This window comes from Streptomyces thermodiastaticus (assembly GCF_014656135.1).
In the GTDB taxonomy this organism is placed as follows: Bacteria; Actinomycetota; Actinomycetes; order Streptomycetales; family Streptomycetaceae; genus Streptomyces; species Streptomyces thermodiastaticus.
The window spans coordinates 1-55837 of the sequence record NZ_BNBV01000028.1 but is presented as its reverse complement, the minus strand read 5'-3'; the positions used below and the strand labels follow the sequence as shown (position 1 = coordinate 55837).

Annotated in this window: 55 protein-coding genes and 4 pseudogenes; 35 read left to right on the top strand and 24 right to left on the bottom strand. The window is 71.6% G+C overall.

What is annotated here, in order from left to right; genetic code table 11:
• The first annotated feature begins 54 nt into the window (after nucleotides 1-54).
• Nucleotides 55-1212, top strand: coding sequence for a cystathionine gamma-synthase (locus IE286_RS22165; RefSeq protein ID WP_189798522.1), 1158 nt, complete (start codon nucleotides 55-57; stop codon nucleotides 1210-1212).
• A gap of 313 nt (nucleotides 1213-1525) precedes the next feature.
• Here IE286_RS22165 and IE286_RS22160 read toward each other — a convergent pair whose 3' ends face one another.
• Entirely contained in the window at nucleotides 1526-2113 is a 588-nt protein-coding gene (locus IE286_RS22160; protein ID WP_189798521.1) for a TetR/AcrR family transcriptional regulator, read from the bottom strand.
• 86 nt (nucleotides 2114-2199) lie between these two features.
• On the opposite strand from IE286_RS22160, the gene IE286_RS22155 reads away from it, so the two are divergent.
• The 3 genes from IE286_RS22155 to IE286_RS22145 all read left to right on the top strand — a co-directional run bounded on the left by IE286_RS22155 (nucleotide 2200) and on the right by IE286_RS22145 (nucleotide 4198).
• Entirely contained in the window at nucleotides 2200-2637 is a 438-nt protein-coding gene (locus IE286_RS22155; protein ID WP_229863342.1) for a nuclear transport factor 2 family protein, read from the top strand.
• Nucleotides 2634-3494 (top strand): NmrA family NAD(P)-binding protein, encoded by an 861-nt coding sequence (locus IE286_RS22150; RefSeq protein WP_189798519.1) that lies wholly within the window; start codon nucleotides 2634-2636, stop codon nucleotides 3492-3494. The genes IE286_RS22155 and IE286_RS22150 overlap by 4 nt, the downstream gene beginning before the upstream one ends.
• A 287-nt stretch (nucleotides 3495-3781) precedes the next feature.
• A complete protein-coding gene (locus tag IE286_RS22145; protein WP_189798518.1) occupies nucleotides 3782-4198 on the top strand; it encodes a hypothetical protein in 417 nt (138 codons plus the stop codon).
• Nucleotides 4199-4370: 172 nt separating this feature from the next.
• Here the strand turns inward: IE286_RS22145 and IE286_RS22140 are convergent, their stop codons facing one another.
• From IE286_RS22140 to IE286_RS22130, 3 genes and pseudogenes are all read right to left on the bottom strand, one after another.
• Nucleotides 4371-4619, bottom strand: coding sequence for a hypothetical protein (locus IE286_RS22140; RefSeq protein WP_189798517.1), 249 nt, complete (start codon nucleotides 4617-4619; stop codon nucleotides 4371-4373).
• 63 nt (nucleotides 4620-4682) lie between these two features.
• Entirely contained in the window at nucleotides 4683-5186 is a 504-nt protein-coding gene (locus tag IE286_RS22135) for a sigma factor-like helix-turn-helix DNA-binding protein (protein ID WP_189798516.1), read from the bottom strand.
• 318 nt (nucleotides 5187-5504) lie between these two features.
• Nucleotides 5505-5993, bottom strand: a pseudogene (locus IE286_RS22130) (MarR family winged helix-turn-helix transcriptional regulator); the annotation flags it as partial.
• Nucleotides 5994-6154: 161 nt separating this feature from the next.
• On the opposite strand from IE286_RS22130, the gene ilvA reads away from it, so the two are divergent.
• Entirely contained in the window at nucleotides 6155-7384 is a 1230-nt protein-coding gene (gene ilvA / locus IE286_RS22125) for a threonine ammonia-lyase (protein WP_189798515.1), read from the top strand.
• Nucleotides 7385-7630: 246 nt separating this feature from the next.
• Here the strand turns inward: ilvA and greA are convergent, their stop codons facing one another.
• Both greA and IE286_RS22115 read right to left on the bottom strand, forming a co-directional pair.
• The gene (gene greA / locus IE286_RS22120) at nucleotides 7631-8131 is read right to left on the bottom strand and encodes a transcription elongation factor GreA (RefSeq protein WP_189798514.1); all 501 of its coding nucleotides are present in this window, start codon (nucleotides 8129-8131) and stop codon (nucleotides 7631-7633) included.
• 204 nt (nucleotides 8132-8335) lie between these two features.
• Nucleotides 8336-8734 (bottom strand): DUF4307 domain-containing protein, encoded by a 399-nt coding sequence (locus tag IE286_RS22115; RefSeq protein WP_189798513.1) that lies wholly within the window; start codon nucleotides 8732-8734, stop codon nucleotides 8336-8338.
• Between the two features lie 202 nt (nucleotides 8735-8936).
• On the opposite strand from IE286_RS22115, the gene mca reads away from it, so the two are divergent.
• The 3 genes from mca (at nucleotide 8937) to IE286_RS22100 (ending at nucleotide 12638) form a co-directional block, all read left to right on the top strand.
• Nucleotides 8937-9815, top strand: a complete 879-nt coding sequence (gene mca / locus IE286_RS22110) for a mycothiol conjugate amidase Mca (protein ID WP_189798512.1) — start codon at nucleotides 8937-8939, stop codon at nucleotides 9813-9815.
• 6 nt (nucleotides 9816-9821) lie between these two features.
• Entirely contained in the window at nucleotides 9822-10070 is a 249-nt protein-coding gene (locus IE286_RS22105; protein ID WP_189798511.1) for a hypothetical protein, read from the top strand.
• 534 nt (nucleotides 10071-10604) lie between these two features.
• Nucleotides 10605-12638 (top strand): thioredoxin domain-containing protein, encoded by a 2034-nt coding sequence (locus IE286_RS22100; protein WP_189798510.1) that lies wholly within the window; start codon nucleotides 10605-10607, stop codon nucleotides 12636-12638.
• 99 nt (nucleotides 12639-12737) lie between these two features.
• Here the strand turns inward: IE286_RS22100 and IE286_RS22095 are convergent, their stop codons facing one another.
• The 3 genes from IE286_RS22095 to trhA form a co-directional block, all read right to left on the bottom strand.
• Complete coding sequence (locus IE286_RS22095) at nucleotides 12738-13469, bottom strand: Mut7-C RNAse domain-containing protein (RefSeq protein WP_189798509.1); 732 nt, start codon at nucleotides 13467-13469, stop codon at nucleotides 12738-12740.
• A 33-nt stretch (nucleotides 13470-13502) separates the two neighbouring features.
• The gene (locus IE286_RS22090) at nucleotides 13503-14135 is read right to left on the bottom strand and encodes a TetR/AcrR family transcriptional regulator (RefSeq protein WP_189798508.1); all 633 of its coding nucleotides are present in this window, start codon (nucleotides 14133-14135) and stop codon (nucleotides 13503-13505) included.
• Nucleotides 14136-14233: 98 nt separating this feature from the next.
• Nucleotides 14234-14947 carry a PAQR family membrane homeostasis protein TrhA gene (gene trhA, locus IE286_RS22085; protein WP_189798507.1) on the bottom strand — a complete coding sequence of 238 codons (714 nt, stop codon included), beginning with the start codon at nucleotides 14945-14947 and terminating at the stop codon, nucleotides 14234-14236.
• 334 nt (nucleotides 14948-15281) lie between these two features.
• On the opposite strand from trhA, the gene IE286_RS22080 reads away from it, so the two are divergent.
• The 3 genes from IE286_RS22080 (at nucleotide 15282) to rfbB (ending at nucleotide 18693) form a co-directional block, all read left to right on the top strand.
• The gene (locus tag IE286_RS22080; RefSeq protein ID WP_189798506.1) at nucleotides 15282-17114 is read left to right on the top strand and encodes a phosphoenolpyruvate carboxykinase (GTP); all 1833 of its coding nucleotides are present in this window, start codon (nucleotides 15282-15284) and stop codon (nucleotides 17112-17114) included.
• Nucleotides 17115-17352: 238 nt separating this feature from the next.
• Nucleotides 17353-17529, top strand: coding sequence for a hypothetical protein (locus tag IE286_RS22075; protein WP_189798505.1), 177 nt, complete (start codon nucleotides 17353-17355; stop codon nucleotides 17527-17529).
• A 177-nt stretch (nucleotides 17530-17706) separates the two neighbouring features.
• Nucleotides 17707-18693: a dTDP-glucose 4,6-dehydratase gene (rfbB, locus tag IE286_RS22070; RefSeq protein WP_189798504.1), complete on the top strand. Its 987-nt coding sequence runs from the start codon at nucleotides 17707-17709 to the stop codon at nucleotides 18691-18693.
• Between the two features lie 69 nt (nucleotides 18694-18762).
• On the opposite strand, the gene IE286_RS22065 is transcribed toward rfbB, so the two are convergent.
• Complete coding sequence (locus IE286_RS22065; RefSeq protein WP_189798503.1) at nucleotides 18763-19230, bottom strand: SCO4983 family protein; 468 nt, start codon at nucleotides 19228-19230, stop codon at nucleotides 18763-18765.
• A 100-nt stretch (nucleotides 19231-19330) separates the two neighbouring features.
• Complete coding sequence (locus IE286_RS22060; RefSeq protein ID WP_189798502.1) at nucleotides 19331-20542, bottom strand: pyridoxal phosphate-dependent aminotransferase; 1212 nt, start codon at nucleotides 20540-20542, stop codon at nucleotides 19331-19333.
• Between the two features lie 268 nt (nucleotides 20543-20810).
• On the opposite strand from IE286_RS22060, the gene IE286_RS22055 reads away from it, so the two are divergent.
• Nucleotides 20811-21734 (top strand): S1 family peptidase, encoded by a 924-nt coding sequence (locus tag IE286_RS22055; RefSeq protein WP_189798501.1) that lies wholly within the window; start codon nucleotides 20811-20813, stop codon nucleotides 21732-21734.
• 25 nt (nucleotides 21735-21759) lie between these two features.
• Here the strand turns inward: IE286_RS22055 and IE286_RS22050 are convergent, their stop codons facing one another.
• Nucleotides 21760-23409, bottom strand: a complete 1650-nt coding sequence (locus tag IE286_RS22050) for an N-acyl-D-amino-acid deacylase family protein (RefSeq protein ID WP_189798500.1) — start codon at nucleotides 23407-23409, stop codon at nucleotides 21760-21762.
• An 88-nt stretch (nucleotides 23410-23497) separates the two neighbouring features.
• Entirely contained in the window at nucleotides 23498-24766 is a 1269-nt protein-coding gene (locus tag IE286_RS22045; protein WP_189798499.1) for an amino acid deaminase, read from the bottom strand.
• Between the two features lie 209 nt (nucleotides 24767-24975).
• On the opposite strand from IE286_RS22045, the gene IE286_RS22040 reads away from it, so the two are divergent.
• The 7 genes from IE286_RS22040 to IE286_RS27965 all read left to right on the top strand — a co-directional run bounded on the left by IE286_RS22040 (nucleotide 24976) and on the right by IE286_RS27965 (nucleotide 30490).
• Complete coding sequence (locus tag IE286_RS22040; RefSeq protein WP_229863339.1) at nucleotides 24976-26052, top strand: sugar kinase; 1077 nt, start codon at nucleotides 24976-24978, stop codon at nucleotides 26050-26052.
• Nucleotides 26049-26822, top strand: a complete 774-nt coding sequence (locus IE286_RS22035) for an IclR family transcriptional regulator (protein WP_189798498.1) — start codon at nucleotides 26049-26051, stop codon at nucleotides 26820-26822. The genes IE286_RS22040 and IE286_RS22035 overlap by 4 nt, the downstream gene beginning before the upstream one ends.
• Nucleotides 26819-27229, top strand: a complete 411-nt coding sequence (locus IE286_RS22030; RefSeq protein ID WP_189798497.1) for a RidA family protein — start codon at nucleotides 26819-26821, stop codon at nucleotides 27227-27229. Before IE286_RS22035 ends, IE286_RS22030 begins: the two co-directional genes overlap by 4 nt.
• A gap of 169 nt (nucleotides 27230-27398) precedes the next feature.
• Nucleotides 27399-28877, top strand: coding sequence for a GntP family permease (locus tag IE286_RS22025; RefSeq protein ID WP_189798496.1), 1479 nt, complete (start codon nucleotides 27399-27401; stop codon nucleotides 28875-28877).
• A gap of 152 nt (nucleotides 28878-29029) precedes the next feature.
• A complete protein-coding gene (locus tag IE286_RS22020; protein WP_189798495.1) occupies nucleotides 29030-29686 on the top strand; it encodes a flagellar biosynthesis protein FlhF in 657 nt (218 codons plus the stop codon).
• Between the two features lie 37 nt (nucleotides 29687-29723).
• Complete coding sequence (locus tag IE286_RS22015) at nucleotides 29724-30116, top strand: hypothetical protein (RefSeq protein WP_189798494.1); 393 nt, start codon at nucleotides 29724-29726, stop codon at nucleotides 30114-30116.
• A gap of 110 nt (nucleotides 30117-30226) precedes the next feature.
• Nucleotides 30227-30490, top strand: coding sequence for a transposase (locus IE286_RS27965; protein ID WP_189798493.1), 264 nt, complete (start codon nucleotides 30227-30229; stop codon nucleotides 30488-30490).
• A 70-nt stretch (nucleotides 30491-30560) separates the two neighbouring features.
• On the opposite strand, the gene IE286_RS22005 is transcribed toward IE286_RS27965, so the two are convergent.
• From IE286_RS22005 to IE286_RS21995, 3 genes and pseudogenes are all read right to left on the bottom strand, one after another.
• Nucleotides 30561-31040 (bottom strand): hypothetical protein, encoded by a 480-nt coding sequence (locus IE286_RS22005; protein WP_189798492.1) that lies wholly within the window; start codon nucleotides 31038-31040, stop codon nucleotides 30561-30563.
• Between the two features lie 349 nt (nucleotides 31041-31389).
• Nucleotides 31390-31716 (bottom strand): annotated as a pseudogene (locus IE286_RS22000) (RHS repeat-associated core domain-containing protein); the annotation flags it as partial.
• A 79-nt stretch (nucleotides 31717-31795) separates the two neighbouring features.
• Nucleotides 31796-32791 (bottom strand): annotated as a pseudogene (locus IE286_RS21995) (chitinase); the annotation flags it as partial.
• Nucleotides 32792-33365: 574 nt separating this feature from the next.
• On the opposite strand from IE286_RS21995, the pseudogene IE286_RS21990 reads away from it, so the two are divergent.
• From IE286_RS21990 to IE286_RS21925, 14 genes and pseudogenes are all read left to right on the top strand, one after another.
• A pseudogene (locus IE286_RS21990) lies at nucleotides 33366-34148 on the top strand (hypothetical protein); the annotation flags it as partial.
• A gap of 391 nt (nucleotides 34149-34539) precedes the next feature.
• The gene (gene cpaB, locus IE286_RS21985) at nucleotides 34540-35244 is read left to right on the top strand and encodes a Flp pilus assembly protein CpaB (protein ID WP_189798491.1); all 705 of its coding nucleotides are present in this window, start codon (nucleotides 34540-34542) and stop codon (nucleotides 35242-35244) included.
• A gap of 13 nt (nucleotides 35245-35257) precedes the next feature.
• Nucleotides 35258-36520 carry a CpaE/TadZ family protein gene (locus IE286_RS21980; RefSeq protein ID WP_189798490.1) on the top strand — a complete coding sequence of 421 codons (1263 nt, stop codon included), beginning with the start codon at nucleotides 35258-35260 and terminating at the stop codon, nucleotides 36518-36520.
• Between the two features lie 302 nt (nucleotides 36521-36822).
• On the top strand, nucleotides 36823-37152 hold the full coding sequence (locus tag IE286_RS27355; RefSeq protein ID WP_229863338.1) for a pilus assembly protein: 330 nt from the start codon (nucleotides 36823-36825) through the stop codon (nucleotides 37150-37152).
• A 1-nt stretch (nucleotide 37153) separates the two neighbouring features.
• Nucleotides 37154-37528, top strand: a complete 375-nt coding sequence (locus IE286_RS21970) for a TadE/TadG family type IV pilus assembly protein (protein ID WP_189798489.1) — start codon at nucleotides 37154-37156, stop codon at nucleotides 37526-37528.
• 17 nt (nucleotides 37529-37545) lie between these two features.
• Nucleotides 37546-38883 carry a TadA family conjugal transfer-associated ATPase gene (locus IE286_RS21965; protein ID WP_189798488.1) on the top strand — a complete coding sequence of 446 codons (1338 nt, stop codon included), beginning with the start codon at nucleotides 37546-37548 and terminating at the stop codon, nucleotides 38881-38883.
• 37 nt (nucleotides 38884-38920) lie between these two features.
• Nucleotides 38921-39862: a type II secretion system F family protein gene (locus IE286_RS21960; protein WP_189798487.1), complete on the top strand. Its 942-nt coding sequence runs from the start codon at nucleotides 38921-38923 to the stop codon at nucleotides 39860-39862.
• 33 nt (nucleotides 39863-39895) lie between these two features.
• Nucleotides 39896-40783 carry a DUF5936 domain-containing protein gene (locus tag IE286_RS21955; protein ID WP_189798486.1) on the top strand — a complete coding sequence of 296 codons (888 nt, stop codon included), beginning with the start codon at nucleotides 39896-39898 and terminating at the stop codon, nucleotides 40781-40783.
• Nucleotides 40784-40800: 17 nt separating this feature from the next.
• Entirely contained in the window at nucleotides 40801-42321 is a 1521-nt protein-coding gene (locus IE286_RS21950) for a sensor histidine kinase (RefSeq protein ID WP_189798485.1), read from the top strand.
• 94 nt (nucleotides 42322-42415) lie between these two features.
• Nucleotides 42416-43225, top strand: coding sequence for a response regulator transcription factor (locus tag IE286_RS21945; RefSeq protein ID WP_189798484.1), 810 nt, complete (start codon nucleotides 42416-42418; stop codon nucleotides 43223-43225).
• A 123-nt stretch (nucleotides 43226-43348) separates the two neighbouring features.
• Entirely contained in the window at nucleotides 43349-43582 is a 234-nt protein-coding gene (locus tag IE286_RS21940) for a Flp family type IVb pilin (protein WP_189798483.1), read from the top strand.
• Nucleotides 43579-44175 (top strand): pilus assembly protein TadG-related protein, encoded by a 597-nt coding sequence (locus tag IE286_RS21935; protein ID WP_189798482.1) that lies wholly within the window; start codon nucleotides 43579-43581, stop codon nucleotides 44173-44175. The genes IE286_RS21940 and IE286_RS21935 overlap by 4 nt, the downstream gene beginning before the upstream one ends.
• A gap of 31 nt (nucleotides 44176-44206) precedes the next feature.
• The gene (locus tag IE286_RS21930; protein ID WP_189798481.1) at nucleotides 44207-44785 is read left to right on the top strand and encodes a hypothetical protein; all 579 of its coding nucleotides are present in this window, start codon (nucleotides 44207-44209) and stop codon (nucleotides 44783-44785) included.
• 11 nt (nucleotides 44786-44796) lie between these two features.
• A complete protein-coding gene (locus IE286_RS21925; RefSeq protein ID WP_189798480.1) occupies nucleotides 44797-45441 on the top strand; it encodes an OmpA family protein in 645 nt (214 codons plus the stop codon).
• A gap of 3 nt (nucleotides 45442-45444) precedes the next feature.
• Here IE286_RS21925 and IE286_RS21920 read toward each other — a convergent pair whose 3' ends face one another.
• Both IE286_RS21920 and IE286_RS21915 read right to left on the bottom strand, forming a co-directional pair.
• Nucleotides 45445-45636 (bottom strand): hypothetical protein, encoded by a 192-nt coding sequence (locus tag IE286_RS21920; RefSeq protein ID WP_189798479.1) that lies wholly within the window; start codon nucleotides 45634-45636, stop codon nucleotides 45445-45447.
• A gap of 9 nt (nucleotides 45637-45645) precedes the next feature.
• Entirely contained in the window at nucleotides 45646-46497 is an 852-nt protein-coding gene (locus IE286_RS21915; RefSeq protein ID WP_189798478.1) for a helix-turn-helix domain-containing protein, read from the bottom strand.
• A gap of 241 nt (nucleotides 46498-46738) precedes the next feature.
• On the opposite strand from IE286_RS21915, the gene IE286_RS21910 reads away from it, so the two are divergent.
• Complete coding sequence (locus tag IE286_RS21910; RefSeq protein WP_189798477.1) at nucleotides 46739-47248, top strand: ATP-binding protein; 510 nt, start codon at nucleotides 46739-46741, stop codon at nucleotides 47246-47248.
• 33 nt (nucleotides 47249-47281) lie between these two features.
• Here the strand turns inward: IE286_RS21910 and IE286_RS21905 are convergent, their stop codons facing one another.
• Entirely contained in the window at nucleotides 47282-49825 is a 2544-nt protein-coding gene (locus IE286_RS21905; RefSeq protein WP_189798476.1) for a helix-turn-helix transcriptional regulator, read from the bottom strand.
• A gap of 396 nt (nucleotides 49826-50221) precedes the next feature.
• On the opposite strand from IE286_RS21905, the gene IE286_RS21900 reads away from it, so the two are divergent.
• Entirely contained in the window at nucleotides 50222-51454 is a 1233-nt protein-coding gene (locus tag IE286_RS21900) for an MFS transporter (RefSeq protein WP_189798475.1), read from the top strand.
• A 125-nt stretch (nucleotides 51455-51579) separates the two neighbouring features.
• On the opposite strand, the gene IE286_RS21895 is transcribed toward IE286_RS21900, so the two are convergent.
• The 5 genes from IE286_RS21895 to IE286_RS21875 all read right to left on the bottom strand — a co-directional run.
• The gene (locus IE286_RS21895; RefSeq protein ID WP_189798474.1) at nucleotides 51580-52713 is read right to left on the bottom strand and encodes a DUF6177 family protein; all 1134 of its coding nucleotides are present in this window, start codon (nucleotides 52711-52713) and stop codon (nucleotides 51580-51582) included.
• Nucleotides 52714-52964: 251 nt separating this feature from the next.
• Nucleotides 52965-53738, bottom strand: coding sequence for a hypothetical protein (locus IE286_RS21890; protein WP_229863334.1), 774 nt, complete (start codon nucleotides 53736-53738; stop codon nucleotides 52965-52967).
• 419 nt (nucleotides 53739-54157) lie between these two features.
• Nucleotides 54158-55018 (bottom strand): immunity 49 family protein, encoded by an 861-nt coding sequence (locus IE286_RS21885; protein WP_189798473.1) that lies wholly within the window; start codon nucleotides 55016-55018, stop codon nucleotides 54158-54160.
• 20 nt (nucleotides 55019-55038) lie between these two features.
• Nucleotides 55039-55464 carry a hypothetical protein gene (locus IE286_RS21880; protein ID WP_189798472.1) on the bottom strand — a complete coding sequence of 142 codons (426 nt, stop codon included), beginning with the start codon at nucleotides 55462-55464 and terminating at the stop codon, nucleotides 55039-55041.
• Between the two features lie 163 nt (nucleotides 55465-55627).
• Nucleotides 55628-55837 (bottom strand): transposase family protein (locus IE286_RS21875; protein WP_229863332.1); only part of this gene is annotated, 210 nt, incomplete at its 5' end.

Genomic DNA, 55837 nt, shown 5'->3' with positions numbered 1-55837 from the left:
GGCCGCCCGTGCCGTCGTCCGCACCACGCTCCTCGGCGCATTACGCTCGGCCCCATGAGCGACAGGCACATCAGTCAGCACTTCGAGACCCTCGCGATCCACGCGGGCAACACCGCCGACCCCCTCACCGGGGCCGTCGTCCCGCCGATCTACCAGGTCTCGACCTACAAGCAGGACGGCGTGGGCGGCCTGCGCAACGGCTACGAGTACAGCCGCAGCGCCAACCCGACCCGCACCGCCCTGGAGGAGAACCTCGCCGCCCTGGAGGGCGGTCGCCGGGGCCTCGCCTTCGCGTCCGGACTGGCGGCCGAGGACTGCCTGTTGCGTACGCTGCTCTCCCCGGGTGACCACGTGGTCATCCCGAACGATGCCTACGGCGGCACCTTCCGGCTGTTCTCCCGCGTGGTCTCCCGGTGGGGCGTGGAGTGGTCGGTGGCCGACACCAGCGACCCCGCCGCCGTCCGGGCCGCCCTCACCCCGCGCACCAAGGCCGTGTGGGTGGAGACCCCCTCCAACCCGCTGCTCGGCATCACCGACATCGCCGCCGTCGCTCAGGTCGCCCGTGACGCGGGCGCGAAGCTCGTCGTCGACAACACCTTCGCCACCCCGTACCTGCAGCAGCCGCTCGCGCTCGGCGCGGACGTGGTGGTGCACTCCCTGACGAAGTACATGGGCGGCCACTCCGACGTGGTCGGCGGAGCGCTGATCACCAACGACGACGCGCTGGGCGAGGAGCTGGCCTTTCACCAGAACGCCATGGGTGCCGTCGCCGGGCCCTTCGACTCCTGGCTGGTGCTGCGCGGCACCAAGACCCTCGCGGTGCGCATGGAGCGGCACAGCGAGAACGCCGCCAAGGTCGCCGACATGCTCTCCCGGCACCCGCGCGTCACGCGCGTGCTCTACCCGGGCCTGCCCGAGCACCCCGGGCACGAGGTGGCCGCCAAGCAGATGCGGGCGTTCGGCGGCATGGTCTCCTTCCAGGTCGAGGGCGGCGAGGAGGCGGCCGTCGAGGTCTGCAACCGCGCCCAGGTGTTCACCCTCGGTGAGTCCCTCGGCGGTGTGGAGTCCCTGATCGAGCACCCCGGCCGCATGACCCACGCCTCCGCGGCCGGCTCCCCGCTGGAGGTGCCCGCCGACCTGGTGCGCCTGTCCGTCGGCATCGAGAACGTCGACGACCTGCTGGAGGACCTGCGGCAGGCGCTGGCCGGCTGACGCCTCCCGCCGGAACGCCGCCAGACGTGCCGGACGTGCCGGACGCGTCGGACGAGCCGGACACGCCGGGGTCCCTGCGCCGCCCGCCCGCGGGGCGCCCCGGCCGCAGCGGCGGCACCTCCGACCACCTGGGCGTCGCCCGGGCCGTCCGGACGCCGGTGCACCGGCCTGCGCACCGGCTGATACACGGCCGGGCCTCACCCGGTACACGGCGCGGCCGCCCAGCGGCGGCAGGATGCGGGCGGCGCGCGGGCAGCCGGTGACCCGGCGCCGGGCGGGCGGGACGACCCGGTCCGCCGGACCCCGACCCGGGTCAGCGCGAGGCGGAGGACAGGGCCCGCACGCTGAACTCCTTCAGCTGTGCCCGCAGCTGCTGCCTCGAAAGGCACTCCTTGCCCGCCAGATGCTCGACGAGGTCGGCCCGTGTGGCGGCGAGCAGGGCGTGGGCGGTGAAACCGGGCTCGGCCAGGCCGGGAATCTGTTCCAGGACGGTCCGCAGCAGGCCGTGCCACCACGCGTAGTGCTCCGCCCGGTAGGGGCTGCCGTTCCCGCTTCCCTCCAGGGCGAGCGCGAGGGGCCGGTTGTCGAGTTTGAAGCACAGCACCGCGTCGAGCAGGGCGGGCACGCGCTCCCGCGGCGGTGTCGCGGGTCCCAGAGGCGGCGGGCCCGACTCGACGGCCTCCCGCATCGACGCCAGCCGTGCCGCGTACAGCGCGCGCAGCAGACCCGCCCGGTCGCCGAAGGCGCGGAACAGCGTGCCCTTGCCGACGCCGGCCGCCGCCGCCACGTCCGCCATGGTGACGTCCTCAGGACTCTCCCGCCGGGAGAAGAGGGCGTCTGCGGCGGCGAGCACAGCCTCCCGGTTACGGACGGCGTCCTTGCGGGACCTGCGTTCCGGCATGCTGCTCCTTCGTTTGCCAAGCGGACCGGCGGTCCGTATCGTCAGAAGCGGACCGCCGGTCCGATTGTATGAACTGGAGGGTGCCCGTGCCCGCACCGACGTCCCCGCCTGCTTCCCCGGCGGACCTCTTCCGCCACAGCCTGCGCCTGCTGCTCGCCAAGGACATCCCCGCGTGGGTGGACCTCTGGGCCGCAGACGGCGTCGCGGAGTTCCCCTTCGCCCCCGACGGCCGGTCCCGCCGCCTGGAGGGCAAGGAGGCCGTCGCCGCCTCCATGCGGCACCATCCCGAGCACATCGACCTGCACGACTTCCCCGGCCTGCGCATCCACCGGACCGACGACCCGCACACCGTCGTGGCCGAGATGCGCGGCGTGGAGCGACTGGTGCGGACGGACGCCCCCTTCGACATGACGTACATCGTCGTCATGACGGTGCGGAACGGGCGCATCGCCTCCTACCGTGACTACTGGAACCCCCTCGTCGTCCAGGCGCCCGGCGCCGACTTCGCAGGGAGCGGCCGATGACCGCCGTACGCACCACTCTGGTCACCGGCGCCACGGGCACCACGGGCAGCCGCACGGTCGCGGGCCTGACGGCTGCGGGGCACCGCGTCAGAGCCGCGAGCCGTCGGGCCGCCCCGGTCGCCGGTGCCGAACCGGTCGCCTTCGACTGGTACGACCCCGCGACCCACGAGGCCGCCCTGGACGGTGCCGATCGCGTGTACCTCGTCCCGCCCGTCGGCGACCCCGACCCGGCGGTGGTCATGCTGCCGTTCCTGCACCGGGCCCGCGCCGCGGGCGTGCAGCGCGCCGTACTGCTGAGCTCCTCGGCCGTTCCTGCGGGCGGCCCGGCGGTGGGAGCGGTGCACGAGGCACTGCCCGGCCTGTTCGGGCAGTGGGCGGTGCTGCGGCCGTCATGGTTCATGCAGAACTTCACCGGCGACCACGTACACGCCCGCAGCATCCGCGACGAGGGCGTCATCCGGTCCGCCACCGGCGACGGCCGGGTCGCCTTCATCGACGCCGACGACATAGCCGCCGTCGCCGTCCGTGCCCTGACGGACAGCCGGTCCCCCGACACCGACCTGATCCTCACCGGCCCCGAGGCGCTGAGCTACGACGACATCGCCGCCACGATCACGGAGGTCACCGGCCGCCGGGTCGTCCACCAGCGCCTGTCCTGCGAGGAGTTGCGGGACCGCCTGGCGGCCGGGATGCCGGCGGAGTTCGCCGCGATCCTGGCGGGCCTGGACCGTGAGATCGCCGCAGGGGCGGAGGACCGCGTCACGGACACCGTCCACCGCCTCACCGGCCGGCCGCCTCGCACCTTCCGGGCCCACGCGGAACAGGCCCACGCGGAGCGACGGACGTCGCCGTCCTGACCCACGCGACGGCAGGGCCCGAGGGACGGCTCCCGGCCGGACCCGGCCGTACGCCCACCCGCCGTCTCACGCCGATGCCTACGGAGACGGGCCTGCCCGCCGGCGCGCCGCCTCGGCGTACAGCCCGGCCGGTACCCGCGGCGGGCTCGGTGCCAGGAGCTGCCGCGCGGCTGACGCCTCCCGTACGGATCGCGCCGGGCTCCCCGCGCCGCCCGCCCGCAGGGTGCCCCGGCCGGTACCGACGGCACCTCCACCACCCGGGAGTGGCCCGGGCCGTCCGGATGCCGATGCACCGGCCGACGCACCGGCTGCACCGGCGGGGCACGCCCACCAGCACCTCCGCCGACCAGCTCAAGCTGGCGCGTCAGGTCATGCGGAACAACGTGTTCCGGTCCATCGTCGCCCAGCGCAGCGTCGAGAAGCCCGACGGATCGGGCGCACTGCCCAACACCAGCACCCTGCTGGGCACCTCCGGTGTGATCGGCATCAAGACCGGGTCCAGCACCCCTGCCGGGGGAGCCCTGATGTGGGCGGCCACCGGCGTCGACCGCGGCGGACACAAGCGGCTGATCCTCGGCGTCGTGCTCCACCAGAGCCCGGGCGTCAATGCCGCGACGGGACTCTACGCCGCCCTCGACAACAGCCGGACACTGATCGAGGGCGTACAGCGCTGGCTGTCGACCACCGAGCCCGGACCGCGCTGAACCCGTTCTTCCGCCCGCGCCTCTTTGCGGTCGCGGCCTTCGGTGCGCTTCTCCGACGGCTCGCGGCCCGCCGCCCGCGCCTGCCTCGTGATGCGTGGCCCGGGGCCGGCCTCGCGACCGCGCGGCGCAGCAGAGCAGCCCCCCATGTCCGGTGCGCTCACCGGCGTTCCCCTCACCACCCCGTCACCGGCGGAGTCGTCTGCGACGGCGGCTGCACCCAGGGCCGTACCGTCAGTGCCCACACGGTGAAGGCGACGGCCGCGGCGAGCAGCAGCAGCCACAGGGCGCGCCGGGCCAGTGTGCGGCGGCGCAGCATGCGGGTGCCGCGGCGCAGCGCGTCGGCGTACAGCCCGGCCGGTACCGGCGGCGGGTCCTGCGCCAGGATCCGCCGTGCGGCCGCCTCCTGCTCCGCCCGGTTCATGCCGGCCTCCCCCTCACGCCCGCCTCTGCCTCCCACCGCCCGCTCGCGGCCGCCGCGCGCCGGTCACGAAGCGACCGCCCCGGATCCGCCCACGGCCGCAGCGGGCCGCCGGGCAGGGTGGGTGAGCCGGGAGACCGCGCGGTCGCACAGCACACGGACGCGTTCGGCCGGCAGCCCGAGCAGGGCCGCCGTCTGTTCCTCGGCGACGCCCTCGTGGAGCCGCAGCACCAGGACGAGGCGTTCGTGCGGGGCGAGGGCGGCCAGCACACCGGGCGGACGGCGGCGGGTGCGGCCCAGCGGGCCGTACCGGTGCCAGGCCTCGCGGGCGAAGCGGCCGGCCAGGCACTGGCGGGTACGGTCATAGGGGTCGTCGCCGCGCAGCCGGTCCCAGCCGGCGTACGTCTCCGCGAGCGCCAGGGTCAGCAGGCGGCACGCGCCCGGATTGTGCTGCGGGTCCTCCGCTGTCAGCAGGGTCGCGGTGTGCAGCAGCCGGCCGGCCGCGCCCGCGACGAACGCCTCGAACTCCCGGTCGCGGTGCGTGCCGTGGGGCGCCTGCCGTTCCCGCACCGCGCCTCCCGCCCAGGGCGATCATGAGAAACCCGGACCTGGCAGGCCGGCGGACGTCGGTCCGCGGGCCAGGGGTCCGGGTCTCATATCAGGCCAGGCGTGCCCCGCCGGTCAAGAGCCGCGCAGGCGGCTCCTGCCCCGGACGGCGCACGCGGTGCGACGGCACGGGCGCGGCAGGGGCACGGAGCGTCAGGACGCCGGTGCGGCGTCCGGTCCCGGCGGTGTGCCCGGTCCCGGCGGTGTGCCCGGTCCCTTCGCATCGCCCGGTCCCGACGGCGCGCCCTGGCCCTTCGCTCTGTTGCCGCCCGCCGTCCCCGGCTGCGGGACGGTGCCGCTCTGGGCGCTCTGACGCGCGGAGAGGGCGTGGTTGAAGCGGGTCAGCAGGGAGCAGAAGGTCTCGCGCTCCTCCTGCGTCCAGTCCCGGGTCAGCTCGGCCATCAGGGCGCGCCGGGAGGAACGCACCTCCTTCAGGCGGGACAGCCCGCGCGGCGACAGCTGCAGCACCACGGCCCGCCCGTCCTCGGGGTGGGAGGTGCGCGTGACCAATCCGGAGTCGACCAGCGGAGCCACCTGTCGGGTGACCGTGGAGGAGTCGATGCCCATGCCGGCCGCGAGCGCCTTGACGCCCATCGGGCCTTCCCGGTCGAGCCGGTGGAGCAGAAGGTAGGCGGCGCGGTCCATGGAGTTGCGCACCTGGCCGACGCCGCCGAGCCGGGTCTGTTCCGCACGGCGGGCGAACACCGCGACCTCGTGCTGCAGGGTGTCGAGAAGACCGGGGTCACCTTCGGTCGTCATGTCCATCGACATGTCTGGTGTTGTGGGCATGGCCGGTGGCTCACTTCTGCGCGGCTGTCGGGTTGGGGGACAGAGTACGCGGCCCGGCCGCGGACGGTACCGGCGCTGCGCGATCCCGTCCTCCCGGACGGCCGCACCCGGCCGGTGAGATAGGCAACTGCGAGACTGGAGACATGAACTACGGCACGTCCGGCCCCCAGTCGCCCGTCACCCTGGACGACGTACGCGGCGCCCAGAAGATGCTGTCGGGCGTGGCCCGGGTCACCCCGATGGAAGGCAGCAGGCACCTGTCCCGGCTGGCGGGTGTCCCGGTGCACCTCAAGTGCGAGAACCTGCAGCGGACCGGATCGTTCAAGCTGCGCGGCGCCTACGTCCGCATCGCCGGGCTGCTGCCGGAGGAGCGGGCGGCCGGGGTCGTGGCGGCCAGCGCGGGCAACCACGCGCAGGGCGTCGCGCTGGCGGCGTCGCTGCTCGGGGTGCACGCCACCGTGTTCATGCCGAAGGGCGCGCCGCTGCCGAAGATCGGCGCGACCCGGGACTACGGCGCCGAGGTGCGGCTGCACGGCCAGGTGGTCGACGAGACGCTGGCCGCCGCCCAGGAGTACGCGGCCCAGACCGGTGCCGTGTTCATCCACCCCTTCGACCACCCGGACATCATCGCCGGACAGGGCACCGTCGGGCTGGAGATCCTGGAGCAGTGCCCCGAGGTGGGCACCGTCGTCGTCGGGGTGGGCGGCGGCGGGCTGGCGGCCGGCATCGCGGTCGCGGTGAAGTCGCTGCGGCCCGAGGTGCGGATCGTCGGTGTGCAGGCGGACGGTTCCGCGGCGTATCCGCCGTCGCTGGCCTCCGGGCGGCCGGTGGTGATCGACCGTCCGACGACCATGGCCGACGGCATCCGGGTCGGCCGGCCCGGCGACGTGCCGTTCGGGATCGTCCGCGACCTGGTGGACGAGGTGTGCACGGTCGGCGAGGACGAGCTGTCCGCGGCGCTGCTGCTGTGCCTGGAGCGGGCCAAGCTGGTGGTGGAACCGGCCGGCGCCGCCCCGGTCGCCGCGCTGCTGGGCGGACGGTGTACCGTCCGCGGACCGGCGGTGGCCGTGCTGTCCGGGGGCAACGTCGATCCCGTGCTGCTGCAGCGGGTGCTGCGGCACGGCATGGCCGCGCAGGGCCGCTACCTGGCCGTACGGCTGCGCCTGACCGACCGGCCGGGCGCGCTGGCCACGCTGCTCGGCGTGGTCTCGGCGGCCGACGCCAACGTCCTCGACGTCAGCCACGCCCGCACCGACCCGCGGCTCGGCCTCACCGAGGCGGAGGTGGAGCTGCACCTGGAGACCAAGGGACCGGACCACTGCGCCGAGGTCGTCCGGGCGCTGCGGGACGCGGGACACACGGTGCTCGACTGACCGGCGGCACAGCCGCGGGGAAGACTGACCGGCGGCACAGCCGCAGGGGAAGAAGGTCCTGGTCCTGGTCCGCGGGCACCGCCGGGCCGCCGGCCGAGGCCGGCCCCCGGCCGGCCCGGGCGGGGGCGCCGGGCGGGCGGACAGCACGACGAGGCCCCCGGCGCGCCGTGGACGGGCGGCCGGAGGCCTCGTGGAAGAAGAAGCCGGCGGGACCGGCGGCGGCAGACGGGACGCGGCCCGCGTGCCTCAGCCCGTGTACGGCTCCGCCTTGAGGATGCGCACCGAGGCCTTCTTGCCGTTCGGCAGCTCGTACTCCGCGTCCTCGCCCACCTTGCGGCCGAGCACCCCGGAGCCCAGCGGCGACTGCGGCGAGTACGTCTCGACGTCGTCGCTGGCGTACTCGCGGGAGGCCAGCAGGAAGGTCAGCGTGTCGTCCTCGTCGCCGTCGAAGGCGACCGTGACGACCATGCCGGGGGAGACCGTGCCGTCCGCGGAGGCCGGGGCCTCGCCGACCTTCGCGTTCTCGAGGAGCTGGGTCAGCTGGCGCACGCGGAGCTCTTGCTTGCCCTGCTCCTCCTTGGCCGCGTGGTACCCGCCGTTCTCGCGCAGGTCGCCCTCCTCGCGCGCGGCCGCGATCTTGGCGGCGATCTCCGTGCGCGCAGGACCAGTAAGGTACTCAAGCTCCTCCTTGAGCTTGTTGTACGCCTCCTGGGTCAGCCAGGTGACGTTCTCGCTGGTCTGGGTCACAGGTGCTCCTCGTCGCTTCTGGGAATTCCAAGCTTCGCCCTACCCATGAAGAATGTTCCCTCAGGGATGGGCGAAACCACGAGCCTAACAATTGACTGCGGCAAGAGGGAGGACACAGGGCCGTCGGAACGGCGTCGACGCAGGTCAGCGGCCCCATATTCGACTGGCGGGACCGTCCTGTCGTGCGGCGCGCCGGCCGGCCGGTCAGTCGGCGTGGCAGCCGAGCAGCTCCCCGGTGGTCCCCCGGGACGTCGTACGCAGGGTGACGGTCCGGTCGATCCGCGTGGCGTGCTCGTCGAAGTGGAAGTCCGCCCGGCCCACCTCGGTCCCGTCGGCCGCCCGCGAGCGCAGCGTGCAGTAGCCGTGGGCGTCGGCGTCCTTGTGGACCTCCAGATGGATCCGCACCGCGTCGTCGGAGGTCTGGAACGAGACGACCTGCGCGCTGATCTTGCTCTGGCCGACGTGTTCCCAGGCGAGATAGCCGACCAGGGCCAGCAGGACCGCACCCAGGACGACGGCGGCGATCTTGAGTTTGTGGTCGGCACGCTCGTCCGTGGAGCGGCCGTAGCGGCCCTCGGGGAGCCGGGTGCTCACCGTACTCATGATCGTCCTCTCGGCCGGTGCGGGACGCGTGTCCCGCGGGGCTCCCGGAAGGGGTACTCCGGAATGATTCGCCCTCCGATTCGGTCACTATAGAAGCCCCAGCCCGCCGCTCCACCGCCGCCCCGGAGAGACGAGGCACCAGGACGGCACCGCTGATGCCCGCCTGACCGACGGGCACCGACTTGACCGATGAGGATGAGCCTTGACTGAGCAGCTGCGACTGATGGCCGTGCACGCGCACCCCGACGACGAGTCGAGCAAGGGCGCGGCCACCATGGCGAAGTACGTGTCCGAGGGGGTGGACGTGCTGGTCGTGACCTGCACGGGCGGAGAGCGCGGCTCCATCCTCAACCCCAAGCTCCAGGGCGACAGGTACATCGAGGAGAACATCCACGCGGTGCGCCGCAAGGAGATGGAGGAGGCCCGTCAGATCCTCGGCGTGAAGCAGGACTGGCTCGGCTTCGTCGACTCCGGCCTGCCCGAGGGCGACCCGCTGCCGCCGCTGCCGGAGGGCTGCTTCGCCCTGGAGGACGTCGACAAGGCGGCCGGCGAGCTGGTGCGCCGGATCCGCTCCTTCCGCCCGCAGGTGATCACCACCTACGACGAGAACGGCGGCTACCCGCACCCCGACCACATCATGACCCACAAGATCACGATGGTGGCGTTCGACGGTGCGGCGGACGCCGAGAAGTACCCGGAGGACACCTACGGGCCGGTGTACCAGCCGCTGAAGCTGTACTACAACCAGGGCTTCAACCGTCCCCGCACCGAGGCGCTGCACCAGGCGATGATCGACCGCGGCCTGGAGTCGCCCTACGGCGAGTGGCTCGAGCGCTGGAAGAAGTCCGGCCGCACGGAGCGCAACCTGACCACGCACATCCCCTGCGCCGACTTCTTCGAGATCCGCGACAAGGCGCTGCTCGCCCACGCCACGCAGATCGACCCCGACGGTGGCTGGTTCCGTGTGCCGATGGAGATCCAGAAGGAGGTCTGGCCGACCGAGGAGTACGAGCTGGCCAAGTCCCTCGTCGACACCTCGCTGCCGGAGGACGACCTCTTTGCGGGCATCCGCTGGCGCTGAGGGACAATGCCTGACATGAGCGCAAGCGCGAGCCTGGCCATGACCCAGCTGGTGACTCTGGCCGACGTCGACGAGAAAAAGGTCACCCCCGGCATCCTCGGCTTCATCGTCTTCGCGGTGCTGGCCCTGGCGGTGTGGGGCCTGATGAAGTCCATGAACCGGCACATGGGCCGCATCGACTTCAAGGAGTCCCAGGAGTCCGAGACGGACCCTGAGCCGCGAAGCGGCGGCGCCGCCCAGCCGTCCAAGGGCTGAGCCAGGGGCTGGGCTCCGCTCGCGCAGGACGGCCCGCCCTGCAGGGCGGCCGTCCCCACCGGCACCCGGCCGGTGACGCCGGGGGCTGCCGGCCACCCTTCCTCAGGCGGCGGTGGCCGTCCCGGCGAGTTCCGGCCGCCCGCTACGGGCCCGCGGTTCCGCGCCGCCGGGCGCAGCCCGGGGCCACGGGCCTCGTCGGGCTGCGCCCGCACGCCCGTGGGCAGCCTCCCAGGCGTACTCCGCCCGTCACCTCGCGGGACCGGCGTCCGCGCCCAGCCGCCCGGACGCCCGGCCCGCCGGCCTTCCTCCAGGCTCATCCGCGCTCCCCCGCACAGGCCGGCGGACGAGGGCGACGGGCGGTGATCACCGGTGATGCGCACATCCCTGGGCACGGTGAGACGCCGAGGGAGCCGGAGCACGGCGAGGCGAAGACGCCGAGGGAGCCCGGGCACGGCGAGGTGACGACGAGAGCCGGGCCCGTCCGGTCCCGTCACGGTCCGTGCCCGGCCCGGACGGGTGAGGCAGGATGGGGGTATGCCGAACCGACTGGCGCACGAGACGTCCCCGTACCTCCTCCAGCACGCGGACAACCCGGTGGACTGGTGGCCCTGGTCGGCTCAGGCGTTCGACGAGGCCCGCAGAACGGACCGGCCCGTGCTGCTCAGCGTCGGATACTCCAGCTGCCACTGGTGCCACGTGATGGCCCACGAGTCCTTCGAGGACGAGGCCACCGCCGCCTACCTCAACGAGCACTTCGTCAGCATCAAGGTCGACCGCGAGGAACGCCCGGACGTCGACGCCGTCTACATGGAGGCCGTGCAGGCGGCCACCGGGCAGGGCGGATGGCCGATGACCGTGTTCCTGACCCCGGACGCCGAACCGTTCTACTTCGGCACCTACTTCCCCCCGGAGCCCCGCCACGGCATGCCCTCCTTCCCGCAGGTGCTGCGGGGCGTCCGGCAGGCCTGGGAGACCCGGCGCGAGGAGGTCGCCGAGGTCGCCGGAAAGATCGTGCAGGACCTGGCGCGGCGCGAGATCGCCGTCGGTGACGCGGCGGCCCCCGGCCCAGAGGAGCTTGGCCAGGCGCTGCTCGGGCTCACCCGGGAGTACGACCCGAAGCGCGGCGGATTCGGCGGCGCGCCGAAGTTCCCGCCGTCCATGGTGCTGGAGTTCCTGCTGCGCCACCACGCCCGCACCGGAAGCGAGGGCGCCCTGCAGATGGTGCGGGACACCTGCGAGCGGATGGCCCGCGGCGGCATCTACGACCAGCTCGGCGGCGGCTTCGCCCGCTACTCCGTGGACCGCGACTGGGCGGTGCCGCACTTCGAGAAGATGCTTTACGACAACGCGCTGCTGTGCCGGGTCTACGCCCACCTGTGGCGCGCCACCGGCTCCGGCCTCGCACGCCGGGTCGCGCTAGAGACGGCCGACTTCATGGTGCGGGAGCTGCGCACCGAGCAGGGCGGGTTCGCCTCGGCGCTGGACGCCGACAGCGACGACGGCACCGGGCGGCACGTGGAGGGCGCGTACTACGTGTGGACGCCCGAGCAGCTGCGCGAGGTCCTCGGTCCCGAGGACGCGGAACTGGCCGCCGCCTACTTCGGGGTGACCGAGGAGGGCACCTTCGAACGCGGCGCGTCCGTGCTCCAGCTGCCGCAGACCAACGGGGTGTTCGACGCGGAGCGGATCGAGTCCGTGCGGCGCCGGCTGCTGGCCGCGCGCGCCGGGCGGCCCGCGCCCGCCCGGGACGACAAGGTGATCGCCGCCTGGAACGGCCTGGCGATCGCCGCGCTCGCCGAGACCGGCGCCTACTTCGACCGCCCCGACCTGGTCGAAACCGCGGCCGGCGCCGCCGATCTGCTGGTGCGGCTGCACATGGACGAGCACGCCGGGCTGGTCCGCACCAGCAAGGACGGCCGCGCCGGCGCCACCGCGGGCGTCCTGGAGGACTACGGCGACGTCGCCGAGGGCTTCCTCGCACTCGCCTCGGTCACCGGGGAGGGGGTCTGGCTGGACTTCGCCGGGCTGCTCCTCGACCACGTCCTCACCCGGTTCACCGACCCGGACTCCGGCGCCCTGTACGACACGGCCGCCGACGCGGAGCGGCTCATCCGCCGCCCGCAGGACCCCACCGACAACGCCACCCCGTCCGGCTGGACGGCCGCGGCGGGCGCCCTGCTGTCCTACGCCGCGCACACCGGGTCCGAGGCCCACCGCAGCGCGGCGGAGAAGGCGCTGGGCGTGGTGCGGGCGCTGGGCCCACGCGTGCCGCGCTTCATCGGCTGGGGGCTGGCCGTGGCCGAGGCCCTGCTGGACGGGCCGCGCGAGGTGGCGGTCGTCGGCCGGTCCCCGCAGGACGACGCCGCCCGCGCCCTGCACCGCGCGGCGCTGCTGGGCGGGGCGCCCGGGGCGGTGGTCGCCTACGGCACCGCGGGCAGCGACGAGTTCCCGCTGCTCGGCGGCCGCCCGCTGGTGGACGGCGAGCCGGCCGCGTACGTGTGCCGCGACTTCACCTGCGACGCCCCGACGACCGACCCGGAACGGCTGCGCGCGGCACTGAGCGGCTGAGCCGGCCGGGCCACGCGGCGCGCCGCGGCGCCACGGCGCGCGGCCGCACCATGGCACGCGCGGCGCGCGGCCGCGCCGTCCCGGCCGGGCTGCCGCGGCTCACCCCAGCTGCGCCCGTATGCTCATCGCCTCGTCCACGATCGCCTGCAGCTGGTCGTGGTGGGCGCCCTTCCAGTAGGCGCGGCCGCACTCGCGGCACTGGGCGAACACGTCGTAGGTGCGCCGGGTGCCGTGCTCCAGCTGGTCGGCCACCTCGTCCTTGGTGGCCTGCCGCAGCAGGCCGTTGCAGGCGCTGCAGCGGGTCCAGGGCCGCAGCTCGGGGCGGAAGCGGTCGAGGACGTCGCGGAGCTGGTCGTCGGGGCGGGTGCTGTAGACGAAGGCGCCCGCCCACAGTTCGCGGCGGCGCAGCAGACCGCGGTCGCGGCTGAGCAGCACCCGCTTCTCGGCGGCCGAGCGGGCCGCGAGGGCCGCGTCGCCGATGTCCGTGGACTCATAGGCCGTGTCCACGCCGAGCAGCCGCAGCCGGCGGGCGAGGGTTCCCAGGTGCACGTCGAGCAGGAAGCGCAGCGGGGCCCCGGGCACGTGCTGGGGGCGTTCGACGGCGCGCACCTGCACCCGCTCCTCGGCCCTTGGGACGTGCGAGGCGGGGACGTCGCGTCCGTCCACGGCCAGACCGCCGACCTCGGTCAGCGGCACGCCGAGGGACTCCACGACATGCCCGAGGGAGGAGGCTCCGTCGGTCACGACGGGTGTGGCGCCGCGCCGCCGGGTGTGGTCGACGAACAGATGCAGGGCGGGGGCGAACTCGATGTGGATCTCCGGACCGTTCACCCGGCCAGCATGGCACGCACCGGCCCCGATGCCTCAGGCGATGTCCGGCGGCAGACCCTGTTCCAGGGCGGCCAGGGCGCGGTCGACCAGGCCGGTGAGGTCGTCGCCGTGGTCGTGCTCGGCCCAGTACAGGGCGGTCTCCATCAGACCGCCGACGAGGGACATGGCCCATACCCGCACCTCCAGGTCGTCCCGGCGGCGGCCGGTGCGTTCGGCGATCGTGCCGCAGAGCGTGCGGCCGACGGCCGCCATGATCTCCAGCATCCGGGAGCGGACCGCGGGCACCTGGGCCATCAGCCGGGTCCGCATCCGCGCCGCCTCCGGGTCGTCGTCGGCACCCAGGCCGAGCGCCGTGCACAGGACGCGGCGCAGGGAGTCGGTGAAGGGTTCGCCGGCGGGCCGGTCGCGCACCTGGTGAGCCGGTGCGGAGCCGCCGGTGTCGGGGAGGACGATGTCCTCCTTGGCGGGAAAGTAACGGCACACGGTCGACGGCGACACCTCGGCCCGGTCGGCTATCTGCCCGATCGTCGTGGCGTGATAGCCCTGCTCCCGGATGAGCGTCCAGGCCGCGGAGCGGATCGCCTCCCGGGTCTGGATCTTCTTGCGTTCCCGCAGGCCGAGCGCGGGCCGGTCGGCGGGGGAGAGGGAGGAACGTGCGGCCGTCATGGGCTCATTGTCGGCGATCTTCCGGCGGGCGGCCATGCGCGGACGACCCCGTGAACCCAAGGTCACCGGCCAGGGCCGTCCGCGTGCGGGTCGGCAGCCTAGGCATGCCGGTAGGCCACCAGCGAGATCCCCACGTAGTGGACGACGAACGCCGCCAGGGTGAAGGAGTGGAAGACCTCGTGGAAGCCGAACCAGCGCGGTGAGGGATTGGGGCGCTTGATGCCGTAGACGACGCCGCCCGCGCTGTAGAGCAGACCGCCGACGATCACCAGGACGAGGACGGTCAGGCCGCCGGTGCGCAGGAAGTCCGGCAGGAAGAACACCGCCGCCCAGCCCATGGCGATGTAGCACGGGGTGTACAGCCAGCGCGGGGCGCCGACCCAGACGACGCGGAAGACGATGCCGGCGGCGGCCGCGGCCCAGATGCCCCACAGCAGCCACTGGCCCTTGGCGCCGGGCAGGAGCAGCAGCGTCAGCGGGGTGTAGGTGCCGGCGATGATCAGGAAGATGTTGGCGTGGTCGAGGCGGCGCAGGACGCCGCCCAGGCGCGGGCCCCAGCTGCCGCGGTGGTAGAGCGCGCTGACGCCGAAGAGCAGGCAGGCGGTCAGGACGTAGACCGCGCAGGCGATCCGTGCACGGGCGGACCCGGCGAGCGCGGTGAGCACCAGACCCGCGACGAGCACGGCCGGGAACATCCCCAGGTGCAGCCAGCCACGCAGTTTCGGTTTGACCGGGTGCGGAAGGGACGGCGCAGCCGGACGCCGGCCACCGGCCGACGGGTCCAGGAGCGCGTCGGAGGCGGACGCAGTCATGCGCGGCATGCTAGCGAGGTGACCGTAAGTCTCAGATCAGTACGCAGCGTATGCGTACATGATCACACCACCGCGGGGCGGAACGTAAAAACTTCGTCAGCCGGTGCGCCCGCCCGGACGCCGGAGACGTGCGCCTGACAAGGGCTGCGCCGCCGGGGCGGAACCGAAACATGGCGTTCGTCACGCCGCTCACATGTGATGCCCTCTGGACAGATGGGCGCTCTCGGCGGACGATCAAATGAGTGCGGTCGGCACCGGATGAGCGGCTACGAAGCATCCGGGTCGCAGCCCCCACGGGGCGAACAAGAAGCAAACCCCTCATTTAGGAGCAATCGTGGCGCGCGACATCGCGGCTCCCCCCGTCGTCCCGACCAACCACAAGGACCTGATCTCGTGGGTCAACGAGATCGCGGACCTCACGCAGCCGGACAACGTGGTCTGGTGTGACGGATCCGAGGCCGAGTACGAGCGTCTGTGCGAAGAGCTCGTCCAGAAGGGCACCTTCCGGAAGCTCGACCCGGTCAAGCGCCCCAACTCCTACTACGCGGCCTCGGACCCCTCCGACGTGGCCCGCGTCGAGGACCGCACGTTCATCTGCTCCGAGAAGGAGGAGGACGCCGGTCCCACCAACAACTGGGTGGCACCCGCCGAGATGCGGGAGATCTTCCAGGGCAAGGACGGCAAGGGCGGCATCTTCCGCGGCGCCATGCGCGGCCGCACCATGTACGTCGTCCCCTTCTGCATGGGGCCGCTCGGCTCCCCGCTGTCCGCGATCGGCGTGGAGATCACCGACTCCGCGTACGTGGCCGTGTCGATGCGCACCATGACCCGCATGGGACGGGCGGTCCTCGACCAACTCGGCGACGACGGCTTCTTCGTCAAGGCCGTGCACAGCCTCGGCGCCCCGCTGGAGCCGGGCCAGAAGGACGTGCCCTGGCCGTGCAACAGCACCAAGTACATCTCGCACTTCCCCGAGACCCGCGAGATCTGGTCCTACGGCTCCGGCTACGGCGGCAACGCGCTGCTGGGCAAGAAGTGCTACGCCCTGCGCATCGCCTCCGTCATGGCCCGCGACGAGGGCTGGCTGGCCGAGCACATGCTGATCCTCAAGCTCACCCCGCCGCACGGTGAGCCCAAGTACGTCGCCGCCGCCTTCCCCAGCGCCTGCGGCAAGACCAACCTCGCCATGCTGGAGCCGACGATCTCCGGCTGGACGGTGGAGACCATCGGCGACGACATCGCCTGGATGCGGTTCGGCGAGGACGGCCGGCTGTACGCGATCAACCCCGAGGCCGGTTTCTTCGGCGTCGCGCCCGGCACCGGCGAGCACACCAACGCCAACGCGATGAAGACGCTGTGGGGCAACTCCGTCTTCACCAACGTCGCCCTCACCGACGACGGCGACGTGTGGTGGGAGGGCATGACCAAACAGCCCCCGGCCCACCTGACCGACTGGAAGGGCCGCGACTGGACCCCCGGCTCGCCCGAGCCCGCCGCGCACCCCAACGCCCGCTTCACCACGCCCGCCTCCCAGTGCCCGATCATCGCGCCGGAGTGGGAGGACCCCAGGGGCGTGCCGATCTCCGCCATCCTCTTCGGCGGCCGCAGGGCCACCGCGGTGCCGCTGGTGACGGAGTCCTTCGACTGGAACCACGGCGTGTTCCTCGGCGCGAACGTCGCCTCCGAGAAGACCGCCGCCGCCGAGGGCAAGGTCGGCGAGCTGCGCCGCGACCCGTTCGCCATGCTGCCGTTCTGCGGCTACAACATGGGCGACTACATGGCCCACTGGATCGAGGTCGCCAAGGACAAGGACCCGGCCAAGCTGCCGCGGATCTACTACGTCAACTGGTTCCGCAAGAACGACGAGGGCGAGTACGTCTGGCCCGGCTTCGGCGAGAACAGCCGCGTGCTGAAGTGGATCGTGGAGCGCCTGGAGGGCAAGGCCGAGGGCGTGCGGACCCCCATCGGCATCCTGCCGGCCAAGGAGGCCCTGGACACCGAAGGCCTGGACCTGTCGGAGGAGGACCTCGAGTACCTGCTCACCGTGGACCGGGACGTCTGGCGCGAGGAGGCCGCCCTGATCCCCGCCCACCTCAGCACCTTCGGCGACCACACCCCCAAGGAGCTGTGGGACGAGTACCGCGCGCTCGTCGAGCGCCTGGGCTGAGCCGCCCACCCGGTTCCGCCGGACTCCGCGGCCGGCCGCCCGACTGCCCTGACCTGCGTCGTCGCTCAGGCCGGCCGCGGCACGCGGCGCACCGAGGCCGGGTCCGCGCCACCCGGGGAGCGGATCCGGCCTCGTGCCGTGCCGTCCGGCCCCGCAGTGCCCGCTGCGGGGCCGGACGCCGTATGGCCCGTCACGCCCCGGGTACTCGGGTGGCTCGGGGAAAGAGGGTGATGCGGGCATGGCTGGAGACGGTGATTTCTACAAGCACGACCGTCCGGAGGACCCGGATCTGGCCGAGGACCGCCCGCGCGGCGGCGGCCCGGACGAGCCGCAGGGCAGCGGCAACTGGCCCGTGTGGGCGATCGTCCTGGGCATCCTGATCCTGTTCGTGCTCTTCGTGGTGGTGTTCGGCTGACCCGCCGCACACCGGCCGGTCCGTCGCGCCGCCCCGGCCGCCGGCGGACCGGCCTGCCGACGCCCGGACCGCCGTCCCGCCCGTCGCCACCCCGCCCGGCCCCCCGGGGCGGCCTGACGGCATCCTGGTCCTGCCGCCCTCGCGGGCGGCAGCGGGCGAGGGGAGAACGCGGAGCACATGCGCATACTCGTGACCGGCGGTGCCGGTTTCATCGGCTCGGAGTACGTCCGCCGGGCGCTGGCGACGGGGCCGGACCCGGAGCGGACGCCGTGGATCACCGTCCTGGACGCGCTGACCTATTCCGGCGTCGAAGCGAACCTGGCCCCCGTGGCCGGCCACCCCCGCTGCACGTTCGTCCGGGGTGACATCTGCGACCCCGACGTGGTCGACCAGGTGATGGCGGGGCAGGACGCGGTGGTGCACTTCGCCGCCGAGTCGCACGTGGACCGCTCGATCACCGGCGCCGACCCGTTCGTGCGCACCAATGTGCTCGGCACCCAGGTCCTCCTGGACGCGGCCGTGCGCCACCGCGTCGGCCGCTTCGTCCATGTCTCCACCGACGAGGTGTACGGCTCGATCGGCCAGGGTGCGTGGACCGAGCAGTCGCCGCTCGCCCCCACCTCGCCCTACTCCGCGTCGAAGGCCGGGTCCGACCTGCTGGCCCTCGCCTGCCACCGCACCCACGGCCTCGAGGTCGTGGTCACCCGGTGCACCAACAACTACGGGCCGTACCAGTTCCCCGAGAAGGCCATCCCGCTGTTCGTCACCCGCCTGATCGAGGGGGAGAAGGTGCCGCTGTACGGCGACGGCCGCAACCGCCGCGACTGGCTGCACGTCTCCGACCACTGCCGGGCCATCGACCTGGTGCTGCACGGCGGCCGGGCCGGCCACGTGTACCACGTCGGCGGCGGCACCGAGCTGAGCAACCGGGACCTGACCGCGCTGCTGCTGGACGCCTTCGGCGCCGGCTGGGACCGGGTCGAGCACGTGGCCGACCGCAAGGGCCACGATCTGCGCTACGCCCTGGACGACAGCAAGATCCGCGAAGAGCTGGGGTATGCGCCCGAGGTGCCCTTCGCCGACGGTCTGGCCGCCACCGTCGACTGGTACCGCGACAACCGCTGGTGGTGGCAGCCGCTGAAGGAGGCCGCCCGGCTGCGGTGAGGCGCCGCGGCCGTCACCGTCTCCGGCCGGTGCGGCGTGACGCCGCCGGCACGCGGCGCGGCGCGGCCCTCAGCGGGCCGCGCCGCTCAGTTCCGCGTGCTGCGCCGGCTGCTCCCCGGCACCGGCCTGTTCGAGGGCGGCGGCGTGCGCGTCCATCCGCTCGGCCGCCAGGATGGCCGCGGCCGTGTCCGCCCGGGACGCGGCGACCACGAGCGCCCGTCCGGCCAGCGCGTGCGCCCGCCGGTGCAGGGCGGCCGCGTCGCCCGGGGTGTGTGAGGCCGGAACGGGGGCGCGCACCGGGGCGTGTCCGCCCCGCAGCCGGGCCACCTGCTCGGACAGTCGTTCGGCGGCGGCGTCCAGGTCCGCGGAGGGTCCCGTCGTACGCAGCTCGTCGGTGACGGCGAGCAGGGCCGCGAGATGACCGGCGAGCTGTATCTCCAGCTCCTCCTCGCGGGAGCGGTGCGGGACACCGGAGGGGGTGCCGGCCGTCGTGTGGACGGACCGGCGGGAAGACCCGGAGCGGATCGGTTCGTACATGAGACGGCCTCCTGTGCTCTGACAGAAGCCATCCTAGCTTGGATTGCGTCTAAAGTTGAGTCGTGTCGCGACGGGTTGGTAAGGGCACCCTGGGTGAACGTCAGGGCTGACTGTAGCCGTCCAGGAAGGTCCCGATCCGGTTCACCGCGTCGCGCAGATCGCCGACCGTGGGCAGGGTGACGATGCGGAAGTGGTCCGGCTCGGGCCAGTTGAAGCCGGTGCCCTGCACCACCATGATCTTCTCGCGGCGCAGCAGGTCAAGGACCATCTGCCGGTCGTCCTTGATCTTGAAGACCTTCGGGTCGAGGCGCGGGAAGAGATACAGCGCCCCCCTGGGCCGGACGCAGGTCACGCCCGGGATCTGGGTGAGCAGGTCGTAGGCGACGTCCAGCTGCTCCTTCAGCCGTCCGCCGGGCAGCACCAGGTCGTCGATGGACTGCCGTCCGCTGAGCGCGGCGACCACGCCGTGCTGTCCGGGCATGTTCGCGCACAGCCGCATGTTGGCCAGGATGGTCAGGCCCTCGATGTAGGAGTCGGCGTGCGCCCGGGGGCCGGAGATCGACATCCAGCCGACCCGGTAGCCCGCCACCCGGTACGCCTTGGACATGCCGTTGAAGGTCAGTGTCAGCAGGTCCGGGGCGACCGCCGCGGTCGGGGTGTGCGTGGCGCCGTCGTAGAGGATCTTGTCGTAGATCTCGTCGGAGCAGACCAGCAGGTTGTGACGGCGGGCGATGTCGGTCAGCCCCTTGAGCACCGCACGGTCGTAGACCGCGCCGGTGGGGTTGTTGGGGTTGATGATGACGATCGCCTTGGTGCGGTCGGTGACCTTGCGCTCCACGTCGGCGAGGTCGGGCATCCAGTCGGACTGCTCGTCGCAGCGGTAGTGCACCGCCGTGCCGCCGGACAGGGAGACGGCCGCCGTCCACAGCGGGTAGTCGGGCGCCGGGACCAGCACCTCGTCGCCGTCGTCGAGCAGCCCCTGCATCGCCATCACGATCAGCTCGGAGACGCCGTTGCCGATGAAGACGTGCTCGACGTCGGTCTCGATGCCGATGGTCTGGTTGTGCATCACCACCGCGCGCCGGGCCGCCAGCAGCCCCTTGGCGTCGCCGTAGCCGTGGGCCGTGCCGACGTTGCGGAGGATGTCCTCCAGGATCTCCGGCGGGCACTCGAAGCCGAACGCGGCCGGGTTGCCGGTGTTCAGCTTCAGGATGCGGTGACCGGCAGCCTCCAGCCGCATCGCCTCCTCGAGCACCGGGCCCCGGATCTCGTAACAGACGTTGGCGAGCTTGGTCGACTGGATCACCTGCATGTGTGCGAGCTTACGGCGTGGCGACGCGCCGTGGCTCGTGTCTTCCGCCACCCGAGACACCCCCGATCGGGCGATCATGTCCGTGCTCCGGGGTCCCCCCACGCCGACTCCCGTATGCTGCCGCCCTGTTGACGCGGTGCGCCGGACCGCGGACCGCCCCCGGCGACCGGCCGTGGCCGCTTGTTCTCGCCCCCTCTCATAAGAACAATGCACATGACAATGCGGCCGGGGTCGTCCGGCCGCTCACGTCTGCAGAGGGGACCCCCACATGAACAAGCCTCTCCTGGCCGCGCTGTGCTCCCTGGCGGTCGCGGGTCTCGGCGCGACGCCGGCGGCCGCCGCACCCGCGGCGCACCCCACGCCCGAGCGGACCCCCACGACCTCGCTCGTCGGCGTCCTGACGTCGGTCACCGACGACCTGGCCCGCACGGCGAAGGAGACGCGGGCGGCCCGGGCGGCGGCGGGCAGCTTCGCCGGCACGGTCGCGCTGAGCAACTGCTCCGGCTCCGTCGTGCGCCTGCCGGACTCGGCCGACTCCGACCCCGCGCTCGTCCTCAGCAACGGCCACTGCCTGGAGAGCGGCTTCCCCGCCCCCGGCGAGGTCGTCACCGGCCGGCCCTCCAGCCGTACGTTCGGCCTGCTCGACGCCTCCGGCGGCAAGATCGCCACGCTCCGCGCCGACCAGCTGGTCTACGCGACCATGACGGACACCGACGTCTCCCTGTACCGGCTGACCTCCACCTACGCGCAGATCAAAAGCGCGTACGGCATCGACGCGCTGACCCTGAACGACACCCACCCGGTCGCCGGCACCGACATCCAGGTCGTCTCCGGCTACTGGAAGCGGATCTACAGCTGCCGCATCGACGGGTTCGTCCACCAGCTCAAGGAGGGCGACTGGACCTGGAAGGACTCCGTCCGCTACACCTCCGCCTGCGACACCATCGGCGGCACCTCCGGCTCCCCGGTGATCGACACGGCCACCGGCAAGGTGATCGCCGTCAACAACACCGGCAACGAGGACGGCGGACGCTGCACCGTCAACAACCCGTGCGAGGTCGACGAGAACGGCAACGTGACGGTCCGTCAGGGCATCAACTACGCCGAGGAGACCTACCAGATCCCCGCCTGCTTCACCACCGGCAACCGCCTCGACCTGGACGCGGCCGGCTGCACCCTGCCCAAGCCGTGACCCGCCCGGCGGGCCGGACGGCCCCTCACGCCGCGGCGCGGCGCACCGTCCGGCCCGCCAGCACGTCCGTGCGCCGGCCGTCCTCGATGACGAACCGGCCGTCGATCAGGACGTGAGGGATCCCCTTCGGCAGGGTGCGCGGCGCGTCGAAGGTGGCGCCGGGCGCCACCGTGCGCGGGTCGAAGAGCACCAGGTCGGCCCGGTATCCCTCACGGACCAGCCCCCGGTCCGGCAGCCGCAGCCGGGCCGCCGGGCGACCGGTCAGATGCGCCACGCACTCCTCCAGCGACAGCACCCCCAGCTCCCGCACATACCGCCCCAGATACTGCGGGAAGGTGCCGTAGGCCCGCGGATGCGGCTTGCTGCCCTGCAGGATGCCGTCCGAGCCGCCGGTGTGCACCCGGTGGCGCATGATCGCCCGCACGTTCTCCTCGTGGCCGACGTGCTGCAGGATCGTCGTGCCGAGCCGGTCGCCGAGCAGCAGCCGCCGCGCCACGGTCCACGGGCTCTCGCCGCGCCGCGCCGCCGACGCGGCGACCGTGTGCCCGACGTACTCGGCCAGCTCCGGCTCGGTCACCCCGGAGATCTCGATGGTCTCCCACTCCACCGGGACCCCGTGGCACCCGTCGGAGCCGGTGACCTCCAGATCATGGCGGATCCGCTCGGCGGTCGCCTCGTCGGTGAGCCGCCGCCGGATCCGCTCCGGGCCGCCCTCGCTCGCCCAGCTGGGCAGCAGCGCGGCCAGGGTGGTGCAGCCGGGGGTGTAGGGGTAGGTGTCGAGCGTGATGTCGGCGCCCGCGGCCAGCGCCTCGTCCAGCAGCACCAGCAGCTGCGGCGCACGGCCCTTGTTCGGCCCGAAGTTCAAGGTGGCGTGCGCCAGATGCAGCGGGCAGCCCGCCTCGCGGGCCAGGGCCACCATCTCCCGGTACGCCTCGATCGCCCCGGCGCCGTAACTGCGGTGGTGGGGGCAGTAGTAGCCGCCGTGGCGCGCCACCACCCGGCAAAGCTGGGTCAGTTCGGCGTCCTTGGCGTACATGCCGGGCGTGTAGGTGAGCCCCGAGGACATCCCGACCGCGCCCTGCTCCATGCCCTCGGCGACCAGCCGGCACATCCGCTGGAGCTCCTCGCCGGTGGGCTCGCGGTCCTCCCAGCCCATGACCAGCGCCCTAAGGGTGCCCTGCGGGATCAGATACGCCGCGTTGACGGCGATGCCCCGGCCGTCGAAGCCGTGGTCCAGCCGGTCCAGGTACTCGCCCACCGAACGCCAGGTGAAGTCGATGTCGTCGCCGTACCCGTTCCAGCCGGCGATCGCCCGGCGCACCTCCTCCAGCGTGCGGTCGTCCACCGGCGCGTACGACAGCCCGTCCTGCCCGATCACCTCCAGGGTCACGCCCTGCGCCAGCTTCGCGCTGTGGTCGGGGTCGCGCAGCAGGGCCAGGTCGCTGTGCGCGTGCATGTCGATGAAGCCGGGGGAGAGCACCAGCCCCTCCGCGTCCAGCTCCCGCCACGCCCGGGGCCGCTGGCAGCCGGCCGCCGCGGCCTCCTTGACGATCGAGACGATCCTGCCGCCCGCCACCGCCACGTCCGCACGGTAGGACGGGCCGCCGGTGCCGTCCACGACGTCCGCGTCCCGGATGACGAGGTCGGCGACATCGCCGGGGTCGACCGGATCCATCAAGGGCCTCCTGCGCTGAGAACGGAGTTGGGGGGAAGACGGCGCGGTCGCGAACAGCGGCCTTCAGAACACCACGGAACAGGGGCCGTCAGAAGAAGGTGCGGACGTAGTCGACGACGGTGCCGTCCGCGCGCACCACCGGGATCAGCTGCCACTTGTCGAACGACGTGCACGGATGGGACAGCCCCAGCCCGATCCAGTCCCCGACCGCGAGATCGGCCCCGTCGGTGGTGGCCAGCCAGGTGTGCTGGTCGGACAGGCCGGTCACGGTGACGCCGGTGGCCGGACGCCGGACACCGTCCCGGTGCACCACCTGCGCGAAGGGCAGATGCAGGTCGTAGGCGGCGTCCCGCTTGCCGGCGTTGGCGAAGGCCTGCGCGGCGGTGGGCCGGGAGACGACCTGCGCCCACAGCCGGAACGCCGGCTCCAGCGCGCCTTCCTCCGGCACCCGGTTGAACGGGGTCAGCTCCCGGTAGTGGCCGTCGTCGTGCGTGACGTACGCGCCCGAGCGCAGCAGCTTCAGCACCGGCCGCGACAGGCCGGGGATGCCGGCGAACACCTCGGCGACCGCGTCGAACCAGGCGCTGCCGCCCGCGCTGACGACGATCTCCTCGGCCCGAGCGAAGTGCCCGGCCTTGTCCAGCTCCGCCACGAGCGCCACCAGCCGCCGCAGATAGGCCCGCACCCGCTCGCCGTCCGCCTGCGGCACCTCGCCCTCGTACCCGGCGACCCCGACCAGCCGCAGCGTCGGCACCCCGGCCACCGCCTCGGTGATCCGGGCGCACTCCGCCTCCGTGCGCGCCCCGGTGCGCGCGCCCTCGCCCGCACCCAGCTCCACGACCACGTCCACGGGCCGCTCGGCGACGCCCCTGAGCGCGGCGTCCATCAGTTCCACCCCGCGCACCGAGTCGACGTAGCAGACGAGGCGGAAGGCGGGGTCGGCGGCCAGCTCGGCGGCGACCCAGCGCAGCGCGGCGGCGTCCACCAGCTCGTTGGCCAGGAAGATGCGCTGCACACCGAACGCCCGGGCGACGCGCACCTGGTGCGGCACGGCGAGCGTGATGCCCCAGGCGCCGTGCTCCAGCTGCCGCTGGAAGAGCTGCGGCGCCATGGAGGTCTTGCCGTGCGGTGCGAACGCCAGCCCGTGCCGGGCGGTGTACGTCTCCATCAGCCGCAGGTTGTGCTCCAGGTGCTCGGCGGACAGCGTGAGCACGGGCGTGGTGAAGCCGCCGGTGAACAGGTTGCGCCGCTGTGCGGCCAGCTCACCGACCGTCAGCCCGTCCGCGTCCGGGGGAAGTCCCTTGAACCGGTGGTCGACCCGTTCCTCGGCCAGACGGGCCAGCGCCTCACTGCGCATGGAACCTCCCTGATCAGGCACGTTGCACAACATGCAACAGCCATTGCACGCTTCGACACCCGCTGTCTAACATCTCGGCCACGCGAGGTCAACGGACACCGCCCCGGACACCGCCCCGGACAGCGCCCCTGACGAACGGCCCGGACGACGGCCCGTACGACGGCTTCGCGACCGCCCCGCGCACCCACCACCGAGGAGCCACGAGCGACGTGACCACCAGCGGATCCGGCACCGGCCCCGGCGGCGTCCAGGCCGTCGACGTCGCCGCGCTCGGCGAGTCCATGGTCACGTTCCTGCCCACCCGCCCCGGCCGCCTCGCCGACGTGCCGTCCTTCGACCGGGCCATCGGCGGCGCCGAGAGCAACGTGCTGTGCACCCTGGCCGCCGCCGGCCACAGCACCCGCTGGGTGAGCCGGGTCGGCACGGACGGCTTCGGCGACCACCTCGTGGAGACCATCGGCGGCCACGGCGTCGACGTCCGCTTCGTCGGCCGCGACCCCGACCGCCCCACCGGCGTCTACTTCCGCTCCGCCGGCGACCGCGCCACCGACGCCCACGAGGTCGCCTACTACCGCGCCGGCTCCGCCGCCTCCGCCATGGACACCGGCAGCGTCGACCGCGAAGCCCTGCGCGCCTGCCGGGTCCTGCACCTGACCGGCATCACCGCCGCCCTCTCCGACAGCTGCCTGGACCTGCTGCGCGACCTGACCGCACCCCGCCCCGGCCGCCCGCTCGTCTCCTTCGACGTCAACTTCCGTCCCGCGCTGTGGCGCCGGGGCGAGGGACCCGAGGTGCTGCTGGAGCTGGCCCGCCGCGCCGACGTGGTGTTCGTCGGCGACGACGAGGCCCGCGCCGCCTGGGGCCTGGACGACGACCGGGCCCTGCTGCGGGAGCTGACCGGGCCGCACACCGTCGTCGTCAAACGCGGCGCCGCCGGCGCCACCGCCTACGACCTGCGCCCCGGCCTGCCCCAGGAGCACACCGCCACCCACGTCCCCGCCCCGGCGGTCGACGTCGTCGCCCACGTCGGCGCCGGCGACGCCTTCGCCGCCGGCTACCTCTCCGCCGCCCTGCGCGGCCTGCCGCCGCGCGACCGGCTGCGCCACGGCCACCTCACGGCCGCCGCCGCCCTCACCGTCCCCGGCGACCTCGCCACGCCTCCCGCCCGCGACCTCGCCGACCGGCTGTGCGCCCTCGACGAGGAGGCGTGGGAGAGACTGCGACTCGGCCCCGGCTGGACCACCGCCACCGCGGACGGGGTCGAGAAGGAGGGACGTACGCCATGAGCCAGACCGTCGACCGCGCCCTGAGCATCCTGCCGCTGCTCGCCGAGGGACCCGCCGACCTCGGACAGGTCGCCGACCGGCTCGGCGTGCACAAGTCCACCGCCCTGCGCCTGCTGCGCACCCTGCACGACCACGGCCTGGTCTACCGCCAGTCCGACCAGCGCTACCGCCTCGGCGCCCGCCTGTTCGCCCTCGCCCAGGAGGCGATGGAGAACCTCGACGTCCGCGAGATCGCCCACCCCCACCTGGTCCGCCTGGGCGAGGCCTGCGGACACACCGTGCACCTGGCGGTGTACGAGGAGGGCGAGGTCCTCTACATCGACAAGGTGGACAGCCGCTACCCGGTGCGCATGTACTCACGGATCGGCAAACCCGTCGCCATCACCGTCGCCGCCGTCGCCAAACTGCTGCTGGCCGACCTGCCCGAACCCGAACGCCGCGCCGTCGCCGAGAGCCTCGACTACCCCCTCTACACGGCCCGCTCCACCCCCGACGCCGCCGCCTTCCTCAAGGAACTGGCCACCGTGCGTGAACAGGGCTGGGCCACCGACCTCGGCGGCTTCGAGGAATCCATCAACTGCGTCGCCGCCCCCATCCGCGGCGCCGACGGCCGGGTGGTCGCCGCGATGTCGGTCTCCGCACCGAACGTCGTCGTCACCGCCGACGAACTCCTCACCCTGCTCCCGCTGGTGCGCCGTACCGCGGACGCCATCAGCGACGAGTACTCCGGAAGAACCCCCGTGACGGACCCCGCGAAGGACACCGCATGACCGAGAAGATCGCACTCACCCCGACAACCCACACCGTCCCGCCGGCGAAGTTCTCCCACGGGGTGAAGAAGGGCACCATCCTCCAGGTCGCCGGCCAGGTCGGCTTCCTGCCCCACGAGGAGGGCAAGCCCCCGACACCGGCCGGCCCGACCCTGCGCGAGCAGACCCTCCAGGCCCTCGCCAACGTCCAGGCCATCCTCGAAGAGGGCGGCGCCACCTGGGACGACGTGATGATGATCCGCGTCTACCTCACCGACGTGGACCACTTCGCCGAGATGAACGAGATCTACAACGCCTACTTCGAGGAGCAGAACCTCACCCAGCCGCCCGCCGCGCGCACCACCGTCTACGTCGGTCTGCCCCCGGGCCTGCTCATCGAGATCGACGCGCTCGCCGTCCTCGGCTGACGCACCCTCAGCTTCCTTTTCCTCACCGCACCGTCGTACGGCGCGGCGCTCACCACCCCTCGGGCGCCGCGCCGCGCTGCCCCCTGCCCGGACACCTGACCACCCGCCCGGCCCGGGGCCCACCCCCCACATCCCTTTCCACGCATGCACTCAGCCCGAGGACCCCCGTATGTCCCACGCCCTCACCACGGCGGCCGCACCGGCGCCCCCGCACACCGGAGGCCTGCTCCTCCTCGTCGACGGCACCCCCGGCCTGCTGCTGATCGCCGCCATCGGCATCGCCCTGCTGCTGTTCCTCATCATCAAGGCGCGACTCCAGCCGTTCGTCGCCCTGCTCGCCGTCTCCATAGCCGTCGGCCTGCTCGCCGGCCTGTCCGTCACCGAACTGTTCGGCACCGTCCAGCGCTCCGACGCCGTCTCCACCATCGAGTCCGGCATGGGTGGCACCCTCGGCCACATCGCCATCATCATCGGCCTGGGCACCATGCTCGGCTCCATCCTGGAGATCAGCGGCGGCGCCGAGGTCCTGGCCTCCCGCCTGCTCACCCTCTTCGGCGAACGCCGTGCCCCCCTCGCCATGGGCCTGACCGGCCTCATCTTCGGCATCCCGGTCTTCTTCGACGTGGGCATCTTCGTGCTCGCGCCCCTCGTCTACGCCGCCGCCAAACGCTCCGGCAAGTCCGTCGTCCTCTACTGCCTGCCGATGCTGGCCGGCCTGTCCATGACGCACGCCTTCCTGCCCCCGCACCCCGGCCCCGTCGCCGCGGCGGGCCTGCTCCACGTCCAGCTCGGCTGGATCATCCTCATGGGCCTGGTCTGCGGCATCCCGGCGGTGCTGGCCGCCTGGGCGTACTCCGCGTGGATCGGCGCACGGGTCTTCGTCGAGGTGCCGCAGGACATGGTGGAGGCAGCGGAGGAGTCCCGGCGCGCGGTCCTCGCCGAACAGCGCGCCGCCGGCGTGCGGACCCAGGAGAAGCCGGTCTCGCTCGGCGTCGTCCTCGGCATCATCGGCACCCCGCTGGTGCTGATCCTGGCGGCCACCTTCTCCTCCATCGGACTCGACCCGTCCACCGGCCGCTCGGTCCTCGAATTCCTCGGCAACCCCTTCGTGGCGCTGACCATCGCCCTGCTCCTGGCGTACTACCTGCTGGGCATCCGCCGCGGCTGGTCCCGCAAGTCCCTGGAGACCGTGTCGACCGCGTCCCTGAAGCCGGTCGGCAACATCCTCCTCGTGGTCGGCGCCGGCGGCATCTTCGGCGCCGTGCTCAAGGCCAGCGGAGTCGCCCAGGCCCTGTCCGACACCTTCCACGGCGTGGGCCTGCCGGTGATCGTCCTGTCCTACCTGATCTCCCTGGTGCTCCGGGTCGCACAGGGCTCGGCGACGGTGGCGATCGTGACGACCGCGGGCATCGTCGCCCCGCTCCTCGCCGAGGGCCACCACTCCCGGGCCTTCGTCGCCCTCGTCATCATGGCCATCTCCGCCGGCTCCATCTTCGCCTCGCACGTCAACGACGGCGGCTTCTGGATGGTGGCCAAGTACTTCGGCATCAGCGAACGGGACACCCTGAAGACCTGGACCGTGCTGGAGAGCGTGCTGTCCTTGGCGGGCTTCCTGGTGGCGTTGGTCCTGAGCTTCTTCGTGCACTGACAGCCGATCCGGTGCACGTCATCCGGTGCACGTGATCCGATGCGCCGACCGACGCACCGACTGACGCGCTGCTCCACTGCGGTGATCTGATTCTGATAACGAACCAGGGGCTGGCCACATGTGCCACAGGATCGTCGACCATACTTCCCGCTGTGGAGCAGCGCACAGGTACGAGCAGCCAGCCCCTGAAGACCGAACCGGTGACCGGCGCCGGATTCGACCCGGCGTTCATCCCCGGCATCACGCCTCCGCCCCGGGAGGAACCACAGGCCACGGCCCCCGAGGACGCGGCTCCGCAGGACGAACGGCCGCAGGCCAAGGCTCCCGAGGCGGCCGACGCGGACACCACCGACGCCGCCGCGACGGCCGACCCGACAGCGGACGACGCGTCAGCGGGCGAGTCGACGGCGGACGAGGCAGACGAGGAGCCCGCGGCCGAGGACGCGGCGGACGACCAGTCCCCCGACGGCCCCGTCTTCGAGGCCGCCGACCGCCGCGCCCGCATCGTCGCCGACCACAAGGGCATCCGCCTGTTCCTGGACGACCAGGAGTGCGACTTCCGCTGGGACGAGATCGGCGCGGTGGAGACGACAGTCTCCCGCTTCGGCAAGCGCTACACGGTCACGGTCCACACCCCCGAACGCCGCTGGTACCCCATCGACATCGACGCCCCCTCCAAGGCCCGCATCAAGGAGTGGGACACCCAGCTCGACGCGGTCCTGGACGCCTACTTCGACGACGGCGAGGGCGAGGCGGAGCAGGGGGCTGAGGACGACGCGGGCAACGCGGAGGAGAAGAGCGAGGACTGACCTCCTCAGCCTCGATGCACCGCGCGGTGATCGGCCTGTGGACGGAGAGATCGTCGCCGTCCATACCGCGACGTGCGCTCCGGTCATCGTTGCAACGAGACTGCGCAAGTGCTCGGCAGGCTCCGGTAAGCACGGTGGCCATCGCCTCGCGCAGCAGTCTCGCCGCGGGCGATGGGGCATCACCGCGCAGGTCGCCGTTCGCGCCGACTCAGCGTACTTCTCCCACAAAGCCGTCGATGTCTGCCGCAAGGCCGACGCATGGTTCTGGCTCGCAGTGGTGGTCAAGAAGACGATCCGTGAGGCCGTCGCGGGCATCGCCAAAACCACCTGGACCTCGATCAGATACGCGGCCGCCATCTGGGACGAGGAAGAACGCTGGATCTCCGACTCGGAAATCGCCGAGGTCCCCCTTCCCCGCGTTCACCAGTAAGAAGAAGGCGTTCCACACCACCGTCCGGCTGGTCGTGCGCCGCGTGAGACGCCTGAACCCCAAGAGCGTGCCCGAGGGACAGGCCGAACTGCTCGACGTCTGGCGCCACCATGCATCTTCACCGGCATCCCCTCCGTCCTTGCCCCGGACGAACCCATGCACCGCGAACACGTGCTCAGATCGAGCAGCTCTTCGCCAATCTGGAGGACGTCACGCTCGGCCACCTGCCCTCGAGGAAGTTCACCGCGAACACCGCCTGGCTCACTCTCGCAGCCACCGCATACAACCTCACTCGTGCCGCCGGATACCTCGCCTCCAGCTTCCACGCCAGAGCACGAACCGGCACAAAGACGTGCTGGCGTTCTAGTTCCTGATCAACGACATCAGGCGCTTCACCGCACACGTTGGATTGACGACGTGGATTGATGCTTCGAGTTATCAGCGTTAGGTGCGAGGATTGTTCCGATCGGGTGTTACTGTGTCCCGCGCGGGTGCAGGGATATGGACCAGTACGCCACTCTCGGAGAACTCAGCGAAGTCTTCTACTGCCAGATGCAAGCGTTCGTTGACGATCTCCGCGCCGCAGAAATAGCGAGGTCCAGGTGATCCGGCGTACAACAGGTCGATGTCAGCCAGAAGTTCACCTGTCCGGGCGATCAGAGCATCCTGGTTGGGAGCGTAGGCTACCAACAGATGCCTATGATTCCCGATGGGAGTATTGGTGAAATTGTCGACCCAGCTGGGCTGGGGATCTCCTTCTCCGAAGGGGATGTGAAGACTTGATAGTCGACTCCAATCCAATCGACTGCCGCTCCAGTGTAGATTGTCGAGATATTCAAAGAATTTGCGGACCTCTGAGGAGGGAGCCAATCTGTGGGGGTGGCTCTCTCGCCACTCCCGCACAAATTGATTCTCGATGTACATGTACTGCATTCTATGTATACGGAAGGTGAGCCAAAACCTCATAGTACGCCTGTTCGGCGTCCTTAGGGTTGCTGAATTTTATTATATTTGCGCCGTATTGCCATCCGTCGCTTCGCTTAGGTCCTTTTCTGGCCCACCAGTTGACATGGAAACCTTTTTCCGGGTTTCCTGGATCAAAGTCGACTCGCCAGCCGCGCAGGCCATCGGGGCTTTGCATCCCGGTTACGCGACCTTTTTGCGGGCCGATCTCCTGGACGAACGGTACAGCATCGTCACCTAGTCCAGCCTTCTCTCGCGCGTCAGCACGCGCTGCGCTGTAGCTGGCGAAGTGCTGCGTCTGTCCATAGCCAGGCGCCAAACCCAGCGGTTCAACCCAGCGGTGAGGGTTTTGAACGTATGCAGAAGGATGCGGTGCTGGGAAGAGCCCGAGAGGGTCCTGTGTTGCGTACCGTGCTGTCTCAGGGTCGTAGTGGCGGAAGAAGTTGTAATGGAGCCCCGTCTCCGGGTCGTAGTACTGGCCCGGGAAGCGTAGCGGTGTGTACGCGCTGCTGTTCGCTGCCCATGCCGTTGTCCCCCACAGGGTGGATCGGGCACGCCATGCGAGGTGGCCGTGTTCGTCCACCAACTCGGTAGGTGTGCCGACCAGGTCGGTGACGATGGCGAAGAAGCGGCCCCGGAGCCGTTCCTCCTGGCTCCGGGGCCCGTTGCCGTGTTCAGCGGTCCACGGTTCAGGTCACGCTCTCACGACCGTCCCGTCACGGCAGGGCGTGCACGTGGGGGCCGACCTCGTTCACCCAGGCGTTGCCTGCGGAGGCGTCCCAGTTGGTGGACCAGGTCATCGCGCCGCGCAGGTCGGGGTAGGTCTTCGAGGGCTTGAAGCTGCCGCAGTTCGTGCCCTGGGTGAGGCAGTCGAGGGCGTTGTTCACGACCGACGGGGAGACGTAGCCGCTGCCCGCTGCGCTGGAAGAGGCGGGAACGCCGAGGCCCACCTGGGACGGGGCGAGGCCGTTCTCCAGCTGGATGCAGGCCAGGGCCGTCAGGAAGTCGACCGAGCCCTGGGCATAGACCTTGCCGTCGCAGCCCAGCATCGTGCCGGAGTTGTAGTACTGGGTGTTGACGACCGTGAGGATGTCCTTGATGTTCAGCGCGGTCTGGAAGTAGCCGGCCGAGGGTGTCTGCATGTCGATGGTCTGCGGGGCCATCGTGATGACCAGGGAGGAGCCGGCCTTGTCCGACAGGGAGCGCAGCGCCTTGGTCATGTAGGTGGCGTTGATGCCGTTCTCGAGGTCGATGTCGACGCCGTCGAAGCCGTACTCCTGCATCAGGCCGTACACCGAGCTGGCGAAGGCTTCCGCCGACGCGTCGTCGTTCACCGAGATCGTGCCGTTCTGGCCGCCGACCGAGATGATGACCTTCTTGCCGGCCTCCTGCTTGGCCTTGATGTCGGCCTTGAACTGGTCGACGGTGTAGCCGCCCAGGCCGGCGGAGTCCAGGTTGAAGGTGACCGCGCCGGGCGTCGTCGTGGCGTCGGCGAAGGCCACCGCGATGATGTCGTAGTCGGATGGCACGTCCGACAGCTTCTGCACCGTGGCGCCGTTGTTGAAGTTCTGCCAGTAGCCCGTCACCGCGTGCTTGGGCAGGTCCGCGGCGCTGCTCGCCGTCACCGCGGCCGGCTCGGCGGACGTGGCGGTGCCCGCTGCCGAGGCCTGGCCGGTGCCGGCGAAGGAGAGGGCGAGGGCGGCCACGCCGGCCACGGCCCATGCGCGGCGGCGCCGGAGCGTACTCGGTGCCAAGGTCACTGGTGCCTCCGTGGGGGGAAGGAGTTGGGGGGGAAGGATTTGTGGGGTTGGGAGGAGGAAAGAGTGGGGGAGGGGTGTAGAGGACAGGGGGGAGTGAAAAGGGCAGGGTGTGGTTGGGGTTGTGGGGGGTGCTTGGAGCACGGTGGCCACCGCGTTGCCCCCCAAGTTGGTCCAGACCAATTGAGTTGTCAATGGGGTCGCGGTGAAGTTCTCGGAACCCAGGGGTCGTTGGGCCGCAGTGGCCCGGTTTGCGCCGGGGACTGCGCGGTCAACGCGCGGTCTGTCACTCACGCTTTCGGGTCTGCCGCGCTTGATCGACCTGCCCTGATTTGCCGTGACTTGAGCACCATCAGATGTCATCCGGCTGCTGAATCACTGTTCTCCCGTCACAACGGCGTGGATACAGTGCTGAGGGAGTCACGCAGTGAAGTCGGCTCGGTACGCCGCAGGACTGTCGGCGCGCCGGGACGGCGTCCGACCGGGGGGAGCGCGCGTGTCCACTGTCATCGCTGTCACCAGCGCCGACATGGCGCTGCCCGCGCAGGACGAGCGAACCGTGCCCGCCGCTGTGCTGCAGGACGTCGACCGGCAGCCGCTGGAGCAGGTGCTGGACGGCATGCAGGGCCTGCTCGACCGGTACGGGCATGTGATCGTCGTGACCTCCCCGGGCGTGGCCGGCGCGGTGGAACGCCGGCTGCACACCGTCCGCTCCCTGCTGGAGAGCGACCGCATCGCCCTGTTCAGCCCTCAGCTTCCGCCGCTCGGTGTCGCCGTCCTGGCCCGGCAGTTACGGCAGCTCGCCTCCTGCGGTCTGGGGCCCGGCGTGCTCGCCTCGGCGGGCCGGCTGCTCACCCACTACGTCCACTGCGGGGCCGTCCTGCCCTCCGTCGCCCACTTGGACCGCGTCCCCGTCGGGCTGCGGGCGCACGCCCGGTCCTGGGTGCCGGGCACCCAGTTCGCCGTCGTCGCCCACCCCGAGCCGCAGCTCGTGCGGGTCGGGCCCGGCGCGGTGCTGCGCGGGCCGGACTTCGGCACCTGGATGGTGGTGGCGCGGGGACGGCTCCAGTCCGACTGGGCGGGCACGACCCTCGCCCCGGCCTGGCGGGTCCTCGGGCTGCACGAGTCCGCGCTGCCGGCCGAGTCGGCCCGCTGGTGGGGGACCGGGAAGCTGGTCGAGTTCTGCGCCTATCTGCCCGACCTGTCGGTGCTCTACCAGCTGGTGGCCTCGGTGCGGCAGGGCGTGTGCCACTGGTGTGGCATCGATGTCATCGGCGACCGCTGCGTCTTCTGCTCCGCCACCCTGCCCGCCGGCGATGCCCCGGCCCGCGCGGCCGCCGCCCCGGGCTCGTCCGCCTCCGGCGCCCCCGCCCACGACGGGTACGGGGGCAACGGCTCCGGGTACGGGGGCAATGGTTCCGGGTACGGCGGCAACGGTTCCGGGTACGGGGGCAATGGTTCCGGGTACGGCGGCAACGGCTCCGGGTACGGCGGGTATGCCTACGGCCCCGGGTACGACGCCTCCGGTGACCGCGCCGTCCACGGCGGCCAGGCGCCCGCCCTGGAGAGTCCCCCGACGACCGGATAGCCGGCCGCCCCTCCCGCCGAGCCGGTCCGCCGACCGGCGTTCGCCCGACCGCTTCCGACCGCTTCCCGGAACGAGACTTCGCCCGACCGCTTCCCCGAACGAGGTAGTACGGTTCATGAACTCCCGTCAGCGCCGCGGCGTGATACTCCTGCTGTTGTCCGTCGTCTGCGCCCTGGGCGCCTTCGCGGGCGTGCTCACCGTCATCAGCGACGTCAAGTCCGAGGTCGGGCCCGAGGTCACCGCCTACCGGCTGAAGTCCGACGTGGCGCCCTACACGACATTGAACGCCGGCCAGTTCGAGAAGGTCTCGATCCCCAAGCGGTGGCTGTCGCCGACCGCCGTCACCGACCTCTCCGGAATCCGGGGCAAGATCGCGGTCACCACACTGCGCCGGGGTTCGCTCCTGCAGAGCGACATGATCGTCGCGCGGCCCGCCCTGCAGCCGGGACAGCAGGAGGTCGCCATCATGATCGACGCGGCCACGGGTGTGGCCGGCAAGATCACGCCCGGCTCCACGGTCAATGTGTACGCCACCTTCGCCGGGCAGCGCGAGGGCGACCCCGACCAGTCCAAGATCATCGTCACCAATGCCCGGGTGATCGACGTCGGCAAGATCACCGCTCTGGACCCCGACGCCGACCATCGCGGTCAGCCCTCCGAGGCCGTGCCCATCACCTTCGCGCTGTCCACCATCGACGCCCAGCGCATCACCTACGCCGAGTCCTTCGCCCAGCGGGTCCGGCTCGCCCTGGTGGCACCCGGCGGCGACACCGACGTCCCGGCCCAGGACCGGACCTACACCCTTGCCAAGGACAAGTGAGAGGCCCGCACGCATGCCCACCAGGATCCTCCCGGCCGTCGGCGACGCGGACGCGGCCCGGTCCCTCACCACCCTGCTCAGCCAGCTCCCCGACGCCGAGCCCCTCCCGCCGGTCACCGACTCCACCCAGCTCGTCGACACCCTCGCCCACCTGGCCGCCGAGTCCGTCGACGAGCTGCCCGAGGTCGTGGTGGTGCACGAACGGATCGGCCCGGTACCGGCCCTGGAGCTGATCCGCGAGGTGGCGCTGCGCTTCCCGGCGGTCGGCGTCATCCTCGTCACCTCCGACGCGGGCCCCGGACTGTTCTCGGCCGCCATGGACTCCGGCGCGCGCGGCCTGGTCGCGCTTCCGCTCAGCTTCGAGGAACTGGCCAGCCGGGTGCAGGCGGTGGCCCAGTGGTCGACGGGCGTCCGCCGTCACCTCGGGCACGGCGGCGACGCGTCCGGCGGGGCCGGCGGCCGGGTGGTCACGGTCAGCGGCGCCAAGGGCGGCGTGGGCGCCACCCTCGCCGCCGTCCAGCTCGCCCTCGCCGCGCAGGCTTCCGGGCACGCGGCCGCCCTGGTCGACATGGACCTGCAGTCCGGTGACGTCGCCTCCTTTCTGGACGTGCAGTTCCGCCGTTCGGTGGCGGACCTGGCCGCCATCACCGACATCTCCCCGCGTGTCCTGGCCGACGCCGTCTTCCGCCACGACACCGGCATCACGCTGCTGCTCGCGCCCGGGGAGGGCGAGCGGGGCGAGGAGGTCACCGACCGGGCCGCCCGCCACATCGTCGGCGCCCTGCGCTCCCGCTACGACGTGGTGGTCCTCGACTGCGGCGCCCAGCTCAGCGCGGCCGGCGCCGCCGCCGTGGAGATGGCGGACACGGCGCTGCTGCTGACCACCCCGGACGTCGTCGCGGTCCGCGCCGCCAAGCGGACCGTGCGGATGTGGGAGCGGCTGCGGATCCGCAAGGCGCAGGAGACCACGGTCGTGGTCAACCGGCTCACCCGCAGTGCGGAGATCCAGCCGTCCCTGGTGCAGAAGATCACCGGTACGGCGGTGGCGGCCACCGCGATCCCGGCCGCCTACAAGGAACTGCAGGGCGCCGTCGACTCCGGCCGCATCCACGACCTGGACAACCGCAGCACCGTCAAACAGGCCCTGTGGTCCCTGGCCGGCGAACTGCGCCTGGTCAAGGCGCCCGAGGGGGAGCCCGCCCGCGCAGGCGGGGGCCGGCTGCGCGGCGACCGGGGCGCGGTGAGCTTCCGCCGGCGGGGCAGGACGGGGGGATGAGGATGCGGGCGATGCGGGCGATCCCCGCACGGCGCCGGTTACGCACCGAGGGCCGGCTGTACACCGCCGGCCGCCCGGGCACCGACGGTCACTCACGTACCCCCGGCCGCCCGGGCACCGGCACTCATCCATGCACCCCCGGCCGCCCGGGCACCGACGGTCTACCGCGCACCCCCGGCCGCCCGGGCACCGGCAGCCGACCGGCCGCCGACGGCCGACCTCGCACCGGCAGCCGGCGAGGGCCGCATCCCGGCCTGGGCCCGCGCGGCGACCGCGGTCAGGTCGCCGTCGAGTTCCTGGGCATGGCGCCCGTCATCCTCGTCACGCTGGTGCTGCTGTGGCAGTGCGTGCTGCTGGGATACACGTACACCCTCGCGGGGAATGCTGCCGACGAGGCGGTGCGGGCCGGGGCGATCGCGGAGGGGGGCCAGGGGGCATGCGAGCAGGCCGGACGCGAAGACCTGCCGGGCGCGTGGCAGGACGGCGCCACGATCAGCTGCGGCGGCCGGGGATCCGGGTACGTCACGGCCCGCGTCGAGCTGAAGGTCCCCGTGCTCCTTCCCGGGCTGATCGGCTTCCCGGTCCCGGTGAAGGCCCACGCGGGCGCCGTGGAGGAGGGGAAGGCGGACTGACATGCCTCACGCCCGCACGACGACGTCACGCCGCCGCCACCGCGACCGCGGCCAGGTCGCCATCGAGTACCTGGGGTTCATCCCGGTGCTGATGCTGGTCGCCGTCGCCGTCGTCCAGATCGGTCTGGTCGCCTACGCCGCCCAGCAGGCGGGCACCGCGGCCCGGGCCGGGGCGCGTGCGGCGTCTCTCGGCCAGGACGCCGGGCAGGCCTGCGCCCGGGCGGTCAGCAACGGGCTGGCGGGCGGCACCAGTTGCCCGGCCGCGTACGGCGGCAGCGAGGTCACCGTGACCGCGGCCGTCCCCATCCCCTCGATCGTGCCCGGCTGGAACCTCGGCCAGGTCCGCAAGACCGCCACCATGCCACTCGACCACTGAAAGGGGGGACGCCACCGATGAGCCTGCGCGCACGCATCAGCTCCCCCGAGGAGCGCACCGGCCGCGGCGAGGACGGCCACCTGGTGGCCTCCTACCGGGCCAAGCTCCTGGAGGAGATCGACCTCGCGGAGATGAGCGCGCTCGCCCCGGCCGAGCGCCGCACGCGCCTGGAACGCGTCCTCGGGCACATCATCAGCCGCGAGGGCCCGGTGCTGTCGACGGTGGAGCGCGCCCAGCTGATCCGCCGGGTGGTCGACGAGGCCCTCGGTCTCGGCATCCTCGAACCGCTGCTGGAGGACTCCTCCATCACCGAGATCATGGTCAACGGCCCCGACGCGATCTTCGTCGAGCGCGGTGGCCGGCTGGAACAGCTGCCGATCCGGTTCGCCTCCGCGGACCAGCTGATGCAGACCATCGAGCGGATCGTCTCCACGGTCAACCGCCGCGTGGACGAGTCCAATCCGATGGTCGACGCCCGGCTGCCGTCCGGCGAACGCGTCAACGTGATCATCCCGCCGCTGTCGCTGACCGGCCCCACCCTCACCATCCGCCGCTTCCCGCGCTCCTTCACCCTGCAGGAACTGATCTCCTTCGGCTCGCTGGACGAGCACATGGTGTTCCTGCTGGCCGCGCTGGTGCAGGCGAAGTTCAACATCATCGTCTCCGGCGCCACCGGCACCGGGAAGACCACCCTGCTCAACGCCCTGTCCGGGCTGATCCCGGAGGACGAGCGCATCATCACCATCGAGGACTCCGCCGAACTCCAGCTGCAGCAGCGGCACGTGGTCCGCCTGGAGTCCCGCCCGCCCAACGTGGAGGGCCGCGGCCGGATCACCATCCGCGACCTGGTGCGCAACTCCCTGCGGATGCGCCCGGACCGGATCGTCGTCGGCGAGGTCCGCGGCGGCGAGTCCCTGGACATGCTGCAGGCCATGTCGACCGGCCACGACGGCTCGCTCGCCACCGTCCACGCCAACAGCGCCGAGGACGCGCTGACCCGGCTGCAGACCCTGGCCTCCATGTCCGACGTCGAGGTGCCGTTCGTCGCGCTGCACGACCAGATCAACAGCGCCGTCGACGTCATCGTCCAGCTGACCAGGTTCCCCGACGGCACCCGACGCGTCGCCGAGATCGCGGTCCTGGACAGCCACGGCGGCGAACCGTACCGGCTGGCGACCGTCGCCCGCTTCGTCGCCCAGCCCATCGCCGCCGACGGCCGCGTCCACGGCGTCTTCGAGCACCATCCGCTGCCCCGCCGCACCGCCGAACGCCTCTACCTGGCGAGCCAGCCCGTCCCGCCGGCCTTCGGCGTCGCCCGGTCCGCAGACCAACTGGCCACCCGGGAAGCCAGGTGACCTCGACGAGCCCCGGGGACCAGGGAGGAACCGCCCCATGGAACTGAGCACCCTCATCACCCTCACCACCGGCGTCACCCTGCTGGCCTGCGTCCTGGCCGTCACCGGCGTCCACGTCTACGCCGCCGGCCGCGCCCAGCGCGCCGCCCTGGTGGACCGTCTGTCCCGGACCGGGCCCGTGCCCGCCGCCCGCCGGCGCCGGTTCCGTTCCCTGGACCGCCGCCTGCGCCGCACCCGGCTCGGCCGCCGGCTGGAACGGAAACTCGCCGCGACCGGCCTGGACATCACCCCGGGCGAGTTCACCGCGGTCATGGCCGCCGTGGTCGCCGCGCTCTGGCTGATCGGCCACGCCGCACTGGCACCGTTCTTCGGCCCGCTCGCCGGCCTGCTCGGCGTGTGGGCCGCCTGGCAGTTCCTCACCTGGCAACGGCAACGCCGCATCGAGAAGTTCATCAACCAGCTGCCCGAACTGTCCCGCATTCTCGCCAACGCCACCCACGCCGGCCTCGCCCTGCGCACCGCCATCGGCATGGCCGCCGAGGAACTGGAGGCCCCCGCCGGCGAGGAGCTGTCCAAGGTCGCCGACCAGCTCGCCCTCGGTGCCTCCCTGGACGACGCCCTCGGCGAACTCGCCGAGCGCCTGCCCTCCCGCGAACTGGTCGTCCTGGTCACCACCCTGGTGCTGTCCAACCGGGCCGGCGGACAGGTGGTCAGCGCCCTGCGCAACCTCACCGAGACGCTGGAGGAACGCAAGGAGACCCGGCGCGAGGTCCGCACCCAGCTGTCCCAGGTCACCATGACCTCCTACGCCGTCCCCGTGCTCGGCGTCGGCGCGCTGTTCCTGATGAACGGCGTCAAGTCCGGCGCCCTGGACCGCATGACCGGCTCCCCGGCCGGCCAGATCGCGGTGATCGTCGCGTTCGCGCTGTACGCGGTCGGGTTCGTCCTCATCCGCCGCCTGTCCCGCATCGACGTCTGAGCCACGGTCCGCGAAAGGGGAGGGGATCAGCCGATGGCCGTCCTGCTGGCACTCGTGGCGGGCCTGAGCGTCTGGGGCATCTTCGCCGGCGTCCGCATGTACCGCTCGGACGCCCGCCTGCCGTCCGACCTCGCCCTCGCCCTGGAGGTCGGCTCCACCCGCACCGGCGCGGTCGGCTCGCTCGTCGACCGCCTCGGCATGCGCTACGCCCCCCTCGTCCTGCGGCTGATGGGACCGAAGCTGGTCGCGAAGTACCGCCGCCGGATCGACCTGGCCGGCAACCCCGGCGGCCTGACCATCGACCGCTACGCCGCCCGCCGCGCCGTCTACGGCTTCCTCGGCGCCGTGGGCTTCCTGGTGTTCCTGCTGCGCGGCCAGTATCTGGTGGCCGTGCTGCTGCTGGCCTTCGGTGCGTTCTGGACGGAGGTCGGCATCTGGGCCGCCGTCCGCCACCGCAAGGACGTCATCGAACGCACGCTGCCGGACTTCCTCGACGTGCTCGCGGTCGTCGTCAGCGCGGGCCTCGGCTTCCGGCAGGCACTGGACCGGGTGGCGTCCCGCTACGAGGGCCCCTGGGCGGACGAGATCCGCATCACCCTGCGCCAGATGGACCTGGGCATGAGCCGCCGCCAGGCCTTCGCGGAACTGCGCCGCCGCAACGACTCCGAACAGGTCGCCATGTTCGTCACCGCCCTGCAGCAGGGCGAGGAACTGGGCGCGCCGATCGTCGACACCCTGGTGTCCCTGGCCAAGGACATGCGCCGCACCGACGCCCAGAACGCCCGCCGCAAGGCGGCCCGCGCCGTCCCCAAGGCCACCTTGATGATCACCACGTTCATGGTCCCGGCCACGATGATCCTCCTCGGCGCCGGTCTGCTCCTCGGCTCGGGCGTGGACTTCGGCTCGATCGCGGGCGAGTAGTGAGGAGGCGCCACGCCATGTCCGCCACCGCACCGAAACCCCCCGCACTGCCGCCCGGCTGGGAACGCGCGGCACAGCAGCCGCCGCCCGCCCCGCAGCCCGCGCCTCCACCGGCCGATACGGCTCCATTGACGCCGGTCCCGGCGCCCGAGATGCCGGTCCCGGCGCCGGAGGGACAGCAGCCGCACGGAGGCACGGCAGGCGACATCCTCCGGGAGCCGCCCGCGCATGACGCCGCCGCAACCGGCACCGGCACCGACTCCGGCTCGGACACCGACGCCGACACCGAGCAGAGCCTGAAACTCCAGGTGCGCGCCGTGCAGGCGATGTGCCGCCACGTCTTCGCGTTCCGCCTCGCGATGATCGCCCTGGCCGCCCCCTTCGCCCTGGTCCACGCCGCCCCCGGACTGGCCGTCCGCCTGGTCGGCGCCGCCGTCGTGGTGACGTTCATGGGCTCCTACGTCCTCTTCCGGGACTGGGAACGCTTCGGCCCGCTCCTCGTGCGCCACCCCACCCTCCTCGCCGCCGACACCGTCCTCGGCGCGCTGCCGCTGATCGCGGCCGGCCCGGACAGCACGCTCGCCTACGTCAGCGTCTGCACGCCCCTGCTCGCCGGCATCCTCTACGGCTGGCGCGGCGCGGCCGTCCTCGCCTCGCTCCAGTCGCTGATCCTGCTGCTCGTCCAGGCCGCCGAACAGAACCTGCACGCCCACCTCGCCCAGTCCGCTCTCGTCCCCGGCCTGTGCCTGGTGGCAGGCGCGGCCGGCGCCAGCCAGCGCACCCTCCTGCTGCGCTTCGGCGCCGCCACCCGCGCGCTCACCACCGCCCACGCCCGCCTGGCCGCCGTGGAGGCGGTCAGCGAGGAACGCGCCCGCCTCGCCCGCGACATGCACGACTCGGTGGCGAAGACCCTGCACGGCGTCGCTCTGGCCGCCGACGCCCTGGCCGCCACGGCCGGCGCCGACCACCCGGACACCGCCCTGGTGAGGCAGCAGGCCGACCTCGTCGCCCGCTCCGCCCGCCGCGCCGCCACCGAGGCCCGGGAACTCCTCACCGACCTGCGCCAGGAGCAGCACGGAGGTCCGCCGCCCACCACGGACCTCGTGGCGGACCTGACCGCCGAGGCCCGCGCCTTCACCAGCCGCACCGGACTGCCCGCCGTCTGCCACCCCGCCGGCGCCCCCGTCCCGCCCCTGCCCGCCGCCACCGCCCGCCACCTGCTGGCCGTGGCCACCGAGGCGATGGAGAACGCCCACCGCCACGCGGACGCGACCCGCGTCGACGTACGGGCGGACGTGCACGACGGCCTGCTGTGCATCAGCGTCCACGACGACGGGAAGGGTCTGCCTTCGGACACCACGCTGGAACGGCTCCGCGCGGCAGGACGGTTCGGCCTGGTCGGCATGGTCGAGCGCGCCGCCGCGGTGGGCGCCCGCATCCGCATCGGCCGCGGCACCCACCCGACCGGCACGGAGGTCCGCCTGGAACTCCCGCTCACGGCCCTGCCCGCACCCCCGGCGAGCGGACCGAGCCCCTGAGCCACGTCACCGTCTGCACCGCACTCCCGCAGCGCCCCGACACCGGGGCACATCATCCCCCGACCGAGACGAGCGGCCCGAGAGGAGGCCACCGATGCAGGGTTCGCCCCCGCCCCCGCCCGCTTCCCTGCGGGTGGTCGTCGCCGACGACAACCCGGTGGTCCGCGCCGGACTGACCGCCCTGCTCGACGGCCGCTCCGGTATCACGGTCGTGGCCCAGGCCGCCGACGGCAGCGAGACCCTGCAGGCCGCCGCACAGCACCGCCCGGACGTGATCCTGCTCGACGTCCGCATGCCCGGCCTGGACGGCCTGGCCGCCCTGCCCCACCTGGTCCGCCTGGCCCCGGTGCTGATGCTCACCTACAGCCGCGAGTCCCGGATCGTGCAGGAGTGCCTGCGCCGGGGCGCGAGCGGCTACCTCGTCCACGGCGAGTTCACCGCCGAACAGCTGGCCGCCGCAGTGCGCAGCGTGCACGAGGGCGGCGCCCACTTCACCTCCACGGCGGCCGGCGCCCTCGGCCTGGGGCCGGGTGCAGCGCGGGCCCGGATGCCGAGGGCGGCGACGCCTGGCCATGGGGACGACACAGCCCCCCTTCTTCCTCCGCCCCCGCGCTCGGGTACGACGGCGTCCGCCACGCCCGAGTGGGGCCCATCCCGTCCGGCCGCCGTCGACCGGGACAAGTTCCGGCTCAGCGCGCGGGAAGCGGAGATCATGGACCTCATCGCCAGCGGCATGACCAACCGTCAGATCGCGGCGGCCTGCTTCATCAGCGAGAAGACCGTCAAGAACCACATCAACCGCATCTTCGCCAAGCTCCACAGCACCAGCCGCGCCGAGGCCGCCGCCAAGTGGCTGGGCACGGCCCCGGACGCGACCTCGCAAGGGAGGGGAGAAGAAGGGTGAGCCGGACCGTGCTGCCGCTCTGGGTCCGGAATTGGGCCCAGGGACCCTCGGCCGAAGGGAATTCCCGAGCGTACGTTCCCGGTGTCGCAAGCGGCACCGACACGCAACCCGGAGGGGATCACCATGAGCGACCGGCTGCTCAAGACCGCGGTGGCGACCAAGACCCGCCTGCACGGCTGGAAGAACACCACCGTCGACGCGATGAACCGCCGCATGGGCGACAGGGGCCAGACCGCGGTCGAGTATCTGGGGATCATCGCCGTGGTGGTGGCGATCGTGCTGGCTATTACGGGGACGAGTATCGGGCAGACGATCCTCGACAAGATCACCGGGCTGATCGCCAAAGTTGGCAATTGAACGGACGGCGTTGCAGGGACGCCGGGCAGGCCTTCCCCATCTACATCACGGTGGTGGCGGGTCTGCTCTTTCTTGCGCTCGCTTACTTCGCTGTGGGGCAGGCGGCAGTCAACCGGAACAGTGCTCAGACGGCGGCCGATGCAGCCGCCTTGGCTGCGGCGCAGGACACCCGGGATCAGCTTGCGGGCGAGTGGGTGAAGGACGTGCTCGAACCGACCAAATGGCAGGACATCTTCCAGGGCAACGGCCAAGGGATCCGGTCCTCCTGCTGGCGAGCCTCTCAGCTGGCGCAGCAGAACGACGCTCACCTGCTGGATTGTGACCCGGACGGCCTGCTTGGCTACACAGTCGAGGTCCAAACCAACAAGACTATGGGGAAATCGCTGGTTCCGATCACGGAAGCGACCCGGTCGAAAGCGCGGGCCACCGCCGTGATCGTGCCGCTCTGTAGTTTCCAGCCCCTGGCTGGAAAGGCTGGTCATGATGAGTTGCCACGGTTGTCCTGCAAGGAGGACTGGGATCTCGATCCCAAGCATCTCACCGACCTGCCTGAGCCCCATGACCTGTTCGACGTTCACCTGGTCGACCGGTAAGCGAACGACAAGTGATTAAGGAACCAGAGCGATGAGCATGTGGACTGCAAGGGTTCGTAGGGGGGCGGTCGTCTTGGCCCTCGCGGGCAGTCTGGCCCTGGGCGCGACTGGCTGCGGAGGCGGGGGAGAGGACAAGAAGCCGGAGGCTCAGGCGTCGAACGCGAAGCAAAGCAACGGGTCTGAGCCGAGTGCTCAGGAGCAGAAGGCACAAGCCCCTGTGGCGGAATTGAGGGGACCGGACGGGCTGCTCCTGCAAATCTTCTCTGCTCAGCGGGACTCAGGCGGGTTCGTCACGCTGAACGGCGATCTGAAGAACGACGGAGCCAAGTCGACAGTCATCCCGTCACGCCTGAGCGGCGACGAGACCGAGGTCATCAAGCACGGGCAGTCACTCGGTGGTGCGACCCTCGTGGACTCGCAGGGCAAGAAGCGCTACTACGTTCTGCGGGACACGGACGGCCGGCCCTTGACGACCACTGGCCTTACGACCATCGACTCGGGGCAGACCATCCCGGTCTTCATGCAGTTCCCGGCCCCACCCGCGAGCACCACCGAGGTGACCCTCCAACTGCCCACCTTCTCCAGCGCCACCGTCAAGATCTCCGGCTGAGGCGGCCTGCGATGACCACCTACACCACACGAACCCGCCCGCGCCTGGCCCTCACCCTGACCGTCGCCGTGCTCCTGGCCGCAGGGCCGCTCTACGGCGCTTCCGTGGCCCGCGCGGACAGTGGACCCAGCGTGCCCCCCGGCACGCAGCCCTCCGCCTCCGCACCGGTGCAGGTCGACCCGAAGGACCCCGACCTCAAACTGTCCGAGGGCGCCACGCTCGCCGCGCCCAAGGTGCTGGACATCAAGTCGGTGGTCGAGGACAAGGGCGGAGAGGAACGGCGTGAGGACACCAACGCGGACGTGACGTTCGCCCTGCAGGCGGAGGTGCTGTTCCCCAAGGACAGCGCGAAGCTCAGTGATCAGGCCACGGCACGCCTCGACGCGGTCGCGCAGGAGATCAAGAAGCAGCACGCGACGCAGGTCCGTGTCTTCGGCTTCACCGACAACCTCGGCACCCACGAACACGGTGTCGTGCTGTCCAAGCAGCGCGCCAACGCCGTCCAGAACGTGCTGGCGCAGAAGCTGAACGATCCGGACATCACGTTCGACGTCCGTGGGTACGCCGAGGACTACCCCATCGCGGACAACTCCACCGAGGAGGGCCGCAGGAAGAACCGCCGGGTGGAGGTGACGTTCCCGCGTACGGGGAGCTGATCCCTACAGCAGGTGGTCTGCCCTCCCCGCCTTGATCTCGCGGATCAGTGCGCGGAGGGCTTCCTTGCTGTCCACCAGCGGGTGGTCTTCTTGGCCGGCGATGGCGATGTAGGCGTTGCCGTCGCTGTCGGTGCCCAGGCGGAAGCAGTTGGCGCCTTCGGCGCAGAACGGCTCTTCCCAGGTGATGTCACTCATCAGTGCTCCTCAGAAGTCGACTGCGATGTTGCGCATAAAAGCTCGGGACTCGGAGGGGGACAGAGACACCGCCTCCATCCAGTCCAAGTGTGATCGGTACTTGTCGAGCTGGGACTGGCCGTGCAGAAACTCCGGACCATGTGCCGAGTCGAGTTCCACGGTGTCCAGCTGCGGCACACGCGCTTCGGCGTACATGACCGCTTGTCCTGCGCCCGGGAAGGCTCCAGCCTTGAACGGGATGACGCGTACGTCGATGTTCTGCCGCTCCGAGATGTCGCAGAGGTGGTCGAGCTGCGCCCGCATCACTTTCGGGCCGCCGAACTCGATGCGCAGGGCTGCTTCGTGCACGTATCCGACGTAGGTGATCGGGTTGTCGCGGTGGAGGACCTGTTGCCGCTGCATCCGCAGGGCCACGCGCAACTCGACCTCCATAGGGGACAAGGCCGGCAGTGCCATGGAGAACAGCACGCGGGCGTAGGCGTCGGTCTGGAGGAGGCCAGGCACATGCATGGCCAGTCCCGCGCGTACCTTTCGTGCATGCCATTCCAGCTCGGCGATGTCGAGCAGGCCCGCAGGCAGTTGGCCTCGGTAGGTCTCCCACCACCCTCGCCTGCGGTCTGCGGCCATCTCGGCCAACGCATCGACGTAGGCCTGATCCCGGCAGTCGTAGTTGCAGGCGAGAGTTCGCACTCGATCGGGTGTGATGGCGCGAACCCCTGACTCGATGTTGGAGATCTTCGTTCTGTCGAGACCGAGCAGTCCGGCGGCGTAATCCGTGGAGACCTCCGCTGCGAGGCGCATCTTGCGCAGCTCCGCGCCCAATCGCTTCTGGCGTTCTGTGGGCGTAGCCCTCGGCGGCATATGTCACATCCTCCAGTGGTCGCAGCGGCAGTCTGTCTGCTGGGTCCCGCGCGGGTCCACACATTAGTGGCAATCTCGACGATGCGGTGGCAAATTGCCACTTCCGTGCACTACCGTCTGTGACAGGTCGATCACGGCCCTCCGCCATCACGGAAGTGCATCTCCCTTGCCATGCCAGGTACGGGCGACAGGCCACCGTACGCGCGGAGTGACAACCATTCCTACGCGCTTGGGAGTTGCCATGCCCGTACCCGCATCCGCCACCTCGGCCTGTACACCTGTCGAGCCCATTGCGTCACCCCCCACCCCCGACACCCTCGCCTACAGCCTCACCCTCCCCGCCGCCCTGCGGACGCCGGCGATCGTGCGGGCGACACTTCGCACGGTTCTGCCCGCCCATGGCCTCGACGACATCTCCGCCGCCGCGATCCAGGTGGCCAGCGATCTCGCGGCCTGTGCCTGCCGGTTCACCGCCGCCCCGGAGATCTACTTCCGCCTTCGTTTCCGTGACGAAGCCCTCCGCCTTGTCCTCTACGACGCGCACCCCCGTCACACCCATACCCACCTCGCCGCCGCCTGCGACGCGCGCCGTCGGTCGATGCTGCGCCTGGCGGCCTGTGTGGTGCGGGCCTGCGGCGGCGACTGGGGGTTCGGTGCCGCGCGGGAGCCGGGCGGGGGCACGCGGACGTGGGCGGTTCTGCCCAGGGCGGGAGCCCGGGCGTACCAGGCCGGACGGCGCAGGGGAGGGTGACGACGAGGTGGCCGGGAACGTCCGGTTCACGGCTCACGCTTGCCGGGGCCGGGCTTCGCTCCGAGGGATGGTCGGGCCGTTCCGTTCCAGGTCGTGGTCGTGGACGTGGCGGGCGAGTTCGACGCGGGAGCGGATGCCGAGCTTGCCGTAGATGCGCCGCAGGTAGTAGTTGACCGTGTGCGGTGACAGGTGGACGCGTTGAGCCACCTGGCGGTTGGTCAGGCCTTGTGCGACGAGGCCGGCGATCCTCCGCTCCGTGTCGGTCAGCGCCTCAACGGTCCGTTCCGCAAAGGCCTGCCGCTGGTGATCCGTGGGGTCGACGAAGGTCATCCGGCCCACGAGGTCCCGCGTGGTGAACGTGCCGTGCGGAGGCCTGGGCTGGGGCTGGGGCGTCTGCTCCCAGGTGCCCGGAGCGGTCTGCCGTTCGTCCAGCAGTGCCCTCAAGTCTTCGGCCGCGCAGGCCCGTGCCCACGCGTCCTGGTGGTCCCGCGCGGCCCGCGCGATGCCGTCCGGGTCGCACTCGTAGAGGCTGCGGGCGTGCAGGGCGGCCAGGCGCACGCCCGGCGCTTCCGGGTTGTCCGTTGCCAGCCGTTCCACGGTCCTCAGAGCCGCGTCGGCGAGCGCGGGATCGCCGGTACGGCGGGAGAAGCGCACGAACCAGGCCGCAGCGCCCGGCTCCGCCAGCAGCAGCGGCCGGGAGGACGGCAGCGGACCGGGGGAGACGGCGAGCAGGCCGGACGCCTCGCGGACCTTGTTCCGTGCGGCGTGCAGCAGTACGTCGAGCCAGTGGCAGTGCAGTGCCAGGTGCGGGAACGCCTTCAGAGCGGACCGGCTTGCGCGGCACTCGGCGAGATGGGCGGCCGCCGCGTCGGTGTCGCCGGCGAGCAGGTCGGTGCGGCACAGAGCGGCTGACGCCCAGGCCGTGAGAACCCGCAAGTCATGATCCGACGCGGTGCGCTGGACGTCCAGGGCCTGCCGGCGTGCGGCATCGAGGTTCCCGGACCGCAGATGCGCCGCGGCCCGGACGAGATCTCCGGCGAGGCGGAAGGCGAGGTCGTCCTGGTCCACCGGTTCCCCTGCGGTGATCTGCCGGAGGAACTGGTCCGCCTCCGCCGTGCCGCCCAGCGCGACCAGTTTCGCCGCCAGTGCCAGCCGAGGGTACGCGCCGTCGGCCGGAGCATCGGACGGGACGGAAAGCTCGACGGCACGGCGGCCCCAGTGGAGGGCCGGACCTGTACGGCCCTCGGCCCACTCCAGACCGGACAGCACGAGCGCAGCGGTCTGCTCGGCCTGGGGACCGGTCACCGCCAACCGGTCGAGCACGGCGTCCGCCCAGGCATCGGCGGGGGGAGGGAGAGGCAAGGAACCGGCGGACGCAGAGACCACCGGGTCTGCTGCGAACGCGGCCCCGGCTTGTCCGCCGGCCAGCATGAAGCCGGTCAGGAGACCCCTGAAGACCCTCTCCTCGTGCGCGGGCAGGGGCCGGCCGAGCGCACTGCGGACCAGCAGCACCACGGACTCGGTGTGCCCGGCCTGCAGCAGGAGACGGGCCGCCGCGGTCGCGTTCGCCTCGCCCGGCACCGGCCCGGGCTGCTTCCGCGCACGCTCCCGGCGTCCCGGTTCGGCCGGATCGTGCTCCGGTGCGCCGGCCTGGTCCCCGTACCGCTGCGCCTCCTGGCGCAGGGCGGCGCGCACGGCTGCGGGGATCGACTCGTACACCGCGCGTCGCACCAGCGCGTGCCGGAAGCACACCCCGTCGTCGGCGAAGGTCAGCAGACCGGCGGCCACCGTCTCGTCGAGGGCGGGCAGCAGGGCGGCGGTGCCGGTGCCCAGCAGGGCCGCGGCCTGGGAGAGCGAGAAGGTACGGCCCAGGATCGTGCCCACGCGCAGCAGTTGCACCGACTCCCGGGACAGCGGCCGCAGATGGTCGTCGATCGCGGCCCGTACCCGTGCCGGAAGCTGCCGCGGGGTGAGCCGGAGCAGCTCGCCCTCGGGGCCGATACGGCCGTCCTCGGCCAGGCCCTCCACCAGCTCCACGATCAGCCGGGGGTTGCCGTGGGCGCAGGTCACCACGTCCAGCAGGCCGGGCTTCGGCTCCACTTCGATGAGGTCACGGACCAGATCGCGGACCGCCCCGGCGGTCAGCGGCGACAGCTCCAGCAGGTCTGCCCCGACACCGGCGACCGCACTCGGCGGCGGTGCCTGCGCCGTGGCGGACCGGGCGAGCAGCAGCGTCGGAGACGGCGCGGGATCCTGCCGTACGGTGGCCAGCACCGTGCGCAGGTCACCGGCGGTCAGGTCTCGTACGTCGTCGACCACGTGCAGCGAGGAGAGGCCTGCGACGTGCGGGGGAGGGCCCGCCGGCACCAATACCCCGGGACCCGCCGGGCGGTGATGGTGGACGGCTATGCCCCGCTGCCGGGCACGGTGCGCCGCTTCGCTCAGCAGTCTGGTCTTGCCGATGCCGGCCTCACCGCTGACGATCAGGACCCGGGGGCCGTCGTGGACCGGGCGGTCGATCAGGCCTGCGATGCGCCGCTGTTCCTCCTCGCGACCGTGCAGTCCGACGTCGGGCATGCTCACCCCCGGGTGTCGATGTTCTCGGCCAGGAGCCGGTGACGCGTCGACCATGCCGGCCACCGGAACAGGAACGAACCGTCTCCCCCGGTGGCGGCCCGGGCGCGGTGACCCTCCTCACCCTGTTGTCCGACAACCCTGCTCCGCAGCGCTGGTCACCGTAGCGGATCCGGTCCCGCGGCCGGCTCGGTCGCGGCCGCACCACAGCCATGACAGGCAACCTGCGTCCGGCCCGCGCGTGTTCCGGGTACCCGGACGGACTGCTCGACCGGGTGGTCCCCGCACTGCACCGGTACTGCTCGCCCAGGTAGTCGTCCTCGCCACGCCCGGTCAATACACTGGCGTGCAGGTTCCGGCAGTCCGTCGGAACCCAGGCTGCACAGGAAGCGAGCGCCGGTGTCGTCCGCACGCCCGAGCTACCGAGAGCTGCTGACCCGTGAGCTGTCGCTGTGGGCGGCGATCTCCCTGGCCGGCAGGGCGCCGGTCGCCATGGCGCCGCTGGCCTTGGTCTTCCTCGCCCGGCAGAGCCCGGGTGGCTACACCCTCGGCGCGAGCCTGGCCTCCGCCTACGTCCTGGGCGAGGTCGTCGGCGCGCCCCTGCTCGGGACCAGGCTGAGCGGCGGCCGGCAGCGGCTGCAGCTGTCCGCCGGGCTGATGGCGGGCGCCCTGGCCTTCGGCGCCCTGCCGCTCGCGCACACCGCCCCGTCGCCGGTTCTGCTCGCCCTCGCCTTTCTGGCCGGTGCGGCACCCGCCGCCTGCCCCGGCGGTCTCCGGGCCATGCTGACCCGGCTGGTGAACGAGGATCTGGTGTCCCGCGCGCTGAGCGCCGAGGCCACCTTGACCCAGTGCGTCTGGGCCGCGGCACCCGGCCTGGTGGTGATCCTGGCCCTCCAGGTGTACCCCGGTGCACCGCTGGTCCTGGGTGCCGTGCTGATGGCCACCGCCTCGCTCCTGCTGCTGCGGCTCGAAGAGCCTGAGGCCGCGCAGCCTGCCGCGTCCGCCGAGCGATCCTCGGCGCCGATGACCCGGACCCTGCTGTCCGGCTGGCCCGTCTACCTCACCAGCGCGGCCGCCATGGCCATGCTGGCCACCGCGGAACTGGTCCTTCCGGCCCTCCTGGAGGACCGGCACATCGCCGTCGGCTGGTCGGGTCTGCTGCTCGCCGGCTTCTCACTGGCCAGCGCGGCCGGCGCGTTCTGCTACGGCCTGCGGACCTGGCCCGGCTCGGTACGCGTGCAGAGCCTGGTCTTCCTCGCCGTCACCGCCGGCTGGGTCTGCCTGATCACGCTGCTGCCGGGTCTGGCGGGCATCGCCGTGGCGCTGCTGCCGGCGGGTTTCTTCCAGTCCGGCGTCATGGTCACCCGCAACCTCAGCCTCCGGGAACGGCTGCCCGAGCATGCCCACGCCGCCGCCTACTCCGTGATGTACGCGGTCCAGGGCGTCGGCTACAGCCTCACCGCGTCGCTGTCCGCGGTCGCTCTGAACCTGGCGTCCCCCTCGGCCGCGATCCTCGGCGGTGTCGGCATCACGCTCCTCATCACCGCCGTCAGCGCCGCTGCGGAACGCCCCCCGAAGCCCACGGTCACCCCTGGTCCGCCCCTCTCCACCGGGGCGGACCAGCGCGGCTGACCCGCCCTTAAGCCCCACCGTAGGTCACGCTGCATCTCCGGCGTTCTTCCGGCAGACGCAGTGGGCGAAGGCGCCGACGGCGCAGGGACGAGTGGCCGGCTAGTGGGAAGCCGCCCCCCCGGCTGTTACGGAGTGCCGCGCAGGTGTCGCAGCAGTGTCTCGAAGGCGGACCAGCCCTCGACCGACTCGCCGTCCCCGAGCGGGTAGTAGTAGCCGGGCCTGGTCGCGGCGCCGAGTCGTACGGGGGCGGTGGCGAGCGGTGGGCGGGCGGCGATCGCGGGGTCCGCCTCGGCGACTTCGGTGGGGCCGAGGGCGTAACCGAACGGCACGGGTGGCCGTTCGAAGTGCGGCGGCACGGTGAGGTCGGCGCGAGCCTCGCGCAGTTGGGCGAGGAGGGTGCGCAGGTTGTGCCGTGCGGTGAGTTCGGCGGCGAGGTCCGCCACGGCGGACACCGGCGGCTGCTCGCCCTCACGGAAGCCGATGGCGAGGGTGATGTCCTCCTCGACTCCCTCTGGTGTGCGCAGCACGCGCAGGGTGGCGAGGGCGGGCCGGTCGGCCGAGCCGACGACGACGGTCCAGGTCGGCCGGGGCGCGCGTTCGTAGGCCAGGTCGGTGAGGTGGCGCCGGGACCAGGGCAGGTTGGCGGGTTCGGCGGTGCCCCAGCCGGTGGGGAGTTCGCCGGCGAGCGCCTGCCAGGCGGCTTCCAGGGCACCGCCGAGGAGCAGATGGGCCTCGGGCTGGTGGACGGTGCGGAAGCGCAGGAGGAGCTGGCGCTCGCCGGTGCGGGCGGCGTCCGCGAAGGCCGAGGCGAGCGGGGTGTGGCCGTCGGAGGTCTCGGCGGTGCGGAAGGCGCCGTCCTGCCAGCGCAGGACGGCGCCGGTGAGGCCGTCGTAGTAGCCGCAGTCGGGGTCCTGGACGACCCAGCGTGTGGGCGGGCCGGTGAGCGCGGTGCCGGTGGGCAGGGAGAGGCGGCAGTGGCGCGGTGTGACGATCTGCAGGGCGCGCTCGCTCTGCAGGGCGGCCCGCAGGGCCTCGGACAGCCAGCTGGTCATGGCGATGACGGGTCGGTCCTGGAGGACCACGGCGACCTTGTCGGTGAGCACGTCGACGGCGGGCTGTGCGGCGGCGGGGGTGGGGACGGCCGTGATGCCGGAGGTGTCGACGGGGTGGGACGGGTCGTCGGCGCCGGGCGCGTCCGGCGGCCAGACGGTGCCGCCCAGCAGGGTCGCAAGACGCGCGGCGAAGGCCCCGGTAGTCATACGGAGGCCCGTCTTTTCCTCTTGGTCGATCGTCGGTTCTCCGGCCGGCGCCGCCGTCCGGAGGAGCGCGCTCGCCGGACTGCGGCGGACGAGCGTGCCGCGGTCAGGCAGGCTCGCCGCGCGCGGGGCACGAGTGCGCCGCGCCCGGGCAGGCCAGCCGCGTGCGAGGACACTGTGCGCGCTGCTGAAGTCGTCATGGGTTTCCGCTGGCAGGGAGGGCATGCAGCCGCTGCCGGAGCGAGATCGAGCGGTCAGGTGCCGGCAGCAAGGGCCTCGCGAACGAGTCCTCGGACCTCTTCGTCGCCGATGGACATCACATAATCGGCGAAGCGTCGCCGCTCGGGCCCCGGCGCGCGGTAGATGAGCGTGACGGCATGCTTCAGCGCACGCGGCGACGAACCTACGCTCAGCACGCGCAGGGCGAGTTCGACTGCCAGCGACACGTCGACCCTGGCCACACCGACAGCCAGGTCGACGAGCTGGGTGGTCAGGTCGAACGACCGCTTCCCGCCGTCCGCGATGAACCGTACTCCACGTTCCACGACGTCCCGGACGTCACCCAAAAGCAGCCTGAGCGTGGCATCGTCGACAATTTCGCCGAGCTTGTCCTCGAAGTATTCGCTGTCAGCGAGCCGAATGAGAGCGCGCAATACCTCGACGCGCTGTTCCCCGGTGCCCTTCTCGGTGACCATGTCCCTCTCGCCGGCGGCTGCCGCGAGCTGCGCGAACGTACTGTCCACCGAGAACTTGCGATCGATCAGAGCCCCGTACCACGGGGCGTTCTTCGGATCCGCTGCGGCGCGGATCACAGCCTCGTAGCCTTGCGGCTCGGCCCATGTGGTGAGAGCGAGGCAGGCGAGGAAGCGCTCGGACTCCGGTGCCGCCGGGTCGTTCATCAATTCGATGATGCCGGGGACTCGTTCCCGGTACCTGGTGTCGTCGAAAGCGTCGAGGATGACATCGTCAATGTCCTCCGCGGGATGGCCGTCGAAATCGGTACGCAGCAATTCCTGAAATCGTGTCATGGTCCTAGCCTTCTGCCCGATCCATCCAGTAGTCGACGACCGCTAGAATGGTACCTTGATGTACTCACGCGGGTACGTCCTTGGCGGGGAGGCGGGTGACCTTTCTTGACACCGCGGCTGGGGATGAGGTGGGAGGCGGACGCCCTCCTCCTCTTGCCCGGTCCCGCAATCCGTGGGGGCCGTGCGGCACAGTTCAACCGGGTCCCCGCGCGTGCTGGTGGTCGACGACACGGCGTAGGCGATCGACGACGACCGTCGACGCCGGCTCCAGGTCATCGTCCACCTCCGCTCCCTCCCCGGCGGGCAGTTCGCCTGCCTCCAACGCCCCCGCCTCCGCTTTCTCGCTGTGACGGGAGCGGAGGCGGGGGAGGCCGGATGGTGCGGGCGCGGGTGAGGGGCGCAGCGCCGAGGCGGCATCCTCACGTCTCGAACTCGCCCAACCAGGATCGCTTCAGCAGATGTTCGGGCAGGTAGTCGGATTCGACGTCGATGGGCATGCCGACGTCGTAGGCGAGGCAGGCGATGGCCAGGGGGCCGAGGGCCACCACGCCCTCCGTGTCCAACCGGCGGTCCTCGTCGGCGGCCCAGAATTCTTTGTGCAGGTGCAGGGACCTCACGAGTGAAGCGTTGAACCGTTCCACGTCCCGCTGCAGGAAGTGCAGGAACAGTTCGAGCGGCGGGTACAGCAGCTTCAGCATCAGTTCGCGGTCGGCGACATGCAGGACGTCGGGGTCGGTGCCGCGGAAAGCCTCGGTGATTTTCTCTCCGAGGCCGGGCCGCTCGGTCCAGTAGGTCTGCAGGGTGTCCACCCAGTGGTAAATGTACTCGTCGTAGACCGCGCCGGAGGCCCGCAGCAGTCCGATGGGTACCTGGGACAACTGCGTCATGCGGTCCTGGTCCCGGCAGACGACGGCCAGCCAGAACGCGGTGACCCAGTTACCGGCGTCGGTGAAGTGAGCGGGAGCGATCGCGGGGATCGTGCGCATCTCGTGGGCGATTCGGCACTCAACGGTGTCCTGCTCGGTGGTCGCCGCCGCGAAGAGCGCGGCGGCGACTTGCATGGCGGCGACCCACGCTTCCCAGGTCTCCGACTTGTCGGCGGTTGGGTCATGGATGCTGTGCAACTGGGCTGTGCTTACGGCATCTGCAAACGTCAGCCCGAACATTTCCGGATGATCAGACAATTCGTCGATAGACCTCAATGTCTCACGGCTGCTCATTTCCAGAATTCGTGTAGGATCGCCGCCGGGGTATTCCTGACGGGGTACGCGAGTGGTCATCAATCACTCCTTGGTCTCACTTAAATGTCGAACTGGTACTTTTTGTACCCAGCATACCTGCCGTCAGGGGTGGCGTCTGCTTTCACCAAAACATAGTCCACCTTCCCTTCCTTGAGCGCGGCGCGCAGGTTGCTTGCGAGCTCTGCCTCAACCGGGTCATTCTTTGTTTTACTGCGCTTGCTCATCTGGTGAAGGATGGTCTCGAAGTACTCACGGGTTCCCTGCTGGACCCGGTTGCCGCGATAACTGGTGCGCTCGCCCAGACTGGCTCTGGCTGATCCCTTGGCTTCGACAACCACGTAGCGGCCGTCTGGTGTCCGATAGATCTGATCGAATCGATTGTTGCCAAATTCCCCGTTGTCGATGCGCTCCGCTCCTGGATATGCCTGGGGAATGGCATGGTGTTCCGCCACGTGCTCGCCGAATAGTTCGCTCTGCTTGAGCATCTCTGCGTGCAGTGGGGAGTGAGCTTCCTCGGCTGCGTCTCGCGCGGCTTCCAGTTCCGGAGTCGGGTTTTCGGCGTAGGCTTTTTCTGCTGCCTCAAGTCGATGTTCGGCTGCGGTGTCCGCGATGATGGCTTGGTGACGATTCTCTGCCCATTGAGCTTCTTCAGCGTTGCCGCTCCAGGGTGAGTACAGCTTTGGCGATTGACGTCATGCGGTTCGGGCTGCAGCGGGCTGTGCGGAAGATCCGCCAGGACTTCAGGCCGGCGACACCGCGTTCGACCGGTGCCCGCGCTGCGGCCAGGGTCCGGTTGACGGTCTTCTCGGTGGGGGTGAGTTCCTGCAGGGGCCTGCGTTTGATGCCCGTGGTCAGCCA

Coding starts and splice junctions, on each gene's coding strand:
- IE286_RS22165 (WP_189798522.1), top strand. CDS start 55: ATGAGCGACAGGCACATCAGTCAGCACTTCGAGACCCTCGCGATCCAC.
- IE286_RS22160 (WP_189798521.1), bottom strand. CDS start 2,113: ATGCCGGAACGCAGGTCCCGCAAGGACGCCGTCCGTAACCGGGAGGCT.
- IE286_RS22150 (WP_189798519.1), top strand. CDS start 2,634: ATGACCGCCGTACGCACCACTCTGGTCACCGGCGCCACGGGCACCACG.
- IE286_RS22145 (WP_189798518.1), top strand. CDS start 3,782: ATGCACCGGCCGACGCACCGGCTGCACCGGCGGGGCACGCCCACCAGC.
- IE286_RS22140 (WP_189798517.1), bottom strand. CDS start 4,619: ATGAACCGGGCGGAGCAGGAGGCGGCCGCACGGCGGATCCTGGCGCAG.
- ilvA (WP_189798515.1), top strand. CDS start 6,155: ATGAACTACGGCACGTCCGGCCCCCAGTCGCCCGTCACCCTGGACGAC.
- IE286_RS22115 (WP_189798513.1), bottom strand. CDS start 8,734: ATGAGTACGGTGAGCACCCGGCTCCCCGAGGGCCGCTACGGCCGCTCC.
- IE286_RS22105 (WP_189798511.1), top strand. CDS start 9,822: ATGCCTGACATGAGCGCAAGCGCGAGCCTGGCCATGACCCAGCTGGTG.
- IE286_RS22100 (WP_189798510.1), top strand. CDS start 10,605: ATGCCGAACCGACTGGCGCACGAGACGTCCCCGTACCTCCTCCAGCAC.
- IE286_RS22090 (WP_189798508.1), bottom strand. CDS start 14,135: ATGACGGCCGCACGTTCCTCCCTCTCCCCCGCCGACCGGCCCGCGCTC.
- trhA (WP_189798507.1), bottom strand. CDS start 14,947: ATGACTGCGTCCGCCTCCGACGCGCTCCTGGACCCGTCGGCCGGTGGC.
- IE286_RS22075 (WP_189798505.1), top strand. CDS start 17,353: ATGGCTGGAGACGGTGATTTCTACAAGCACGACCGTCCGGAGGACCCG.
- rfbB (WP_189798504.1), top strand. CDS start 17,707: ATGCGCATACTCGTGACCGGCGGTGCCGGTTTCATCGGCTCGGAGTAC.
- IE286_RS22065 (WP_189798503.1), bottom strand. CDS start 19,230: ATGTACGAACCGATCCGCTCCGGGTCTTCCCGCCGGTCCGTCCACACG.
- IE286_RS22060 (WP_189798502.1), bottom strand. CDS start 20,542: ATGCAGGTGATCCAGTCGACCAAGCTCGCCAACGTCTGTTACGAGATC.
- IE286_RS22055 (WP_189798501.1), top strand. CDS start 20,811: ATGAACAAGCCTCTCCTGGCCGCGCTGTGCTCCCTGGCGGTCGCGGGT.
- IE286_RS22050 (WP_189798500.1), bottom strand. CDS start 23,409: ATGGATCCGGTCGACCCCGGCGATGTCGCCGACCTCGTCATCCGGGAC.
- IE286_RS22045 (WP_189798499.1), bottom strand. CDS start 24,766: ATGCGCAGTGAGGCGCTGGCCCGTCTGGCCGAGGAACGGGTCGACCAC.
- IE286_RS22035 (WP_189798498.1), top strand. CDS start 26,049: ATGAGCCAGACCGTCGACCGCGCCCTGAGCATCCTGCCGCTGCTCGCC.
- IE286_RS22030 (WP_189798497.1), top strand. CDS start 26,819: ATGACCGAGAAGATCGCACTCACCCCGACAACCCACACCGTCCCGCCG.
- IE286_RS22025 (WP_189798496.1), top strand. CDS start 27,399: ATGTCCCACGCCCTCACCACGGCGGCCGCACCGGCGCCCCCGCACACC.
- IE286_RS27965 (WP_189798493.1), top strand. CDS start 30,227: ATGCATCTTCACCGGCATCCCCTCCGTCCTTGCCCCGGACGAACCCAT.
- IE286_RS22005 (WP_189798492.1), bottom strand. CDS start 31,040: ATGTACATCGAGAATCAATTTGTGCGGGAGTGGCGAGAGAGCCACCCC.
- cpaB (WP_189798491.1), top strand. CDS start 34,540: ATGAACTCCCGTCAGCGCCGCGGCGTGATACTCCTGCTGTTGTCCGTC.
- IE286_RS21980 (WP_189798490.1), top strand. CDS start 35,258: ATGCCCACCAGGATCCTCCCGGCCGTCGGCGACGCGGACGCGGCCCGG.
- IE286_RS27355 (WP_229863338.1), top strand. CDS start 36,823: ATGGCGCCCGTCATCCTCGTCACGCTGGTGCTGCTGTGGCAGTGCGTG.
- IE286_RS21970 (WP_189798489.1), top strand. CDS start 37,154: ATGCCTCACGCCCGCACGACGACGTCACGCCGCCGCCACCGCGACCGC.
- IE286_RS21965 (WP_189798488.1), top strand. CDS start 37,546: ATGAGCCTGCGCGCACGCATCAGCTCCCCCGAGGAGCGCACCGGCCGC.
- IE286_RS21960 (WP_189798487.1), top strand. CDS start 38,921: ATGGAACTGAGCACCCTCATCACCCTCACCACCGGCGTCACCCTGCTG.
- IE286_RS21955 (WP_189798486.1), top strand. CDS start 39,896: ATGGCCGTCCTGCTGGCACTCGTGGCGGGCCTGAGCGTCTGGGGCATC.
- IE286_RS21950 (WP_189798485.1), top strand. CDS start 40,801: ATGTCCGCCACCGCACCGAAACCCCCCGCACTGCCGCCCGGCTGGGAA.
- IE286_RS21945 (WP_189798484.1), top strand. CDS start 42,416: ATGCAGGGTTCGCCCCCGCCCCCGCCCGCTTCCCTGCGGGTGGTCGTC.
- IE286_RS21940 (WP_189798483.1), top strand. CDS start 43,349: ATGAGCGACCGGCTGCTCAAGACCGCGGTGGCGACCAAGACCCGCCTG.
- IE286_RS21930 (WP_189798481.1), top strand. CDS start 44,207: ATGAGCATGTGGACTGCAAGGGTTCGTAGGGGGGCGGTCGTCTTGGCC.
- IE286_RS21925 (WP_189798480.1), top strand. CDS start 44,797: ATGACCACCTACACCACACGAACCCGCCCGCGCCTGGCCCTCACCCTG.
- IE286_RS21920 (WP_189798479.1), bottom strand. CDS start 45,636: ATGAGTGACATCACCTGGGAAGAGCCGTTCTGCGCCGAAGGCGCCAAC.
- IE286_RS21915 (WP_189798478.1), bottom strand. CDS start 46,497: ATGCCGCCGAGGGCTACGCCCACAGAACGCCAGAAGCGATTGGGCGCG.
- IE286_RS21910 (WP_189798477.1), top strand. CDS start 46,739: ATGCCCGTACCCGCATCCGCCACCTCGGCCTGTACACCTGTCGAGCCC.
- IE286_RS21905 (WP_189798476.1), bottom strand. CDS start 49,825: ATGCCCGACGTCGGACTGCACGGTCGCGAGGAGGAACAGCGGCGCATC.
- IE286_RS21895 (WP_189798474.1), bottom strand. CDS start 52,713: ATGACTACCGGGGCCTTCGCCGCGCGTCTTGCGACCCTGCTGGGCGGC.
- IE286_RS21890 (WP_229863334.1), bottom strand. CDS start 53,738: ATGACACGATTTCAGGAATTGCTGCGTACCGATTTCGACGGCCATCCC.
- IE286_RS21885 (WP_189798473.1), bottom strand. CDS start 55,018: ATGACCACTCGCGTACCCCGTCAGGAATACCCCGGCGGCGATCCTACA.
- IE286_RS21880 (WP_189798472.1), bottom strand. CDS start 55,464: ATGCTCAAGCAGAGCGAACTATTCGGCGAGCACGTGGCGGAACACCAT.